The organism is Nonomuraea sp. NPDC048826, assembly GCF_043198225.1.
In the GTDB taxonomy this organism is placed as follows: domain Bacteria; phylum Actinomycetota; class Actinomycetes; order Streptosporangiales; family Streptosporangiaceae; genus Nonomuraea.
Window position 1 is genome coordinate 403,096 of record NZ_JBICUQ010000006.1, and the last position, 56,101, is coordinate 459,196.

General features: G+C 70.9%; 56 protein-coding genes (2 of these 56 running past the window's edge). 27 read left to right on the forward strand and 29 right to left on the reverse strand.

Annotated elements, in window-relative coordinates:
• Positions 1-549 carry the 5' portion of a polysaccharide lyase gene (locus tag ACGFI7_RS23650; protein ID WP_393408036.1) on the reverse strand. Its footprint begins 303 nt before the window's first position, so the window shows 549 of its 852 coding nt (coding positions 1-549); its start codon is at positions 547-549; its stop codon lies off the left edge, out of view.
• A 211-nt stretch (positions 550-760) separates the two neighbouring features.
• Between ACGFI7_RS23650 and ACGFI7_RS23655 the strand changes: the two genes are divergently transcribed.
• Complete coding sequence (locus tag ACGFI7_RS23655) at positions 761-1,894, forward strand: class I SAM-dependent methyltransferase (RefSeq protein WP_393408038.1); 1,134 nt, start codon at positions 761-763, stop codon at positions 1,892-1,894.
• A 36-nt stretch (positions 1,895-1,930) separates the two neighbouring features.
• The gene (locus ACGFI7_RS23660; protein WP_393408041.1) at positions 1,931-2,536 is read left to right on the forward strand and encodes a VOC family protein; all 606 of its coding nucleotides are present in this window, start codon (positions 1,931-1,933) and stop codon (positions 2,534-2,536) included.
• Positions 2,537-2,591: 55 nt separating this feature from the next.
• Here ACGFI7_RS23660 and ACGFI7_RS23665 read toward each other — a convergent pair whose 3' ends face one another.
• A complete protein-coding gene (locus ACGFI7_RS23665; protein WP_393408044.1) occupies positions 2,592-2,891 on the reverse strand; it encodes a hypothetical protein in 300 nt (99 codons plus the stop codon).
• Positions 2,892-3,282: 391 nt separating this feature from the next.
• Between ACGFI7_RS23665 and ACGFI7_RS23670 the strand changes: the two genes are divergently transcribed.
• Complete coding sequence (locus ACGFI7_RS23670; RefSeq protein WP_393408047.1) at positions 3,283-3,657, forward strand: hypothetical protein; 375 nt, start codon at positions 3,283-3,285, stop codon at positions 3,655-3,657.
• Positions 3,658-3,715: 58 nt separating this feature from the next.
• Here ACGFI7_RS23670 and ACGFI7_RS23675 read toward each other — a convergent pair whose 3' ends face one another.
• Entirely contained in the window at positions 3,716-3,976 is a 261-nt protein-coding gene (locus ACGFI7_RS23675) for a hypothetical protein (RefSeq protein WP_393408050.1), read from the reverse strand.
• Positions 3,977-4,397: 421 nt separating this feature from the next.
• Here ACGFI7_RS23675 and ACGFI7_RS23680 point away from each other — a divergent pair, with 421 nt between their 5' ends.
• Together ACGFI7_RS23680 and ACGFI7_RS23685 are read left to right on the forward strand one after the other, a co-directional pair.
• On the forward strand, positions 4,398-4,580 hold the full coding sequence (locus ACGFI7_RS23680; RefSeq protein ID WP_393408053.1) for a hypothetical protein: 183 nt from the start codon (positions 4,398-4,400) through the stop codon (positions 4,578-4,580).
• A gap of 221 nt (positions 4,581-4,801) precedes the next feature.
• Positions 4,802-7,063: a catalase gene (locus ACGFI7_RS23685; protein ID WP_393408055.1), complete on the forward strand. Its 2,262-nt coding sequence runs from the start codon at positions 4,802-4,804 to the stop codon at positions 7,061-7,063.
• 31 nt (positions 7,064-7,094) lie between these two features.
• Here the strand turns inward: ACGFI7_RS23685 and ACGFI7_RS23690 are convergent, their stop codons facing one another.
• The 5 genes from ACGFI7_RS23690 to ACGFI7_RS23710 all read right to left on the reverse strand — a co-directional run bounded on the left by ACGFI7_RS23690 (position 7,095) and on the right by ACGFI7_RS23710 (position 11,820).
• Positions 7,095-7,541 carry an ATP-binding protein gene (locus ACGFI7_RS23690; protein ID WP_393408057.1) on the reverse strand — a complete coding sequence of 149 codons (447 nt, stop codon included), beginning with the start codon at positions 7,539-7,541 and terminating at the stop codon, positions 7,095-7,097.
• Positions 7,542-7,646: 105 nt separating this feature from the next.
• Complete coding sequence (locus ACGFI7_RS23695; RefSeq protein WP_393408060.1) at positions 7,647-8,774, reverse strand: monooxygenase; 1,128 nt, start codon at positions 8,772-8,774, stop codon at positions 7,647-7,649.
• An 81-nt stretch (positions 8,775-8,855) separates the two neighbouring features.
• Positions 8,856-9,689 carry a carbohydrate ABC transporter permease gene (locus ACGFI7_RS23700; protein ID WP_393408062.1) on the reverse strand — a complete coding sequence of 278 codons (834 nt, stop codon included), beginning with the start codon at positions 9,687-9,689 and terminating at the stop codon, positions 8,856-8,858.
• Entirely contained in the window at positions 9,686-10,606 is a 921-nt protein-coding gene (locus tag ACGFI7_RS23705; RefSeq protein ID WP_393408607.1) for a carbohydrate ABC transporter permease, read from the reverse strand. The genes ACGFI7_RS23700 and ACGFI7_RS23705 overlap by 4 nt, the downstream gene beginning before the upstream one ends.
• A complete protein-coding gene (locus tag ACGFI7_RS23710) occupies positions 10,606-11,820 on the reverse strand; it encodes an extracellular solute-binding protein (protein ID WP_393408065.1) in 1,215 nt (404 codons plus the stop codon). Before ACGFI7_RS23710 ends, ACGFI7_RS23705 begins: the two co-directional genes overlap by 1 nt.
• Positions 11,821-12,245: 425 nt before the next feature.
• Here ACGFI7_RS23710 and ACGFI7_RS23715 point away from each other — a divergent pair, with 425 nt between their 5' ends.
• Positions 12,246-13,736, forward strand: a complete 1,491-nt coding sequence (locus ACGFI7_RS23715; RefSeq protein WP_393408067.1) for an alpha-N-arabinofuranosidase — start codon at positions 12,246-12,248, stop codon at positions 13,734-13,736.
• Between the two features lie 15 nt (positions 13,737-13,751).
• On the opposite strand, the gene ACGFI7_RS23720 is transcribed toward ACGFI7_RS23715, so the two are convergent.
• Positions 13,752-14,609, reverse strand: coding sequence for a hypothetical protein (locus ACGFI7_RS23720; protein WP_393408070.1), 858 nt, complete (start codon positions 14,607-14,609; stop codon positions 13,752-13,754).
• 349 nt (positions 14,610-14,958) lie between these two features.
• Here ACGFI7_RS23720 and ACGFI7_RS23725 point away from each other — a divergent pair, with 349 nt between their 5' ends.
• Positions 14,959-15,270 (forward strand): hypothetical protein, encoded by a 312-nt coding sequence (locus ACGFI7_RS23725; RefSeq protein ID WP_393408073.1) that lies wholly within the window; start codon positions 14,959-14,961, stop codon positions 15,268-15,270.
• Positions 15,271-15,325: 55 nt separating this feature from the next.
• Here ACGFI7_RS23725 and ACGFI7_RS23730 read toward each other — a convergent pair whose 3' ends face one another.
• A complete protein-coding gene (locus ACGFI7_RS23730) occupies positions 15,326-16,354 on the reverse strand; it encodes a LacI family DNA-binding transcriptional regulator (RefSeq protein ID WP_393408075.1) in 1,029 nt (342 codons plus the stop codon).
• A gap of 113 nt (positions 16,355-16,467) precedes the next feature.
• On the opposite strand from ACGFI7_RS23730, the gene ACGFI7_RS23735 reads away from it, so the two are divergent.
• The 6 genes from ACGFI7_RS23735 to ACGFI7_RS23760 are packed head-to-tail and all read left to right on the forward strand — an operon-like array spanning position 16,468 to position 22,186.
• The gene (locus ACGFI7_RS23735; protein ID WP_393408078.1) at positions 16,468-17,082 is read left to right on the forward strand and encodes a TetR/AcrR family transcriptional regulator; all 615 of its coding nucleotides are present in this window, start codon (positions 16,468-16,470) and stop codon (positions 17,080-17,082) included.
• Positions 17,079-18,410, forward strand: coding sequence for an MFS transporter (locus ACGFI7_RS23740; RefSeq protein ID WP_393408081.1), 1,332 nt, complete (start codon positions 17,079-17,081; stop codon positions 18,408-18,410). Before ACGFI7_RS23735 ends, ACGFI7_RS23740 begins: the two co-directional genes overlap by 4 nt.
• Positions 18,407-19,825, forward strand: coding sequence for a pyridoxal phosphate-dependent decarboxylase family protein (locus ACGFI7_RS23745; RefSeq protein ID WP_393408083.1), 1,419 nt, complete (start codon positions 18,407-18,409; stop codon positions 19,823-19,825). Before ACGFI7_RS23740 ends, ACGFI7_RS23745 begins: the two co-directional genes overlap by 4 nt.
• Before the next feature lie 14 nt (positions 19,826-19,839).
• Positions 19,840-20,745, forward strand: a complete 906-nt coding sequence (locus tag ACGFI7_RS23750; protein ID WP_393408086.1) for an RDD family protein — start codon at positions 19,840-19,842, stop codon at positions 20,743-20,745.
• Positions 20,746-20,772: 27 nt separating this feature from the next.
• Positions 20,773-21,678, forward strand: coding sequence for a DNA-processing protein DprA (locus ACGFI7_RS23755; RefSeq protein ID WP_393408088.1), 906 nt, complete (start codon positions 20,773-20,775; stop codon positions 21,676-21,678).
• Between the two features lie 34 nt (positions 21,679-21,712).
• Positions 21,713-22,186, forward strand: coding sequence for a hypothetical protein (locus ACGFI7_RS23760; protein ID WP_393408090.1), 474 nt, complete (start codon positions 21,713-21,715; stop codon positions 22,184-22,186).
• A 111-nt stretch (positions 22,187-22,297) separates the two neighbouring features.
• On the opposite strand, the gene ACGFI7_RS23765 is transcribed toward ACGFI7_RS23760, so the two are convergent.
• The 6 genes from ACGFI7_RS23765 to ACGFI7_RS23790 all read right to left on the reverse strand — a co-directional run bounded on the left by ACGFI7_RS23765 (position 22,298) and on the right by ACGFI7_RS23790 (position 30,212).
• A complete protein-coding gene (locus ACGFI7_RS23765) occupies positions 22,298-24,679 on the reverse strand; it encodes a glycoside hydrolase family 2 protein (RefSeq protein WP_393408092.1) in 2,382 nt (793 codons plus the stop codon).
• Positions 24,676-25,566 carry an ABC transporter ATP-binding protein gene (locus ACGFI7_RS23770; protein ID WP_393408094.1) on the reverse strand — a complete coding sequence of 297 codons (891 nt, stop codon included), beginning with the start codon at positions 25,564-25,566 and terminating at the stop codon, positions 24,676-24,678. The genes ACGFI7_RS23765 and ACGFI7_RS23770 overlap by 4 nt, the downstream gene beginning before the upstream one ends.
• Positions 25,566-26,507 (reverse strand): ABC transporter ATP-binding protein, encoded by a 942-nt coding sequence (locus ACGFI7_RS23775; protein ID WP_393408096.1) that lies wholly within the window; start codon positions 26,505-26,507, stop codon positions 25,566-25,568. The genes ACGFI7_RS23770 and ACGFI7_RS23775 overlap by 1 nt, the downstream gene beginning before the upstream one ends.
• Entirely contained in the window at positions 26,504-27,394 is an 891-nt protein-coding gene (locus tag ACGFI7_RS23780; RefSeq protein WP_393408098.1) for an ABC transporter permease, read from the reverse strand. The genes ACGFI7_RS23775 and ACGFI7_RS23780 overlap by 4 nt, the downstream gene beginning before the upstream one ends.
• Positions 27,391-28,386 (reverse strand): ABC transporter permease, encoded by a 996-nt coding sequence (locus tag ACGFI7_RS23785; RefSeq protein ID WP_393408100.1) that lies wholly within the window; start codon positions 28,384-28,386, stop codon positions 27,391-27,393. The genes ACGFI7_RS23780 and ACGFI7_RS23785 overlap by 4 nt, the downstream gene beginning before the upstream one ends.
• 65 nt (positions 28,387-28,451) lie before the next feature.
• Entirely contained in the window at positions 28,452-30,212 is a 1,761-nt protein-coding gene (locus tag ACGFI7_RS23790) for an ABC transporter substrate-binding protein (RefSeq protein ID WP_393408103.1), read from the reverse strand.
• 304 nt (positions 30,213-30,516) lie between these two features.
• Here ACGFI7_RS23790 and ACGFI7_RS23795 point away from each other — a divergent pair, with 304 nt between their 5' ends.
• Positions 30,517-31,530: a LacI family DNA-binding transcriptional regulator gene (locus tag ACGFI7_RS23795; RefSeq protein WP_393408105.1), complete on the forward strand. Its 1,014-nt coding sequence runs from the start codon at positions 30,517-30,519 to the stop codon at positions 31,528-31,530.
• A 252-nt stretch (positions 31,531-31,782) separates the two neighbouring features.
• On the opposite strand, the gene ACGFI7_RS23800 is transcribed toward ACGFI7_RS23795, so the two are convergent.
• From ACGFI7_RS23800 to ACGFI7_RS23815, 4 genes are read right to left on the reverse strand one after another with little or no spacing between them, the layout of a single operon-like run.
• On the reverse strand, positions 31,783-32,199 hold the full coding sequence (locus ACGFI7_RS23800) for an SgcJ/EcaC family oxidoreductase (protein WP_393408107.1): 417 nt from the start codon (positions 32,197-32,199) through the stop codon (positions 31,783-31,785).
• Between the two features lie 43 nt (positions 32,200-32,242).
• Positions 32,243-32,782, reverse strand: coding sequence for a DinB family protein (locus ACGFI7_RS23805; RefSeq protein WP_393408110.1), 540 nt, complete (start codon positions 32,780-32,782; stop codon positions 32,243-32,245).
• 30 nt (positions 32,783-32,812) lie between these two features.
• Positions 32,813-33,520 carry a phytanoyl-CoA dioxygenase family protein gene (locus tag ACGFI7_RS23810; protein WP_393408112.1) on the reverse strand — a complete coding sequence of 236 codons (708 nt, stop codon included), beginning with the start codon at positions 33,518-33,520 and terminating at the stop codon, positions 32,813-32,815.
• 5 nt (positions 33,521-33,525) lie between these two features.
• Complete coding sequence (locus ACGFI7_RS23815) at positions 33,526-34,125, reverse strand: TetR/AcrR family transcriptional regulator (protein WP_393408115.1); 600 nt, start codon at positions 34,123-34,125, stop codon at positions 33,526-33,528.
• Positions 34,126-34,311: 186 nt separating this feature from the next.
• Between ACGFI7_RS23815 and ACGFI7_RS23820 the strand changes: the two genes are divergently transcribed.
• The 6 genes from ACGFI7_RS23820 to ACGFI7_RS23845 are packed head-to-tail and all read left to right on the forward strand — an operon-like array spanning position 34,312 to position 40,297.
• Positions 34,312-35,313: a LacI family DNA-binding transcriptional regulator gene (locus tag ACGFI7_RS23820; protein ID WP_393408118.1), complete on the forward strand. Its 1,002-nt coding sequence runs from the start codon at positions 34,312-34,314 to the stop codon at positions 35,311-35,313.
• A 17-nt stretch (positions 35,314-35,330) separates the two neighbouring features.
• Positions 35,331-36,596 carry an ABC transporter substrate-binding protein gene (locus tag ACGFI7_RS23825; RefSeq protein ID WP_393408121.1) on the forward strand — a complete coding sequence of 422 codons (1,266 nt, stop codon included), beginning with the start codon at positions 35,331-35,333 and terminating at the stop codon, positions 36,594-36,596.
• Positions 36,593-37,474 (forward strand): carbohydrate ABC transporter permease, encoded by an 882-nt coding sequence (locus ACGFI7_RS23830; protein ID WP_393408123.1) that lies wholly within the window; start codon positions 36,593-36,595, stop codon positions 37,472-37,474. Before ACGFI7_RS23825 ends, ACGFI7_RS23830 begins: the two co-directional genes overlap by 4 nt.
• Positions 37,474-38,280, forward strand: a complete 807-nt coding sequence (locus tag ACGFI7_RS23835) for a carbohydrate ABC transporter permease (protein WP_393408125.1) — start codon at positions 37,474-37,476, stop codon at positions 38,278-38,280. The genes ACGFI7_RS23830 and ACGFI7_RS23835 overlap by 1 nt, the downstream gene beginning before the upstream one ends.
• Positions 38,281-38,290: 10 nt before the next feature.
• Complete coding sequence (locus tag ACGFI7_RS23840) at positions 38,291-39,661, forward strand: sulfatase-like hydrolase/transferase (protein WP_393408127.1); 1,371 nt, start codon at positions 38,291-38,293, stop codon at positions 39,659-39,661.
• 39 nt (positions 39,662-39,700) lie between these two features.
• Complete coding sequence (locus ACGFI7_RS23845) at positions 39,701-40,297, forward strand: AAA family ATPase (protein WP_393408131.1); 597 nt, start codon at positions 39,701-39,703, stop codon at positions 40,295-40,297.
• Here ACGFI7_RS23845 and ACGFI7_RS23850 read toward each other — a convergent pair.
• A complete protein-coding gene (locus ACGFI7_RS23850; RefSeq protein ID WP_393408134.1) occupies positions 40,284-42,278 on the reverse strand; it encodes a family 10 glycosylhydrolase in 1,995 nt (664 codons plus the stop codon). The two genes, ACGFI7_RS23845 and ACGFI7_RS23850, sit on opposite strands and share 14 nt — an antisense overlap.
• A 189-nt stretch (positions 42,279-42,467) precedes the next feature.
• Between ACGFI7_RS23850 and ACGFI7_RS23855 the strand changes: the two genes are divergently transcribed.
• Positions 42,468-43,982 carry an N-acetylmuramoyl-L-alanine amidase gene (locus ACGFI7_RS23855; protein WP_393408137.1) on the forward strand — a complete coding sequence of 505 codons (1,515 nt, stop codon included), beginning with the start codon at positions 42,468-42,470 and terminating at the stop codon, positions 43,980-43,982.
• A 48-nt stretch (positions 43,983-44,030) separates the two neighbouring features.
• Here ACGFI7_RS23855 and ACGFI7_RS23860 read toward each other — a convergent pair whose 3' ends face one another.
• The gene (locus tag ACGFI7_RS23860) at positions 44,031-45,011 is read right to left on the reverse strand and encodes a chemotaxis protein CheB (protein WP_393408139.1); all 981 of its coding nucleotides are present in this window, start codon (positions 45,009-45,011) and stop codon (positions 44,031-44,033) included.
• Positions 45,012-45,181: 170 nt separating this feature from the next.
• The gene (locus ACGFI7_RS23865) at positions 45,182-46,000 is read right to left on the reverse strand and encodes a DUF1206 domain-containing protein (protein ID WP_393408141.1); all 819 of its coding nucleotides are present in this window, start codon (positions 45,998-46,000) and stop codon (positions 45,182-45,184) included.
• 232 nt (positions 46,001-46,232) lie between these two features.
• Between ACGFI7_RS23865 and ctaD the strand changes: the two genes are divergently transcribed.
• Both ctaD and ACGFI7_RS23875 read left to right on the forward strand, forming a co-directional pair.
• Positions 46,233-47,858, forward strand: a complete 1,626-nt coding sequence (gene ctaD, locus ACGFI7_RS23870) for a cytochrome c oxidase subunit I (protein ID WP_393408609.1) — start codon at positions 46,233-46,235, stop codon at positions 47,856-47,858.
• A 73-nt stretch (positions 47,859-47,931) separates the two neighbouring features.
• Positions 47,932-48,159 (forward strand): hypothetical protein, encoded by a 228-nt coding sequence (locus ACGFI7_RS23875; protein ID WP_393408143.1) that lies wholly within the window; start codon positions 47,932-47,934, stop codon positions 48,157-48,159.
• A 3-nt stretch (positions 48,160-48,162) separates the two neighbouring features.
• Here the strand turns inward: ACGFI7_RS23875 and ACGFI7_RS23880 are convergent, their stop codons facing one another.
• From ACGFI7_RS23880 to ACGFI7_RS23895, 4 genes are all read right to left on the reverse strand, one after another.
• A complete protein-coding gene (locus ACGFI7_RS23880; protein ID WP_393408145.1) occupies positions 48,163-48,948 on the reverse strand; it encodes a hypothetical protein in 786 nt (261 codons plus the stop codon).
• Between the two features lie 69 nt (positions 48,949-49,017).
• Complete coding sequence (locus ACGFI7_RS23885) at positions 49,018-49,500, reverse strand: metallophosphoesterase family protein (protein ID WP_393408148.1); 483 nt, start codon at positions 49,498-49,500, stop codon at positions 49,018-49,020.
• Positions 49,497-50,024 carry a GNAT family N-acetyltransferase gene (locus tag ACGFI7_RS23890; RefSeq protein ID WP_393408151.1) on the reverse strand — a complete coding sequence of 176 codons (528 nt, stop codon included), beginning with the start codon at positions 50,022-50,024 and terminating at the stop codon, positions 49,497-49,499. The genes ACGFI7_RS23885 and ACGFI7_RS23890 overlap by 4 nt, the downstream gene beginning before the upstream one ends.
• A gap of 7 nt (positions 50,025-50,031) precedes the next feature.
• Entirely contained in the window at positions 50,032-50,376 is a 345-nt protein-coding gene (locus ACGFI7_RS23895; protein WP_393408154.1) for an ArsR/SmtB family transcription factor, read from the reverse strand.
• Positions 50,377-50,429: 53 nt separating this feature from the next.
• Between ACGFI7_RS23895 and ACGFI7_RS23900 the strand changes: the two genes are divergently transcribed.
• Entirely contained in the window at positions 50,430-51,176 is a 747-nt protein-coding gene (locus ACGFI7_RS23900) for an SDR family NAD(P)-dependent oxidoreductase (RefSeq protein ID WP_393408157.1), read from the forward strand.
• 24 nt (positions 51,177-51,200) lie between these two features.
• Here the strand turns inward: ACGFI7_RS23900 and ACGFI7_RS23905 are convergent, their stop codons facing one another.
• The gene (locus tag ACGFI7_RS23905; protein ID WP_393408159.1) at positions 51,201-52,055 is read right to left on the reverse strand and encodes a cytochrome c biogenesis CcdA family protein; all 855 of its coding nucleotides are present in this window, start codon (positions 52,053-52,055) and stop codon (positions 51,201-51,203) included.
• A gap of 3 nt (positions 52,056-52,058) precedes the next feature.
• A complete protein-coding gene (locus ACGFI7_RS23910) occupies positions 52,059-52,643 on the reverse strand; it encodes a redoxin domain-containing protein (RefSeq protein WP_393408161.1) in 585 nt (194 codons plus the stop codon).
• 121 nt (positions 52,644-52,764) lie between these two features.
• Between ACGFI7_RS23910 and ACGFI7_RS23915 the strand changes: the two genes are divergently transcribed.
• The 3 genes from ACGFI7_RS23915 to ACGFI7_RS23925 form a co-directional block, all read left to right on the forward strand.
• Positions 52,765-53,784: an endonuclease/exonuclease/phosphatase family protein gene (locus tag ACGFI7_RS23915; protein WP_393408163.1), complete on the forward strand. Its 1,020-nt coding sequence runs from the start codon at positions 52,765-52,767 to the stop codon at positions 53,782-53,784.
• A 114-nt stretch (positions 53,785-53,898) separates the two neighbouring features.
• Positions 53,899-55,122, forward strand: a complete 1,224-nt coding sequence (locus tag ACGFI7_RS23920; protein ID WP_393408166.1) for an MFS transporter — start codon at positions 53,899-53,901, stop codon at positions 55,120-55,122.
• Between the two features lie 3 nt (positions 55,123-55,125).
• A protein-coding gene (locus ACGFI7_RS23925) for a M28 family metallopeptidase (RefSeq protein WP_393408169.1) crosses the window boundary here: on the forward strand, positions 55,126-56,101 show its 5' portion. Its footprint extends 404 nt past the window's final position; the window shows 976 of its 1,380 coding nt (coding positions 1-976); it begins with the start codon at positions 55,126-55,128; the stop codon falls past the right edge of the window.

Sequence of the window (56,101 nt, forward strand, 5' to 3'; positions counted from 1 at the left end):
GAAGCTGGTCTTGCGGATGGAGTCGGGAGTGGAGCAGGCGTTGCCGTCGGAGTTGACCCGCAGCCGCCACTGGCCCGTGGGCTGCACGCTGAGGAACGCGCTGGGCGGCTTGTCGGCCTCGCACGCGTCGGGCCACGGCTTCCACTGGAACACGATGTCTTCCCGCGAGTCGCGCTGCCAGGAGCTCAGCAGGTAGACGCTGAACCCGTAGTAGACGGTGTCGCCTGACCGGTAGTGGCTGTCCTTGAGCTTGAGCGTGTGGCTCTCGGCGCGGGTGCCGCCGGCCACCTTCGCGTCGCCGTACCGCAAAATGCTGCGGATCGCGTACGAGCCGGTCCTCGGCAGGTCGTCGACTTTGATCGAGTACGCGGGGCAGCACTGGTTCACGCCCACGGACGGGTTGCCGGAGTTCACCGTCCCGTTCTCGTACCCGAGCCGGAGGCCCGCGGCGGAGCCGGTGATCGGGAGGGCGGCGGCGAGCGCGGCGGCCACGGGCACTCCTCGGGATCGGAGCAGCGCTCGTCTCATGCGGGCGGCAGTGGTCACCATGGTCGATTTCCTTCGTCGCGGGTCCGAATGCCGCGACACGCTGTCACACGGTGGTATGTCGACGGTATGTCGATCGTTTGCCCAGCTCACGACGTGTTTTGGGCTCTTCGGTGGCCTTGGCCGATGGGGGATGGTCTCCAGACCGTTTGGATGGAATAGTCAGCAACTGACACGGCAATACCCGCGCAATCAGCTGCGTTAGGGGTGTGCAATGGTCTCTGCTCGACGGCTCCTCGGGAAGCTCGTCTACGGCTCACGCTATGACAAGGTGCCCTGGGGGCAGCGGGTCTACGTCCGCCCCGGCGAACGGCTGGTCCGCGAGGCGCAGTGGCGCAGGCTGCTGCGACGGTCGCCGATCGTGGAGCCCGAGGACTACCGGGCCGATCTGCCGCTGGGCGAGATCGAGGAGTTCATCGACTGCACGCTCTGCGGCGAGGCGCGTTCGCAGCCGCTGTTCGAGCCGACGGGCGAGGGCGCCAAGTGGAGTTACCGCGTGGTGCGCTGCCCCTCCTGCGGCTTCCTCTACCGCAACCCGAACATCCGCCCCGAGCGGCTCGGCGACCTGTACGCCAAGGGCTACAGCAAGTTCCTGACCGGCAAGTACGCGGCCAACCGGCAGCGGCGGTACCGGCTGACGATGGACGCGTTCTCCCCCGTCTTCGACGACGGGACCGGGCGGCGGCTGCTCGACTTCGGCTGCGGCGCGGGGTTGTTCCTGGAGCTGGCCGAGCAGCGCGGCTTCGACGCGGTCGGCGTGGACCTGTCGCCCGACTCGGTCGCGCAGGCCAACGAGCGGCTGACCCGGGGACGGGCGTATCTGGGCGCGCCGGAGGACGTCCCGGAGATCGCCGCGGGCGGCTTCGACGTGATCACGCTCTGGTCGGTGCTGGCGCACCTGCCCAGGCCGCTGGACGACTTCCGCCGGTTCCGTCAGCTGCTCGCCCCGGGCGGGGTGCTGATGATCCTCACGGTCAACGCCAACTCGTTGCTGCTCAAGGCGTACGGGTCGGCGTGGAGCGGGTTCACCAAGAACCACCTGATGTTCTACTCGGCCGACACGATGCCGGTGCTGCTGCGCCGTACCGGGTTCGCCGGTGTCGGGTTCGCCCCCTTCTACGGCGACACGATCGAGGCCGGCACGACCAACCTGCCGCAGCCGCTGCGGGAGCGGCTGCGGCGCACGGTCGAGGCCACGGACGGCGGCAACATGCTGCGCGCGATGGCCTTCGCCGACGAGGAGGCCATCACCCGCTGGTCAGGCCCGCGCGAGGTCCGCCGCCTGCGCGCGGAACCCGCCGCCGAGCTCGCCGCGGACTCCAGCCCGCTGGACCTCACCGGGACGTGAGTACCTATGGGTAGTTGAAAGGCGTACGGTTGGCGCATGTCTGCAACCCCAGAAACGGTGCACTGGCGGGGCGTCCACCACCTCGCCCTCATCACCGCCGACATGGACGCCACCGTCAGGTTCTGGCACGGCGTCCTGGACGCCCGGCTGGTCGCCACCCTGGCCGTGCCCGCGTTCAGGCACTACTTCTTCGAGGTCGGCACCGGCAGCACCATCGCCTTCTTCGAGTACACCGACCAGGAGCTCGACAGCTTCGCCAAGCCGGCCGGAGTCCCGTACGCCAAGGCCGCCCAGTTCGACCACCTCTCGCTGCACCTGCCTGACGAGGACGCGCTGGTACGGATGCGCGACCGGCTCAAGGAGCACGGCTGCGAGGTCACCGACGTCATCGACCACGGCTTCCTGCGTTCCATCTACTTCAGCGACCCCAACGGCATCGCCCTGGAAGCGTCCTGGTGGACGCTGGACGCGACCGGCAGGCCGGTGGACCACGCCGACGAGCGGCTCTTCGCCGACCCCGACCCGGTCCCGGCCGTCCGCGAGCTCCGCGACACCGGCCGGCTGTCCCACACGGTCAGCACCCGGCTCGTCGACGGCGTCATCGAGGACCTCCGGCGCGAGGGCATCACCCTGGAGCGCTGACACGAACGCGCCGGCGTGGGAGCAGTAAGCCCACTGGTCCGACGCCGGCGGCGCGCTATCTCATATCGAGGGTCTGCATCGTTCCACCGGGGTTGATGAGGGCGATCCTGTCTCCCCGGGCGACCCGCTCGGTCAAGAATTCCCACAATGTCACAGCGCGACCGATTCCGTCGGTCAGGGACAGTCGGTTGGCTTCCGCGAGCCACTGCAGCGTGCGCATGGTTTCTGCCTCGACGTTCACCGTGAGGCGGACGAATGATGGAGGCGGGGGACAGGCGTTGCGGCCGGCGCCCTTGTCCCGGAGATCGGTGCCCAACGGATCAGACATACTGCCTTCCTCCTCGACGATGGGCACGCGAGGGTCGCTCCTGTACAGGTACGACGAAGGGGGTTGGAGTAACCGAACCCCTCTCGACTCTCGCGCCCAGCTAGAACGAATGTTCATGCCCTTTCTCTCCCCCTTCTCATGAGGTGGCTCAGCCTCGGAGGTGTAGTCCGACCGGACCGAGACCACCTCGGATCCCCTTTGGATCCCCATCCTCGCCCCATTATGAGCCCGTAGCCCGGGATTGCAAGGCCCTGGACCACAACTGGGCCTCCTTGCTTCACCATCTGGTGCGTATCCTATGTTGATTGGATACGTAAACAGCGGGTAGATTCGTCACAAGGCCGTGACAGAGGCCCAAGGTGGCGGCCGGGGGCAAGGCGGACAACGGGGTCCGCCGAGGGGACCAGCGGGAGGCGAAGTGTCCGAGACACTTGATGTAAAGGGCGAGAACGGAGGCGTCCTCCCTCGCGCTCACGGCAACGGGACGGCCGACCACTCAGGCCTGGCTTTCGAGCCGGCGGAGGTGATCGACGACCCGACCCTGCCGAGCGAGGAGGGCAAAGAAGCACTGCGCGTCGACATGCGCGAGAAGAGCGCGATCCGGAACCGGAGATGGATCATGAACATTCTCCTGGTTCTCTTCACGCTCTCCCTGATCGCGGGGCCCGTCGCGGCGGCGTTCCTGCCGACGCCGGCGAACACGATCGAGGAGATCAACAGAGCGAGAGACCTGATAGCACCCATCGTCTCGCTCATCGTGGGCTACTACTTCGGCACGCAGAGCCGGGAGTAGCCCGGGGCGAACCGCTCACTATCCTCCATGGCCGTGGAGGATAGTGACGCACCACGGGTCAGAGCACCAGCACCTTCCGCACGTCCCCGTTGGGCTCGATGACCGCCAGCTCGTTGCCCTTCTCGGTCTGCTCCTCGACGAACTGCCACACCTTGATCGCACGTCTGACGCCGTCGGTGATGGACAGGCCCTTGATCTCGATCAGCCTCCTGAGGATGTCCATCGTCTCCGTGCTCAGGTTGATGGACAGACGCACGAAACCCTTCTTCGCCTCTTTGGGTTTCGCCTCGGCGAGCCCCTGGTCGCGATCCTGCGCCACTCGCGGTACCTCCTAGCCGTCGAGAAAAGAATGCTGACTGCACACTGTCATGTACCCACTACACCACGATGCATGTTATCGATCCACACAGGATCCACACGTCAAACGTCTGAGCCACCTTCGCGATTCAGACAACATCAGTTCCATATTACCTACTTTTCGCAGCATATGTCGTGGTTTACGCTGCTGAAGCAGACAAGATCCGTAAGATCTGCCAGCGCGCATGTGATCCTTTCATTACCAAGTACGTCTTATTGCTGTAAGATTCACTCAACCGTTGACGGCTTCCAGCCAGCCTGAGCGGGGGCGAGAACGCACCACCGCAATGCACGACACATGCGTGCAGGGCCTGGGGAGGGCTCGCTTCGTAGGCGGGGGCCTACTGCCGGACATGTCAAAGATCCTGGCTGGAGGAGGTTGGATGACCGGAGCCCAGGGCTCTTCCGGGGGCGAGACGCAGGTCTGTCCCGCGTGCAACGGCACGGGGAGTGCCACCAACAAGCCGGCGGACCCGTCGCCTGTCCGTGTGATCGTGGACGACACCTTGCCGAGCGCGAAGGATGACGCGTTCAAGCTCGGCGACGTCCTCGACAGGCGCCTTTAGAACGCTCCAACCGCAGGGCTCCGCATCACCCCCGTACCTCCACACCCATGCGGGGACCCTGCGGTCCGCCGGACTCCACCTCACGCGCCGCTCCTGGAGCGATCGGATCAAACAGGTCACTCGCTTTCCCTGGCAGCGGCGTAAAGTCCGTGTGGCGGCTTTTGGTGTGGGTATTTGCGTCGCTCGTAGCCAGCGACGCAGTCTCACGCCAAGGAGAAAGCATGGAGCGGTCCCACCCCGTCAAGTCAACCGTGGACAAGATCATCGACGCGGTGGCCGGCGACGAGAAGCCGGGCGAGATCCCTGGCGTACCCAACAGCGAGCCCCCTTCCCTGGAGGAGCCGACCGAGCCGCGCGAGCCGCTCCCGCCCAAGCCCGACCAGGAAGGGCCCGACACCTTCTCCCCCACCGGGCAGCCCACCGGCGCCCCGCAGGCGCAGATGGCGCAGGGCGGCGCGCACCTGACGACCGCCCAGGGGCTGCGGCTGCGGGACACCGACCACTCGCTCAAGGCGGGCCCGCGCGGCCCCGTCCTGCTGCAGGACCACCACCTGCGCGAGAAGGTCATGCACTTCGACCACGAGCGCATCCCCGAGCGGGTCGTACACGCGCGCGGCGCCGGGGCCCACGGCATCTTCCGCGCCTACGGCACCGCCGCGAACGTCACCCGGGCCGCCTTCCTCGCCGAGGACGCCCAGACGCCGGTCTTCGTGCGCTTCTCCACCGTGATCGGCTCGCGCGGCTCGGCCGACACCGTGCGCGACACACGCGGTTTCGCGACCAAGTTCTACACCTCCGAGGGCGTGTTCGACCTGGTCGGCAACAACATGCCGGTGTTCTTCATCCAGGACGCGATCAAGTTCCCCGACGTCATCCACGCCGCCAAGTGGCACCCGGACCGGGAGATCCCCCAGGCGCAGACCGCGCACGACACGTTCTGGGACTTCGTCGGCCTGCACACCGAGGCGACCCACCACACGATCTGGAACATGTCCGGGCGCGGCATCCCGCGTTCCTACCGGATGATGGAGGGCTTCGGCGTCCACACCTTCCGCCTGGTGAACGCGCAGGGTGAGACCACGCTGGCCAAGTTCCACTGGAAGCCCAAGCTCGGCGTGCACTCCCTGGTCTGGGAGGAGGCCCAGCTGCTCAACGGCGTGGACCCGGACTTCCACCGGCGCGACCTCTTCGACGCCATCGAGGCGGGCGCCTTCCCCGAGTGGGAGCTGGGCATCCAGGTCTTCCCGGACACGCCGGACCAGATGTTCGAGGGCATCGACCTGCTGGACTCGACGAAGATCGTCCCCGAGGAGCTGGCCCCGGTCCAGGCGATCGGCCTGCTCACGCTCAACGCCAACACCTCCAACTTCTTCGCCGAGACCGAGCAGGTGGCCTTCCACGTCGGTCACCTGGTGCCCGGCATCGACGTCACCGACGACCCGCTGCTGGCCGGGCGGCTGTTCTCGTACCTCGACACCCAGATCACCCGGCTGGCCGGGCCGAACTTCGCGCAGATCCCGATCAACCGCACCCACGCGCCGGTCAACGACATGCAGCGGGACGGGTTCCACCAGACGGCCGTGCACCGGGGCGTCGCGCCGTACCGGCCGAACTCGCTCGACGGCGGCTGCCCCTTCACGGCCGGGGCGGGCGAGGGGGCGTTCGTCGAGGTGCCGGTGGAGGTGTCAGGCCGCAAGGTGCGTGAGGCGCCGGCCTCGTACGCCGACCACTTCAGCCAGCCGCGGCTGTTCTGGCTGAGCATGTCGCCGGTCGAGCGCGAGCACATCATCGCGGCCTACACCTTCGAGCTGGGCAAGTGCTACGAGCAGGCCATCAAGGAGCGCTACCTGAAGGTGCTGGCCAACATCGACCCCGTCCTGTGCGAGAAGGTCGCCGAGGGCCTGGGGCTGCCCGTGCCGGAGGCGCCCGAGCCGCTGGCCGAGCCCACGCCGAGCCCGGCGCTGTCCATGATCGGGAAGACCTGGCCGACGGACGGCCGGCTGGTCGGCATCATCGCCGCCGACGGCGACGTGGCGGAGGTCGAGGCCATCCGTCAGGCGGTGCTCGAAGGCGGCATGACGCCGCTGATCATCGCGCCGACCGGCGGCATGCTCGGCGGGACCCTGCCGGTGCAGCGCACGTTCGTCACCGCCCGGTCGGTCGAGTTCGACGCGCTGCTGGTGGCGAGCGCGCCGCCGCCCGGCAACGACGCGTACGGCGCCCGCGACGCGAAGGCGGGCGGCGGCACGGACGCCCCGGTCGACCCCCGCGTGCTGCTGCTGATCAACGAGACCTACCGCCACGCCAAGCCGATCGGCGGCTGGGGGACGGCCGCGCAGGCCATCTCCCAGGCGGGCGTCCCGCCGCAGGCCCCGGGCCTGGCCATCGCCGAGGACGGCATGACGGCCCTGGAGGAGACGCTCCGGCTCCTGGCGGCGCACCGCGTCTGGGACCGCTTCCCCGCCGCCGCGTCCCTGGCCTGACCCCCGTGGTCCGCCCCGGCCGGAGGAGCGGTCACGCCGCCTCCGGCCCCGGGGTGCGGGGCAGGGCGAACCAGGTGGCCTTGCCGAGGCGGTCGGGCCAGGTGAGATAGCGCTGCGGGTGGCAGCCGTAGAAGCCGTCCGACAGGATGGCGACGATGTGCAGGCCGCGCCCGCGCTCGTCGCCGCTGCCGGGCATCCGCGGCGCGGGCAGCGGGCGCCCGCTGTCGACCACCACGCACACGATCTCTCTCGGGTCGGCGCTCACCGACATCTCGTACGGCGGATCCCCGTACAGCAGCGCGTTGGTGACGATCTCGCTCATCATCAGCACGGCGTCGTCGACCAGCTCGGCGTCCACGCCCAGCTTCTCCAGCGCCTCCCGGGCGGCGGCGCGGGCCTGACCGACCGCCTGGGCGTCTCCGGGCAGCGGCCATGCGTACTGCGTGCGGCTGTGCGGGGCTGGTCGCAGCGTGCTCATGACGGGCCTTTCCCGAGGGCGCTTTTACAGGCTGTACGAAGACAGGAGCGCTCCAGGTTGAATCCCGGTATGTCCCCTGGGCGTGACACCTTCGTCACGCATGGGTCAGGTGGCCGAGGCGATCGCGATGCCGAGACACATCTCGTCGGCGGTGCCGTCGCCCCACACGACGTAGCGCGGGTCGAGTTTCTGAAGCTGCGGGACCTTGGCGCGCAGCCCGGCGTCGTGGGTGCAGGTGACCCGGACCACGTCGCCCCGCTCCACCGCGACGGGCTCGGGCAGCGGCTGCAACGCCTGGTCGTCGAAGTTGTAGGCGGGCACGTCGAGCAGGGTCCTGGCCTCGGGCGTGCCGGGGTTGAGCTCCACCTTGATGGCGCGGCCGAGAAGGTGCATGTGACCGGCCATGGCGTGGATCTCGGCGGGCCACTCGACCGGCAGGTCGCAGTGCTGGGTCGGGCCGGGCTTCGACGGGCCGCACTGCCGTGTCAGCGCCTCGACCTGGCCGAGTGAACTCTCCCCGAACCTGCGGCCGAGGTCCTTGACCGCGGCCGCGCGGTCGCAGAGCGGCCCGGACTCCTCAGGCGTGCAGGGCAGCTCGATCGGGGCGGCGAAGAGCACGGTGTCGAACGGCTGGAGCTCCCGGTCGGTCACCCGCAGCCGGATGCCGGACCGGTCGGTGCCGGGCTTCCCCTCCACGTCGAGCGTGTTGTAGTGCACCTGCATGACGAGCCGGCTGCCCGGCGGCATCGCGTAGCCGTGCGACGGGTCGAGCAGCACCTCTTCGGTGCCGGGCGCCCAGTGCGCCACCCACGAGGCCTCGTCGACCCCGCCGTCGCCGAAGCAGGTGTATCCCTCGCCTGGCGCGCTCTCGTCGAGCCGCTCGGCCTCGGCCACCTGCTCGGGGCCGACCCGGTAGAAGATCGCGTGGTGCACCAGGTCGGTGTTCTGCGGCTGGAACTGGGCGCCGGTGAGGAACACCTGCTTCTCCAGCCCCGGGTCGATGAGGAAGCACCGGTAGTCGTCGGTGCCGCCGTTCGGCGGCGCGGGGCTGTACGCCTCGGGCATGGTGAGGGTCACGAACCGCTCGCCGTCACGCAGCGGCGACGCCTCGGGGGTGTGCGCGCCGTGCCCGGAGTGGCCCACGCCCGGCGGCGGGCCGGTGGCCGTGGCACCGCACGCGGCCAGTAATACCGTCGCGGCCAGAGCGGATGCCGTACGGATCAGTCGTTTCATGCGTGCCACCCTGGCCGGGCGCGCGGCGCGGGTCATCCCTCTGCGGTGCCATCCCGCTCCGCCTGAGGGATGACCCGGCGATCATTGGCCGGCCAGTCCGGTGTGCGCGACGCCGCGCACGATCTGCCGCTGGAACAGCACGAACACCACCATCAGCGGCAGCCCGGCGAGCACCACCGAGGCCATGATCTGCGCGTACCGCAGGCCGAACGTGCCCTGCACCACGTTGGCCAGGCCGACGGGCAGCGTCATGGTGTTCGGGTCGGTGGACACCAGGAACGGCCAGAGGAAGTTGTTCCACGTGGTGATGAACGTGAAGATCGCCACCGCGGCCAGCACCGGCCGTGAGAGCGGCAGCACGATCGTGAAGAACACCCGCCAGCGCCCGGCCCCGTCCACGAACGCGGCCTGCTCCAGCTCCGGCGGCACGTCCTGGAAGAACTTGTACAGGATGTAGACGATCAGCGGCGCCGCGACCTGCGGCAGGATGATCGCCCACCAGGTGTCGACCAGCCCGAGCGCCACCATCTCGGCAAACAGCGGCGCGATGAGCACCTGCGGCGGCACCATGATCCCGGCCAGGATCAGCGCCAGCAGCGCCCGCTGCCCCTTGAACTGGGTGCGCGCGAACCCGTACGCCGCCATCGCCGAGAACAGGACGGTCAGGAAGGTGACGATCACCGCGGTCACGGTGGAGTTGACGGCCCACTTGATGATGCCGCCGGTGCCCAGCACCAGCTCGTAGGCGTCGAGGGTGACGCGGCTGCCCACCCATTCCAGCGGCAGCTTGGTGGTCTCGTCCTCGGGCTTGAGCGAGGTGGCGACCGCCCAGGCGATGGGCGCGATCCAGATGACGGCCAGCACCAGGGCCGCCACCAGAAGGATGAGCTGGCTCACGCTGAACCGCTTGGTCATGACGAGACCTCCGCGCGCTTGCGGAACAGCCGGAGCTGCGCCAGGGAGACGATGACGATCAGGACGAACAGGATGTAGGAGACGGCAGACGCGTAGCCGATGCGGTAGCCGGTGAAGCCGACGTCGTAGGCGTACTCGATGATCGGCCGGGTGGCGTCCTCGGGCCCGCCGCCGGTCATCAGGTAGATCTGGTCGAACACCTTGAGCGAGGCGAGCAGCTGCAGCACGATGATCAACACCGTAGTACGGCTGAGCATGGGCAGCGTGATCGACCGGAGCTTGTCCCAGGCGGACGCCCCGTCGATGGCGGCTGCCTCGTACAGGTGCTGCGGGATCGACTGGAGCGCGGCCAGATAGAGCAGGAAGTTGAAGCCGACCGTCCACCAGACGGTGGTGAGCACCACCGACCACATGGCCGTGCCGGGGTCGCCGAGCCACAGGACGTCGGTGCCGAGCGTGCCGTTGAGCAGACCGTACTCGGGCGGGTAGATCATCTGCAGCCACAGGATCGACACCACGGCCGAGGGCAGCAGGAACGGCCCGAAGAACGACAGCCGCCACAGCCACTGCACGAACCGCAGGTGGTGCACCAGCAGCGCCAGGCCCAGGCCGAGGAGCACCAGCGGGATCGTGCTCAGCACGGTGAAGACGAGCGTGTTCCACAGCGAGCGCCACATGCGCGGGTCGCCGAACGCCTCGGCGTAGTTCGAGAAGCCGACGAAGCGGTCGTTGCTGCCGGCGATGTTGACGTCGGTGAAGCTCATCCGCAGGCCGAGCAGCGTCGGCCAGACGAGGAAGGCGACGTAGACCAGCAGGAAGGGCACCACGAACAACAGCCCGTGCTGCGTCCAGCCCCGCTTGACCTGGGCCTTGGCCGCGGGGGCGGTGGCGGCGGGGGCGGCGACGGTGGTCGTCATCATCGCTCCTCGGCGGGGAAGGGGTTCGGGGCGGACATCAGCCGGTTCAACGCCGCCTTGGCGTTGGCCAGCCCCTCTTCGGGTGTGCGTTCACCGCTGATGACCGGGGAGAACGCGCCGCCGAAGTCGATCCACAGCCGGGAGGCCGATCCGGTGTACCAGACCTGGGGGTCGAGGGCGACGTCGGTGATGACGGAGCGGTACTCCGACTGCGGCTGCAGCGCCAGGTAGTCGGGCTCCTGGAGCGCGGGCAGGTAGGAGGGCACGTGCCCGGCGACGGCCCAGTCGGCGCTGTTCTTCACCAGGTAGGCGATGAACTGGTAGGTGGCCCGTTCCACCTCGGGGTCCCGGTCGCGCTGGTGCGGCAGCACGAACACGTGGCAGTCGGCCTGGGCCGCGCCGTTGCCGAAGACGCTGGGGAAGCGCGTCATGCTGAACGGCGTCTTGCGCTCCTTCAGTCCGGTGACCTCCCAGTCGCCGTTCCACAGGAACGCGGCCTCACTGTTGGTGAACTTGGCCACCGACGCGCCGTAGTCGGTGGTCGGGTCGCACAGCTCTTCCTCGCCGAGCCGGCGCATGAACCGCAGCGCCTCCAGCGCCTTCTGGTCGTCGATGGTGACCTGGCTGCCGTCCTCCGACAGGAGGGTGCCGCCGCTCTGGGGGTAGAGCGAGTACCACACGCGCCAGGGGCCGACGGTGCCGAGGCCGAGCGCGTCGAAGACCAGCGGCGGCTTGCCGCCGAGCGCCTGCTTGGCCTTGCGGAGCTGCTCCAGGAGCTGGTCGGGGCCGGTGGTGGGCTGCAGTTTGCCGTCGGCGCCGAGCAGGCCGGCCTGCTTGCAGACGTCGGTGTTGTAGTACTGCACCATCGGGTGCGCGTCGAACGGCACCGCGTAGAGCGTGCCCTGGTAGTGGGCGCGCTGCCAGATGGGCGGGCTGAAGTCGGCGGGCTTGAGCCCGTGCTCCGCGAGCAGGTCCATGTTGATCGGGTCGAGGATCTCGCCCGCGCCGATGCCGGCGAGCCTGGCCAGGTGGAAGGTGGCGACGTCGGGCGACCGGCCGCCGGCGCCCGCCATGGCGATCTTCGTGTAGTACGGCTCGCCCCAGGCGAGCACGTTCTCCTCGATGAAGACGCCGGGGTTGTCCTTGGCGAACGCGCCGACCATCTGGTTCATGATGATGCCGTCGCTGGCGCCGAGGAAGTGCCAGTACTTCACGCGGGTCTGGGACGATCCGAGCCCCACGGGGAGGGCGCAGCCCGAAGCGGCGGCGCCGAGGAGAGCAAGGCTTCCGCCGAGCAGGTGCCGACGGGTGATCGCTGGGGGGTCTTGCACGGTGGCCTCTTCCTTCACCGAGCTATCGCTTGGCCATGTTCTCGCTGACATCGACGGTTTCAGGGGCAGGGAGACAGGCTGGGATATCCGTCCGGCAGAGCTGCCGGACGGGCTACGCCGCAGGCCGTTCGGGTCGCGAGGCCCCATGTTTCGGCGGGGTTACCCGAGTGTTAGCGGTAACAAGCACTCTGTCAAGAGTCCCCCTGCAACCGCTTGCTTTCCGTGATCCGAAGCGCCCCGCACCCTTGACCCTCGCGCTTGATAACGCTAACAATCTCAAGAGCGCCGACAACCGCAAGGAGCCCCCCGTGCACGACGCCCGCCTCACGATCGATCCCGCGTTCCGGGTGGCGCCGGTGCGGCGCCGCACCTTCGGCACCTTCGTCGAGCACCTGGGCCGGTGCGTCTACACCGGCATCTACGAGCCCGACCACCCGGGCGCCGACGACGACGGCTTCCGCAGCGACGTCCTCGACCTCACCCGCGAGCTGGGCGTCAGCACCGTCCGCTACCCCGGCGGCAACTTCGTCTCCGGCTACCGCTGGGAAGACGGCATCGGCCCGAAGGAGAACCGCCCGCGCCGGCTCGACCTCGCCTGGCACAGCACCGAGACGAACGAGGTCGGCGTCGACGAGTTCGTGCGCTGGTGCCGCAAGGCCGGGGTGGAGCCGATGATGGCGATCAACCTCGGCACCCGCGGCATCGCCGAGGCGGTCGACCTGCTGGAGTACTGCAACCACCCGTCCGGCACCGCGCTGTCCGACCTGCGCGCCGCCTACGGGGCCAAGGAGCCGCACGACATCCGCATGTGGTGCCTCGGCAACGAGATGGACGGCCCCTGGCAGACCGGGCACAAGACCGCCCGCGAGTACGGCCGGCTCGCCGCCGAGACCGCCAGGGCCATGCGCATGGTCGACCCCGCCCTGGAGCTGGTCGCGTGCGGCAGCTCCGGCTCGTCCATGCCCACGTTCGGCGCGTGGGAGGCGACCGTCCTGGAGGAGACGTACGACGTCGTGGACTTCGTCTCCTGCCACGCCTACTACGAGGAGAAGGACGGCGACCTCGGCAGCTTCCTGGCGTGCTCGACCGACATGGAGTACTTCATCCGCTCGGTCGTCGCCACCGCCGACCACGTCGGGGCCAGGCTCAAGTCGCGCAAGCGGATCGACATCTCCTTCGACGAGTGGAACGTCTGGTATCTGTCGCGCTTCCAGGCGGCCGAGCCGCCGCGCGACTGGCCGGTCGCGCCGCCGCTGCTGGAGGACCACTACCACCTGGCGGACGCGGTGGCCTTCGGCGGGCTGCTCATCACCCTGCTGCGCAACAGCGACCGGGTGACGGCCGCCTCCCTGGCCCAGCTCGTCAACGTGATCGCGCCGATCATGACCGAGCCGGGCGGGCGGGCCTGGCGGCAGACCACCTTCCACCCGTTCGCCCAGGCCAGCCGGTACGCCGCCGGCGACGTGCTGCGGGTCGAGCCGGTCTCACCCTCGTACGAGACCGCCGAGTACGGGGAGCAGCCGCTGCTGCACGCGGTCGCCACCCACTCCGACCAGGGCGTCACGATCTTCGCCGTCAACCGGTCCGTGGACGGGCCGCTCTCCCTGGAGCTCGACGCCCGCGCGCTCGGCGGCGCGCGCATCACCTCGGCCACCACCCTCACCGACCCGGACGTCTACGCCCGCAACAGCGCCGACGACCCGGACCGGGTGGCTCCCCGCGCCAACGAGAACGTGGAACAGGACCCGATGCGCGTCCTCCTCCCCCCGGTGAGCTGGAACGTCATCCACCTCTCCTGACATCGGCGGCCGGATTCACGGCCGAAGATGAGCCGACGGCGGGTAGGCGGACGTGCGGTGGCCGTCGAAGGTCTCCAGGCCGGTGAGGCGGTAGCCGTGCTCCGCCTCACTGGCGGCGTTGCCGACGTCGACGACGGCGGCGACGTCCCAGGCGCCCCTGACCTTGTGCTCGACGGTGTAGCGGAACTCGTTGAAGTCGATGGTGGAGTCCTTGAAGGTGTTGACGACGGTGAGCGAACTCCGGCCGGCGGTCAGCTGTGGCGGAATGTGGAAGAGCTGGTCCCTCCATCTGTAGCGAAGCCCGGTGGCGGGCAGCGGGTTCCATTGTCCGGCCGGCGTCCCGTTCACCTGGATGGTGGCACACTGCCGGCCGACGGAGGCATCCAGGCGACGGGTCAGCCGCACTCCGGTGTTGGCCGGGTCGACGGTCACGGTGAACCGGCTCGACCCGCCACGGCCGAACGCACGACCGTCGTCGGTGATGATGGGATTGGGGGCACAGCTGATGAACATCCCCAGGGCACCGGCCACCGCCACGGCTGTCAGGATGACCGGCACCACGACGCGGCGCTGTTTCCAGCGGACGGCCCGAGCCGGAGCCGCCCGCGTTTCGTCGCCCGGCCTTGACGCGGCAGGCATTCGGGCGAGGCAGGCCCGTTCCCAAGCCCGTTCCCACGCCGGAAGGTGTGACTCGGGAACCTGGCAGGCCCGCAGGAACGCCATCATCAGCCCCTTCTTGGGGAAACGCCGGCCGGCCAGCATGTCCGCACAGGTGGCGCGCGGCAGCCGCTCCCCGCCGGCCCGATCGGCCCGTGCCTGCAACTGCCGGAGGGACGCGTCGGACCGCGCGAACTGCTCGGCCAGCAGCGTCACCAGATCCTCATGGCAAGCCACCGACTCCAGGACCGGCCCTGGATCGTCGCCGCCGTCAGGACTCTTGCTCACCTCAGCCCCTGCCCTGATGCCCACTCGCCTCCCACATCCGCCTGAAAAGTGTACGGACGATGACCCTCCGTGTCCGGCGGATGACCTGCCACCGCGGCGGGGTCGCGCGGTGTCCGGGACTGGCCACCTCGCGGACCAGCTCGGACGGGTGTGTCCGAGCCCCTGTTGGACACCCGGCCGCGGCGGCTTCGCTGAGCCGTGAGCCCACCCGGGCAGCGCATCAGCCGCAGGCCGTCACAGGGCGGCGCGGCCGAGCACAGAGAACAGGAGTTCACCCATGTCAGGCATCACCAAGAAGCTGTCCCCCCTCACCCTGCTGACCACCGTCGCGGCCATCAGCGCCGCGCTGCTCACCGCGAGCCCGGCCCCGGCGAGCGCCGCCCAGGAGCGCACCCACATGGCCTCTTCCTGCGGCCTCTACCGGGACGGCGACGCGGCCATGTACAAGAACTGCGCCGGCGCCAACCAGAACATCTTCGTCACCTACTGGGTGGGCGGGAACACCTACTTCTGCGTGCCGGCGGGCGCGGCGAGGTACGTCGGCCAGTGGCGCTTCGTGTTCAGGGCGTACGAACGAGGCGGCTGCTGACCCGCGCACGACTCCGGGCCGTACGGGCGCCACCCGTACGGCCCGGCCCGTCGCGCTACGGGGCGGGGGCGGTGCTCTCGCGGACGACGAGCTGGGGTTCGACCAGGCGGCGGGCCGGCTCGGTGTGCCCCGCCATGCGGTCGAGCAGCAGGTGGAAGGCGTGCCTGCCGACCTCGCCGAACTCCTGGCGTACCGTCGTCAGCGGCGGCCAGAAGTAGGCCGCCTCGGGGATGTCGTCGAAGCCCACCACGCTCACGTCGTCGGGCACCCGGCGGCCGGCCTCGCGCAGGGCCCGCATGAGGCCGAGCGCCATCTGGTCGTTGCCCACGAAGATCGCCGTCACCGAGGGGTCGTCGGCCAGCATCCGGCCGAGCTCGTGGCCGGAGCGCGGGCTCCAGTCGCCGCGCAGCGGCTCGGGGACCGGGCGGCCCGAGGACTCCAGCACCTGCCGCCAGCCGTCGATCCGGTAGTTGGCGTCGAGCCAGTCGACGGGCCCGCCCAGGTGGTGGACGGTGCGGTGGCCCAGGTCGAGCAGGTGGCGGGTGGCCCGGGCCGCCCCGGCGCGCTGGTCGACGGTGACGACGGGGACGGGGATGTCCTCCCCTGCGTCGACCGCCACCACGGGCAGGTCGCGCGGCAGGTGGCGCAGGCCGTCGGCGGCGGATTCGTGCGGGGCGAGGATGACGACGCCGTCGACCGCCTGGGCGCGCAGCCGCCGCACCGCCTCCTCGATGGACCGCCTGCTGAGCAGGCTCAGGCTGGCGATGCTGACGCTGTAGCCGCTGAGCCTGGCCGTCTGCTCGATGCAGTAGAGAGTGGACGCGGGACCGTACAGGGTGGTGTCGATGCTGACCACGCCGAGCACGCCCGAGCGGCCGGTGACGAGCTGGCGCGCGGCCAGGTTGGGCCAGTAGTCGAGCTCGCGCACGGCGGCGAGCACCCGCTCACGGGTCTCCGCGCGCACCCGGTGCGGCGCGTTGAGCACCCGTGAGACCGTCATCGCCGAGACACCCGCCAGTGCTGCCACGTCACCCAGCACCGCGGGCCTGCGCGGAGCCGCGGGTTCGTCTCCTTTGCCGGCCATGCGCTCACCCCCCACTTCTTTTGCAATAACGCTAACAGGGGGATAACCGATTTCGCGGCCAGGCTCTCCATCAAACGATTGACGGAGTCTGCCGGCAGAACTAGGTTCGGTCCATGAGCCCTCCGGAGAACCCGCAGGCCGCCGTGATCCTCAAGGCGGCCACGGAGCTGTTCGCGGCCCACGGCTACGACGGCGCCTCCACCAGGAAGATCGCCGACGCGGCCGGGCTGAACATCGCCACCGTCAACTACCACGTGGGCGGCAAGCGCGAGCTCTACCTGGCGGTGATGGAGCGCGCCCACCGCGCCGAACGCGCGGCGCTGGAGTCGGCGCTGGCCGCGATGCCCGGCGGCGACCCGGTGACCGCGATCCACCACCTGATCGACGCCTACCTCGACTTCTGCGTGGCCCACCCGGAGGTGCCCGCGCTGTGGATGCACCGCTGGCTCTCCGACGCCGGCGACGTGAACGAGCTGGAGCGCCGGTACGTGACCCCGCTCGTCACGACGGTGACCACCACCCTGCGCCCGCTGATCGACAGCCGGGTGGACGTGGAGTACGCGCTCTGGTCGGTGATCTGGTGCGTGCACGGCTTCGCCAAGGGCGGCGTGCTCGACGCCGACGGCCGGCGGCGCGGCGTGGGCGACCCGGCGGCGCTGCGCCGCTTCCGCGGCTACCTGCACCTGTCCGTGCACCGCGCGCTGGGCCTGCCGGGTGAGGCGCCATGACGGCGCTGGCGGGCGAGCGGCTCGGCCGGGGGCGGCTGCTCGGCTACGGCGTGGGCTCCGTCGGCACCGGCGTGTTCTCCACCGTGCCCGGCCTGCTGCTCCTGTACTACCTGACCGACATGCTCGGCGTGCCCGCCGCGCTCGCGGGCGCGGTGCTGGTCGCGCCGAAGATCTGGGACGTGCTGCTCAACCCGCTGGTGGGCGCCGTCAGCGACCGCGAGGCGGTGCGCACCGCCCGCCGCACCCGCCTGCTGCTGACCGGGGCTGGGCTGCTGCCGGTGGCGTTCGCGCTGATGTTCGCGGTGCCGGAAGGCGTGCCCGGCGCGCTCTGGACCGGGGTCGCGTTCCTGCTGGCGGCGACCGCGTTCGCCTTCTTCCAGGTCCCGTACGTGGCGCTGCCCACGGAGATGTCGCCGTCGCCGTCGGAGCGCACCCGGATCATGTCGTGGCGGGTGGTCTGCCTGACCGTCGGCATCCTGGTCGCGGGCGGGCTCGCCCCGGCCGTGGTGGACCTGGCGGGCGGCGGCAGGCCCGGCTACGTCGTCATGGGCGTGGTGATCGGCGCGGTGATGGCCGCCGCGCTGTTCACCGCCACGCTCTCGACCCGCTGGGTGGCCTCCGCGCCGGGGCCCAAGCCGCTCGGGGCGGTGGCGGCGTTCCGGCTCGCCCGCGGCAACGCGCCGTTCTTCGCGCTGCTGGCGGCGTTCGTCGTGCAGGCGCTGGCGGTGGCGGTGATGCTGGCGGGCGCCCCGTACGTGGCCGCGTACCGGTTCGGCGACTACACGCTGACGACGGTGATGTTCGTCTGCCTGGTGGCGCCCAGCATGCCGGCCGTCCCGGTGTGGGCGCGGCTGGCCGGCCGGTACGGCCCGGTCCGCTGCTACCTGGCCGCCTCGATCGGGTTCGGCGTGGTGGCGGTGGCGCTGGTCCCGGCGATCTCCCTGCGGGCGACGGCCGTCACGCTGGCGCTGATCGCGGTCGCCGGGATCTGCTACGCGGCGCTGCAACTGCTCCCGCTGGCCATGCTGCCCGACACCGTGCACGCCGACGCCGTCCGCACCGGGCACGCGCAGGCGGGCGCGTTCACCGGGCTGTGGACCGCGGGCGAGACGGCCGGGCTGGCGCTCGGCCCCGGCCTGTACGCGCTGGTGCTGTCGGTCGCGGGGTTCGTCTCCGCGTCCGCCGAGACGCCGGTCGCTCAGGAGCCCGCCGCGCTGACCGGGCTGCTGCTCGGGTTCACCGCGCTGCCCGCCCTGCTCATCCTGCTCAGCCTGCCGTTCATCGTCCGCTACGGCCGGCTCGCCACCTCACCGAAGGAGAACCGTTGAACCTGCCCGAGACCGGGAGGACGGCCGAGGACCTGCTCGCGGAGCTGGCCCGGCTCACCGAGCACGACCTGCCCGTGCGGGGCGGTCAGGTGACCTCCTACGTGTACGACACCGGACGGCCCGAGGTGCACGAGGCGGCGGCCCGCGGCTACGCCGCGATGCTGGAGGTCAACTGCCTCGACCCGACGGCGTTCCCGAGCATCGTCGAGATGGAGAAGCAGGTCGTCGGCGCGGTCGCCGACCTGCTCGGCGGCGGTCACGGCATCTTCACCAGCGGCGGCACCGAGTCGATCATGCTGGCGGTGAAGGCCGCCCGCGACGCGGCCGCCAGGCCCCGGCCCAACCTGGTGCTGCCGGTCACCGCCCACCCGGCCTTCCACAAGGCCGCCCACTACCTGGGCGTCGAGGTCAGGGCGGTGCCGGTGGACCTGGAGACGTTCCAGGCCGACGTGCGGGCGATCTCCTCGTCCATCGACGAGAACACGGTGCTGGTCGTCGCGTCCGCTCCCTCGTACCCGCAAGGGGTGGTCGACCCGGTCGGCGAGATCGCCGGGATCGCGGCGCGGGCCGGGGTGTCCTGTCACGTGGACGCGTGCGTGGGCGGCTGGCTGCTGCCGTGGCTGCGCGAGGCGGGGGCGGACGTGCCGCCGTTCGACCTGTCGGTGCCGGGGGTGACGTCGATCTCCTGCGACCTGCACAAGTTCGGGTACGCGCCCAAGGGGGCGTCGGTGGTGCTGTTCGCCGACCCGGCGATGCGGCGGCGGGCCTACTTCGCGTCGGCGGCCTGGCCCGGCTACACGATCATCAACGCGACCGTGCAGAGCTCCCGTTCCGCCGGGCCGCTCGGCGGCGCCTGGGCCACCCTCCAGGCCCTCGGCCGGGAAGGATACGTCGAGCTGGGGCGGGCCACGCTGGAGGCGGCGAACCGGCTGCGCGCGGGCCTGGCCGGGATCGGCGGGCTGCGCGTGCTCGGCTCGCCCGGGTCGACGCTGGTCGCGTTCACCGGCGAGGACGTGGACGTGTTCACGCTCGCCGACGAGGCGCGGGCCCGCGGCTGGTTCCTGCAGCCGCAGCTCTCGTACGCCGGGATCCCGGCGAACCTGCACGTCACCGTCACGGGCGTGACGCTGGCCGGGGTCGACGCGATGCTGAAGGTGATCGCCGAGTCGGCGGAGTCGGCCCGCAATCTCGGCCCGCCCGCCGTCCCCGACGGGCTGGTCGAGCTGATCACCGGGCTGGACCTGGACGCGCTGGACGACGCCACCTTCGCGGAACTGGCCGCCTCCGTGGGCGTCGACCTGCGTCCGGGCGCGGGTCAGCCCCGGATGGCCGTGGTCAACGCCGTGCTGGACGCGCTCCCGGCCGAGCTGCGGGAGGCGATCCTGATCCGATTCCTGTCGGTGATCTACAGCTAGTACGGTCTGCGTTCGTGCCCCCGTTACCGCGCCTCTCCCTCGCCGCCTGGTCGGCCGCCGCCCTGGTCGCCCTGGTGCCCACCTGGTGGGCGTGGGAGGAGCGGCTGGCGCCGGAGGGCCTCCCCTACATCGTCGGCCTGGTGCGCCCGTACCCGCGCTTCTCCGGGACGCCGGTGCTGACGCCGCTGCTCACCCACCTCGGCGCGGTCGCGACGGCCGCCGTGACCTGGGCGCTCCCGGCCGTCCTGGTGCTGGCCGGGTTCGTCGGCCGCCTGCGCCAGGCGAACCCGGAGGCGGCGGCGCGGCGGGTCGCCTGGGGGCTGGTGACTTTGGCGGCCGTCAGGTCGGTCTCCGCGGACTTCACCATCCTGGTGCTCAGCCCCGAATGGTTCGCCGACGTCGCCGGTCAATGGGGGCCCGACCAGCTCTGCTATCTGCTCGCGGCCACCCTGGTCCTGCTCGCCCCACCGGGCCGGCCGTCCCACCCGGCCCCCGCCCTCCAGCCCCTCGGCCTGCGGGCGGCGGCCCTGGCAGCCGACTACGCGATCTTCCTCGTGGCCTGGGGCCTGGTGGACCTCCTCCTCGACGGCCGCTACCGGCCCAGGTCCGGCCTGCTCTTCTCCTGGCCTGGCCTTCGCCTGGAGGACCTGGCCCTGGTGGCGCTGCTCTTCCTGTACGTCTGGATTCCCCGCGGCACCACACCTGGCAAACGCCTGCTCGGACTCCGGGTGGAGGGCGCCGGGCCGGGGAAGGCGGCGCTGCGGGCGCTGCTCTTCCCCGTCGCCGTGCTGTGGCCAACTTACGGGCTGCTGTGGCTGGCCCTTGACGTCCTGTGGTCGTTCGTCGACAAGGAAGGGCACCTGCTCCACGACCGCCTCCTGGACACCTCGGTCAGGTGTTCGACGTCGAGGATGACGTGAGGCTGATCGCCACACTACGCTGTGGACATGGGGCGACAGGCTGACAGGGCGCGCGCGGCGTTGGTCGCGCTGCTTCGCCGGACGCCCACGGAGAAGAGCGAGCGCGACGTCGTCCAGAAGCTCACCGAAGGCGCATCGGCCGAGACGCTGCTGCGTGCCTGCCTCGCCCCCGTGGACCTGTTCTCCGACCCCCTGGACGAAGCGATCGATCAGGCCGAGGAAGAGATCGCCGGCTGGAACCGGGAGGGCATCCAGGTCATCACCCTGGGCGATGACGCATACCCCTGCCCGCTGAGGGATGTGTTCGATCGGCCTCCGCTGCTGTTCGCACGGGGACAGGTCCTCAACGACGACAACGGGGTCGCCGTCGTCGGTTCCCGGACGGTCTCGCCGGAAGGCCGATCATTGGCGACCACCCTGGCCACACGGCTGGTGGAGCGCGGGCTCACCGTGGTCTCGGGCCTGGCGGCCGGGGTCGACACCGCCGCGCACCAGGCCGCGCTCAGGGCCGGCGGGCGGACGGTGGCGGTCATCGGCACCGGCATCCGGCGCCACTTCCCCCCGGAGAATCTCGAGCTTCACCGAGAGGTCGCCGAGCAAGGGGCCGTGCTCTCCCAGTTCTGGCCGGACAGAGGGCCGGACAAGACGACGTTCCCCATACGCAACGGCACGATGTCGGGCTACAGCCTGGCCACGATCATCGTCGAGGCGAGCGAACGCAGCGGCACGCGCATCCAGGCGCGCAAGGCGGTGGAGCACGGTCGTCCGGTGATCCTGATGCGATCGGTGCTCGACCGCACGGAGTGGGGACGAGCTACGGCGCGCAAGCCCGACGTCCACGTGGCTCAGGACGCCCGCGAGGCGATGGCCATCGTCGACGATCTGCTCGACCGTCCCCAGCAACTCGAGGACCTGCTCTCGAGGATCGGCTGACTCATTGGCGGAGACATCCTCCCGGCTCCGGGACATGATCCGCGACCGCCTCGGCGCCATCATGACGAACCCCCTCTGGATCCCGAATGTCACCTGCGACGTCTGCACAGGACCCGTATCCGAGGACTACCGAAGGTGCTACCGCTGCAGCATGGATGCCCGTCAGGGCGTGCTGCCGGTCGCGCGTCGAGTCGTTCCTCTGACCTATGCCGTCGCGGGCACCCAGGCCGACCGGGACATGTACCGCTACAAAGAACCCATTCCCGAGGCATATCGGCTCCGCAATCCCTCCTACCAACGGCTCCTCCTTCTCCTCATGGGATTCGCCGATGTCCATGCTCGGTGTCTCGACACGTTCGCGTCCGAGCCTGTCACCGGGATGGCGGTGGTGCCCCACCAGCGGCTGTGGCCAACCGGCACCTCGTTCTCCTGGAGGACACATGGGTCCAGGGCGGTCACGCACAGTCAGCGGCGGCGACGCTCCTTCTCGCGGGCGCGGCTGAAGTGACCATCGTGGTCATCGCACGCCGCATTCGGACCGACTACAAGCCCGCCAACACTGAAGCTGCCTTTCAACGGATTCTCGCCGAGCGTGAGTACTCCTTGGACATCTGTCCCATCACAGGAGCGGGCTGCGGTCGCGGGCCTCGTTGACGCAGCGGAGGACCGGGGGTGCGGTGAGGGCCGAGGGGGGCAGGGTCGCGTCGGTGGTGATGTGGAAGGTGGTGGTCTCGCCCGGGAGGAGGGTGATCAGCATGGTGTCCACCGTGGCGGCGGGGTCCAGGCGGTCGGGGAAGAGGGACAGGTCGCGCAGGAGGGTGTGGGCGGTGACCGTGACGCGGTAGCCGCCGGGCGCCTGGTCGACGGATGCGTCGTAGGACGCCGGGGGGAAGGCGACGGCGGGGTCCTCGGTGAAGAAGGACAGGGTGCGCGTGTCGCCGAGGCGGACCGAGAGGAGTTCGCGGGCCGGGTCGTCGGGGGTGGCGACCGTGGGCGGGAGCGGGATGCGGGCCACCGACCGGGGTGCGGCCGAGACGTCCAGGACGTCCTTGGCCAGGGGTTCGCCGTCCAGCCCGAGGCGCATCACGAGCAGCGAGCCCCGCCACGCCGCCGGGGAGTCGTTGACCACGGCCACCGCGGAATCCTGCACCGTGAGCAGCCGGTCGGCGTAGAGGCGGCGGAGCGCGTACCAGAGGGGTTTGCGCCTGCCGTCGCCGTCGACCGCCGCCCAGGAGGTGACCGGCCAGCAGTCGTTGAGCTGCCAGACGATCGTGCCCATGCAGTACGGGGCCAGCGACCGGAACCGTTCGACGCCGAAGGCGATGGCGCGGGCCTGGTTGAGCTGGGTGAGGTAGTGCCAGTCGTCGAACGTCGAGGGCGCGGGCAGGTGGTCGCCGAGGCCGCGCAGCAGTTTGCCGTTGCCGTCGATCGCCTTCTGGTGGTGCAGCACCAGCGGCGCGTCGGCGGCCAGGTCGCCGGAGACGGCGCGGCGGAGCGTGGCGTAGGCGGGCGGCCCCTGGAAGCCGAACTCGGCGACGAACCTGGGCGTGTAGGTGGCGTAGTGGCGGTAGTCCTCGCGGTTCCACACGTCCCAGATGTGGACGGTGCCGCTGGACGGGTCGAGCGGCGGGGCGGCGGGGTCGGCGGAGAACGGGCTGCCCGGGATGTACGGCCTGGTCGGGTCCAGCTCGGCGACGATCGACGGCAGCAGTTCGTGGTAGAAGCCGCCGCCCCAGCTCCGGTGCTCCAGCTTGTCCTGCCAGCCCCAGTCGGCGTACCCCTCCAGGTTCTCGTTGTTGCCGCACCACAGCACCAGGCTCGGGTGCGGGGCGAGCCGGGTCACCTGCTCGCGCGCCTCGGCGGCCACCTCCGACCGGAACGGCTCCTCCTCCGGGTAGGCGGCGCAGGCGAACGGGAAGTCCTGCCACACCAGCAGCCCGAGCTCGTCGGCCAGGTCGTAGAAGTCGTCGCTCTCGTACAGGCCGCCGCCCCAGACGCGCAGCAGGTTGACGCCCGCGCCGGCCGCCTGGCCGAACCGCTCGGCGAGCCGGTCGCGGGTGACCCGGGTGGGGAAGCAGTCGTCGGGGATCCAGTTGACGCCGCGGACGAACACCGGCGTGCCGTTGACGGACAGCCGGAACGCCTCCCGCTCCAGCGAGACCGTGCGGAACCCGATCTTCCCGGTCCACGACGAGTCCCCGAGCCGCACGGTCAGCTCGTAGCGGTGCTGCTCCCCGTACCCGCGAGGCCACCACAGCCGCGGTCCGGGAACCGCCAGCGGCACCACGGCGTCCCGTTGACCGGCGGCGAGCCGTACCTCGGCGGCGACCCCGGCCACCTCGGCGGCCAGCGTGAGCGGCTCCTCGGTGGCGCGCTCGACCCTGACGTGCACGTCCACCCTGCCGGAGCCGTCGCCGGCGACGGTGGCGAGCGGGCGGACCTCTGCCAGGCGGGCGCCGCTCCAGCTCTCCAGCCCGATCGGCCGCCAGATCCCGGCGGTGACCAGGGCGGGCCCCCAGTCCCAGCCGAAGTTGCAGGCCATCTTGCGGACGAACGCGTACGGCGCCTCGTACGCGCCCGGGCGGAACCCGAGCACGGCCCGCCGCTCCTCCGCGTACTCCAGCGCCGAGGCGAAGGTGACGGTGAGCGTGTTCCCGCCCTCGCGCAGCAGGTGCCGCACCGGGAACCGGTAGGAGCGGTGCTGGTTGGCGGTGGCGGCGACGCGCACCCCGTTCAGGGTGATCTCGGCGACCGTGTCCAGCCCCGCGCACACGAGGTCGGTGCGCTCGTGCTCGTCGCCCGTCCAGGAGAACGCGGTCGTGTACGTCCACGCGGTGCGGCCGATCCAGCCGAGCCGGTTCTCGTTGTCGTCCAGGTACGGATCGTCGATGAGACCGGCGGCCAGCAGGTCGGTGTGCACGCACCCCGGCACCGTGGCCGCCACGTCCCCCGATTCCGCCGACAGGACCCAGCCGTCGTGCAACGGTCGGTACGAGCTCAAGAAGGTTCTCCTCGGCAGTCGTCGAGCTTGGCGCAGGCCACGAAATGGCCGGGCGCGGCCTCGTACAGGCCGCCCGTCGCGCCGTGCTCGTGGTACAGGCAGGTCTCCACCGGCGCGGCGTCCTCCCACGGGACGTGCAGCCGGGGCACGGACGACAGGAGCTGCCTGGTGTAGGGGTGCAGGGGGCCGTCGAACACCGTGGGCGTCGGCCCCATCTCGACCACGGCGCCGCTGCGCAGCACGACCGTCCGCTCGGCCAGGTAGTGGCCGAGCGACAGGTCGTGCGTCACGTACAGCACGCTCAGCCCGCGGCCCTTCAGCTCGGCGAGCAGGTTGAGCACGTCGATGCGGGTGGAGGCGTCCAGCATGCTGGTGATCTCGTCGGCGATCAGCAGCTTCAGGTCGAGCAGCAGCGCCCTGGCGATCAGCAGGCGTTGCAGCTGACCGCCGCTGAGCTGGTGCGGGAACTTGCCGAGCACCTCGCGCGGGTTGAGCCGCACGTCCTCGACGGCGGTGTCGACCCGCTCGGCCCACTCCCGCTCGGGCACCGCCGGGTAGTAGCTGTCCTTGATCATCCGGAACACCCGGTCGGCCTTGAAGATCGGGTTGTAGCAGCTGAACGGGTCCTGGAAGACGCCCTGGACGGTCCGGTAGTACTCCTTGCCCGGCTTGACCGGCACGCCGTCCACGGTGATGGACCCGCCGGTCATCGGGATCAGGCCGAGGATCATCTTGCCGATCGTGCTCTTCCCGCTGCCGCTCTCCCCGATGAGGGAGACGACCTCGCCGGGCCGCACCTCGAAGCTCACCGCGTCCACGGCTGTCAGCGTCCGCCCGCCGAAGGTCCCGACCTTGTAGACCTTGGTGACGTTCTCGACTTTCAGCATCAGGCCTTCCAGCACGCGACGAAGTGGTTGGGCTCGATCTCGGTCACCGGCGGCTCCTCGGCGCACACCTCGCCCGCCAGCGGGCAGCGGTCGCGGAAGCGGCAGCCCTGAGGCGGGTTCAACAGCGACGGCGGGCTGCCGGGGATGCCGGCCAGCTTGCGTTCGGCGTGGCGGACGCCGATCTCCGGCAGCGAGTTGATCAGCAGTTTCGTGTACGGGTGCTTCGGCGCCTTGATCAGCTTGCCCGACGGCGCCTTCTCCGCCAGCTTGCCCGCGTACATGACCATGACCGTGTCGGCGATGTGCGAGGTCAGCGCCAGGTCGTGGGTGATGAAGATCATGCTCTTGACGTAGCCGCCGTCGCGGAACCCGAGCAGCGCCTTGGCCACCGCCTTCTGGGTGGACACGTCCAGCGCGGAGGTGACCTCGTCGGCGATCAGCAGCGCCGGGTCGAGCAGCGTGGAGATGACCATCACCATGCGCTGCTTCTGGCCGCCGGACAGCTCGATCGGGTAGCGGTCGAGCACCTCGCGCGGCAGCCCCACCAGGCCGATCCGGCTCTCCAGCTCCTTCCTGTCGAGCGTCACGCCGCGCGAGCGCAGCAGCTCGCCCACCATCTTGCCGATCCGGCGGGTGGGGTTCATCGCGCTCATCGAGTACTGCGGGATGAGCGAGATCTCGTGGAAGCGGAAGGGGTTCATCGCCCGGTCGTCGCCGATCGGCAGCTCCCGGCCGTCGAGCTCGACGGTGCCGCCGACGTGGCGCATCCGGCCGTCCATCCGGATGAGGCTCTTGCCCAGCGTGGTCTTGCCGCAGCCGGACTCGCCCGCGAGACCGAGGATCTCGCCGTCGTCCATGGTGAAGGAGACCCCGTCGAGCGCCTTCACATCACCTCGGAGTGTCCTGTAGTGCACCCTCAGGTCGCTGACCCGCAGACTCATGTCTCCCTCAACTTCGGGTTGAAGACCTCGTCGAGGCCGACGTTCGCCACGTACAGGGCGCCCACCACGGCGGTGATGGCCGCGCCCGGCGGCACGAACCACCACCACAGGCCGAGCTGGAGCGCGCTCCACTGGGTCGCGTTCTGCAGCATCAGCCCGAGCGAGACGCCCTCGGTGGGTCCGAGCCCGATGAAGTCCAGCGAGGCGGCGATCAGCACCGAGCTGCCGAACAGCAGGATGAAGGTCATGAACAGGTAGCTGCTCATGTTCGGCGCGATCTCCCGCGCGATGATCCTGGGCGTGCCGACCCCGCTCAGCCTGGCCAGGTCGACGAAGTCCCTGGACCGCAGGGAGAACGTCTGCGCCCGGATCGCCCGCGCCGCCCACGGCCACGAGGTGAGGCCGATCAGCAGCGCCTGCATGCCGACGCTGCGGATGCCGAGGTAGGCGTTGATGATCATCAGGACGGCCAGCGTCGGGATGACCAGCACGATGTTGGTGAGCATGTTGAGCACCTCGTCCACCAGCCCGCCCCGGTAGCCGGCGGTGAAGCCGATCACCATGGCGATCACGGCCGCGATGCCGCCGCCGATCGCCCCGGCCAGGAAGGTGGTCCGCAGGCCGTACACGAACTGGGTGAAGACGTCCTGGCCCTGGGTGGTGGTGCCGAACCAGTGCTCCGACGAGGGCGGCAGCATCGGCATGGCGACGTACTCGTTGGGCGCGTCCACGTGCCAGACGACCGGCCCGAGCAGGCCGACCAGGGCGAGCGTGAGCACGATGGCGAAGCCGATGAGCAGCTTCGGGTTCCGTACGGCGAAGTAGAGCGCCTCGCGGCGCACCACGCGCTCCTCGGTGGGCAGCGCGGTCGTGGGGGCCGTGGTCATGCCTGCGCTCCCGCCATCCCGGTGCGCGTGCGCGGGTCGATCAGCACGTACACGATGTCGATGATGAAGTTGGCCACCAGCACCCCGATGACGATGAACATGAACGAGCCCTGCAGCAGGAAGTAGTCCTGGTTCTGGATGGCCTTGAGGATCAGGCTGCCGAGGCCCGGGTAGGAGAAGACGATCTCGGTGACCAGCGCGCCCGCCACCAGCACGCCGAGCTGCAGCGCCAGGCCGGTGATCTGGGGCAGGATCGCGTTGCGGTAGGCGTAGCGGCGGATCAGCCTGGCCGGCGCGCCGAGCGCCGCCAGGTAGGTGGAGTAGTCCGACTCCAGCTCATAGATGATCATGTTGCGCATGCCGATCGCCCACCCGCCGAGCGCCACGAGGAACAGCGACAGGAACGGCAGCGTCCAGTGGTGCAGCAGGTCGGACAGGAACGTCCAGGACCAGCTCGGCTGGAGCGAGAAGCTGTAGCCGCCGGCCACCGGGAACCACCCGGCCACCACGCCGAACCCCCAGGCCAGCAGCACGGCCAGCCACATGTACGGGGTCGCGGTGAGGACGTAGCCGACCGGCAGGGCGGTGTTGTCCAGCAGCTTCCTGCGCGCGGCGAACGCCCCGAACCGGTTGCCCGCCCAGTAGCTGAGCAGCACCGCCGGGATCATCAGCCCCAGCGTGTACGGGACCGCGCGCAGGATGACGTCGGCCACCGGCGTCGGGAACACGTAGATGCTGAGCCCGAAGTCGCCCCGGAACAGCGCCCCCCAGAAGTTCAGGTACTGCTGCCAGACCGGCTGGTCGAGGCCGAAGAGGTTGGTGTAGTAGACCCGCATCGCCTCCACGGCCGCGGGCTGCGAGACCCGGGCCCTGGCCAGCATGCTCGCCACCGGGTCGCCCGGCATGAAGCGCGGGATCACCCAGTTGACCGTGACGGCGGCCACGAAGGTCAGGCCGTAGATGAACAGTTTCCTGCCGAAGTATTGGCGCACGAGGATCTCCCCAAGGACCCCCTCCGCCAGGAGGACGGACGGAGGGGGTGGCCGATGTGGTCAGGTCATCCGGCTGCCGGCTGGAGCTGGGTCAGCGTCTCGAAGCCGCCGAGCTCCATCCAGTTGCGCCACATCGCGGGCGCGTGCTTGGGGGCGCCTTCCGCGGCGGAGGGCCAGTTCTTCCAGGTGGAGGTGCTGGACTGGGCCCACAGGCCGTTGTACCAGAGGGGGATGATCGGCATGTCGTCCATGTGGATCTTCTGGAGCTTGGAGATGACCGCCTTCATGCCCTCGATGTCGTCGGTCTTGACCTTGTCGAGCTGCTGGACCAGCTCCCAGGCCTCCTTGTTCTCGTAGCGCCCGAAGTTGACGGTGTTCTGCGTCTTACGGATCGGGAGCTGGAACATGTAGTCGTAGTAGGTCCAGGGGCTGCTGGACAGCTGACGCTCGTTGTTGATGATCAGGTCGAAGTCGCCCTTGCTGCGCTTCTCCACCAGCGCGTTGAAGTCGGGGAACTCGGGCGTGACCTCGATGCCGGCGGCCTTGGCGCTGGTGCCGATGACGCGGGCGGCCTCCATCCAGTCGGTCCAGCCGGTGGGCACCTCGATGGTCAGGCTGATCTTCGAGCCGTCCTTGTTCTCCACCAGGCCGTCGCCGTCGCGGTCGCGGTAGCCGGCGTCGGCCAGCATCTTCTTGGCCTCGTCGGTGCTGAAGGTGAAGCCGTCGGAGCTCACCACGCTCTGGTCGACGAACTGCTCCCACTGCGGCAGCAGGCCGGTCGGGCTGGACTCCTTGACCAGGTTGCCGTAGACGCCCTCGACGATCTTCTTGACGTCCACGGAGGTGGCCAGCGCCTTGCGGAAGGCCGGGTCGTCCATCGGCTTCTGCTTGGTGTTGGGCACCAGCCAGGCGGTGTTGGCCGACAGCATGTACGGCGGCTCGTTGTAGTACGAGGTGAGGCCGAAGTTGCCCTTGATCAGGTTGGCCACGCCGGGCAGGAAGTTGTTGCTCATGTCGAGCTGCTTCTGCAGCAGCATGCCCATGGCGACCTCGTTGCTCGGGGTGGCCACGTCCACGATGTAGCGCGGTTTGGGCTCCATGCCGAGCGCGGTCTTGCCCCACCAGTCGTCACGCTTGACCCAGACCACGCGGTCCTGGTCGTGGCTCTGGTACTTGTAGGCGCCGCTGCCGACCGGGTTCTCGTTGACCCCGTTGAGCACGTCCTCCTCGGAGCGCGAGCTCCACACGTGCTCGGGGACGATGACGCGGCTGTAGAGGTTGAAGTCCCACTCCTGGTAGCGGGCCTCGGAGAAGGTGAAGCGGACCGTCTGGTCGTCGACCGCCTCGACGTTCGCCAGCCAGTCCCACATGTTGTGGAACGGGCTCGTCTCCATCTTGCCGAGGCCGTAGGAGAACGCGACGTCCTTGGCCGTCAGCGGCTTGCCGTCGGACCAGGTGACGCCCTGGCGGATCTTGGCCTCGTACGTCTTGTCGTCGGCCCAGGCGCCGCTCTCGGCGATCCAGGGGACGAGTTTGGCCTGGTTGGGGTCGTAGTGGAAGAGCGTCTCGTACACCAGGCCCTTGGTGCCGGTGGCGGAGTCCCACTCGCGGATGGGGTTGAAGTTGGCCGGCGGGCCCCACTGGGTGCCGGTGGTGTACAGCGTCTCGTTGCGCGGCAGTTCGCCGCCGGCGTTGCCCTGGGCGGGCGCGCTGCCCGCCTGGGAGGTCTGGGCTGTCGGTGCGGCGGTGCCGCCGCCACCGGTACAGGCGGCTGCGGCCAGGCCAGCCGCGAGGAGCGGTATCAGAATCCGCGCCCGGGTCTGCATCTGAGCTCTCCTTCCCCCGCCGAGGCGGAGGGTCGACCATCTGTCCAACCCCGATGTCGGCGGTCCGGGACATACGCCGCCGCCCCGGCTCCGGGCGCCTATGGGAGCGCTCCCGCGACGCCCCGGAGAGGCGCCCTGCTGAACCGGGTAAGTACCGCGAAGGTAAATTCGCCGTGACAACCCCGTCAAGGGTCGTGATGCGTTTGAGATGCGATCCCGGGCATAACCCGACGAGGTGGAGCGCTCTCAGCGGTAGTAAGGTGCGACTGCACGGGTGACTAACCGGTTCACAACAGGGGGCTCGGTGAAGCGACCAACGATCGCCGACATCGCACGCAGGGCAGGCGTCTCCAAGGTGGCCGTCTCCTACGCGCTCAACGACCGCCCCGGCGTGTCACCGGCGAAACGGGCGGCGATCAAGGCCATCGCCGAGGAGATCGGCTGGCAGCCCAACAGCGCCGCCCGCGCGCTCAATGGCGCCCGCGCCAGCTCCGTCGGCCTCACCCTGTGCCGGCCCGCCCGCATCCTCGGCGTCGAACCGTTCTTCATGGAGCTGATCAGCGGCATCGAGACCGAGCTGTCCGCCCGCTCCTACGCGCTCATGCTCCAGGTCGTCACCAGCCCCGAGCAGGAGACCGAGGTCTACCGCCGGTGGTGGGGCGAGGGCCGCGTCGACGGTGCCATCCTCGTCGACCTGCGCTTCTCCGACCCCCGCGTCACCGCGCTGGACGAGCTCGGCATGCCCGCCGTCGTCGTCGGCCACCCGTCGGCGGCCGGCCCGCTCACCCCCGTCTGGTCCGACGACGCCGCCGCCGTCCGCGAGACCGTCCAGTACCTCCACGCACTCGGCCACCGGCGCGTCGCCCGCGTGGCCGGCCTGCCCGACCTGGTCCACACCGTCCTCCGCGACCAGGCCTTCACCGCCGCCTGCCAGGAGCTCGGGCTCGACCGGCACACGATCATGCACACCGACTACACCGGCGAGGAGGGCGCGCACGCCACCCGGCGGCTGGTGAGCGCCCCCGACCGGCCGACGGCCATCGTCTACGACAACGACATCATGGCCGTCGCGGGCATGTCCGCGGCCGACGAGCTGCGGCTCCGGGTGCCCGCTGATCTGTCCATCGTGGCCTGGGACGACTCGCCGCTCTCCCGGATCGTCCGCCCCGCGCTCAGCGCGCTCACCCGCGACATCCCCGCGTACGGGGCGCACGCGGCGCGGGCCCTGCTGGGACTGATCGCGGGCGAGGACGTGGCCCCGATCGAGGACGAGGCGGCCCGCCTGACCCCCCGCGGCAGCACCGCCCCACCCCCATGACCACTCGAGGCAGCACCGCCTCACCCCTGCCCCCTGCGCGGCACCACTCCACCCTCCTGACCCCGTCCGGCACCGCATCACCCACACCCTCCTGATCCCGCGCGGCACCGCATCACCCAACTTTTGACCGCCGCCGCGCAGTCGGGGAGAGGGGTGTCAGAGGGTGGGGTGAAGGTGAGCGGGTGAAGGTGAGCGGGTCAGGAGCCCGGGGTCCGAGAGCGCGGAGGCCAGCGGGTCGGGGGGTCAGGGGTGTCAGTCGTCGTCGACCACGGTGGTGTTCTGGCAGGCGGTCAGGCGCCACCGCCCGTCCTCCTTCGCCATGACGAACATGGGCGTGCCCACCGTCTCCGTCCCATCGGGGTTCCGATAGACCTGCCGCACCTTCACGGCAGCCACGTCGGGACGGATGTACAGCACGTGCTCGATCTCGAACGTGACCGTGGTGTCGCGCATCCCTCCGGGAAGCACCTGGTGGGTGAACGCGGAGATCGCGTCGCGGCCGAAGAGCCGCCTGCCTCCGCCCGTCGTCCAGATCGCGTCCTCCCGGAACAGGGCCACGAACTCCTCGGGGAGCTCGTTGTTCTGGGAGTGCTCGACCGCGGCCACCACCTGCTTGATCGCTTCGAGGTCCGTCTCGTTCGCCTGACCGGCGAGGTTCATGGTGCTCATGCCATGGACGGTAGGACCTCGAGTTCGCTTGAGGTCAAGCGTGCTACTCGCCCGTGAGACCGTCGACCGACTCGCGGATGAGGTCGGCGTGGCCGTTGTGCCGGGCGTACTCCTCGATCATGTGGCACAGGATCCAGCGCAGGCTGGGCGACTCGCCGGTGGGCCAGGAGCGGCGGGCGAGCTGTCCCAGGCCGCCGTCGGCCAGGGCCTCCTTGACGGAGGCGCGGGAGCGGGTCACCGTGTCGTGCCACAGCCCCAGGAGCTGCTCGGGGGTGTCGTCGACCGCCGAGTGCCAGTCCCAGTCGCGGTCGGCCTTCCAGTCGACCGCGTTCCACGGGGGCTGCGCTTCACGGTCGTGCAGGAACGCGGAGAACCAGTGGTCCTCGACGTAGGAGAGGTGTTTGATCATGCCGCCGAGGGTCATCGACGAGGCGGCGACGGTCGTGTTGAGACCGGTCGCGTCCAGCCCTGAGCACTTCCACGCGAACGTGGCCCGTTGGTAGTCGAGGAATCCCAGGAGCGTGCCGGTCTCATCTGCGTCGAGGGGAGGTTCGAGCCGGCCCTGCTCGTCAATGTGCGCCATGGACGGCAAGTCTAGGGTCGAACGGGCCCGTCAGGAGAAGAGGCGGTACGGATGGATGCCGTCGACCAGGCCCGTGTCCGGCGGGTGGACGCTGTAGCCCAGCATGCGGCGGGTGCGGCCGCTGAGCTGTCTGGCGACGTCGCGGCCCGGCGAGAGGGCGAACGCCTCGCGGGTGCGGAGCCAGGGCTCGCAGTAGTGGGCGGTGATCGTCAGGCACGGGACCGGCGGATGCGCGGGCCGGGCGTGCCAGAGGGTGCCGAGCAGGAGGGTGCAGGACCCGGGCGGCGGGGTGAGGGGCACGCCGGGGGTGGCGGGGCGGCGGGCGCCCCAGCGATGGCTGCCCGGCCAGACAGTGCGGGCGGTGCCGGGGGCGAGGGTCCACAGGGCGGCGACGGAGAGGGCGGGGCGGGGGCGCGGCAGCGGGTAGTGCTGGTCGTCGTGGGCCGGCGGACGGGCGGGCGCGCCGGCGCCCACTTCGACGACCTCCAGCTGGGAGAGCAGGAAGTTGGGCAGCAGGAGGCGGTCGAGGAGGCCGAGCACGCGGGGGTGGTCGACGAGGGGGTCGGCGGCGCGGGTGTTGTGCAGCACGCCGTAGACGCGGCGGGTGTGGCGGGACCGGAAGGGGTCGCGGCCGGCGGGGGCGAGGAGCGGGGTGAGGTCGTCGCGGATGGCGCGGCAGGCGTCCGGGGTGAGCAGGTCGGGCAGGACGAGGTAGCCGTCGCGGTGGAGCGCCGACATGGCGGTCATGGCAGGCCGCCGGCGGACGCGCCGAGCGCGGCGGTGGAGAAGAGCCGGATCTCCTGCTGGACGGCCGCCCGGTCGGGGCGGGGGTCCTGGTCGAGGACGACGGCGAGGATGGAGCGCATGCCGCCGACGACGGCGGCCGACAGCAGCTCGGGGTCGCGGCCGGGGGTGACGGCGCCCTCGTCCTGCCCGGCGGTGACGTGCTTGGCGCCGAGCGCGATCACCTGACGGGCGCAGCGCGCCTCCATGGCGGCCACCTGCGCGTCGCCGACCATGCGGCCGAGGACGACGGGGGCGAGCGGCTCGTCGTAGACCCAGTCGACCCACTGGGTGACCTGGGCATGCCAGCGTTCGAGCCAGGTGTCGCCGTCGAAGCGGCGGAGCACGGTGCCGGCGACGAGCCGCTCGTAGAAGTCCTCGATCAGGGCGCTCATCAGGCCGCTGCGGGTGCCGAAGTAGCGGTAGGGCAGGCCGACGCTGAGCCCGGCGCGGCGGGCGACGGCGGCGACCTCCACGTCGCCGGTCTCGACGAGCTCGGCGGCGGCGGCCTCGAGGATGCGCCGGCGGGTGGCGGCGGCGCGTTCGGACAGGACCTGCACACCCGAAAGGTTAGTTGAGTTCAACTCAACGATCCAGCTCTTCCCAGGCGAGCCGACACGTGTTAAACGATTAACTATGGAGCGAAGAGCGGGAGACGGCCGTCCTCCCGGGAGTGTGCTGGTCGAGACAGCGGGCGGACATAAAACCCTCTTTACAGACAGGGAATACTACGTTATACGTATAACATGCGTCCCACCGCCAAACAGGTAGCCGAGCTGGCCGGGGTGTCGACCGCGACCGTCTCGTACGTCCTGAGTGGACGCGACCGGCGGGTCGGCGCCGAGACCAGGAAGCGCGTCCTCGACGCCGCCGCCCGGCTCGGCTACACCCCCGACCAGGCCGCCAGGAGCCTGCGCAGGCGCAGGACGCAGCGGGTGTGCCTGGTCCAGGGGTCGTTCGGCGGGGTGCCGACGGACGAGCGGCTGGCCAGGGACCTGCACGAGATGGCCGACGGGCACGGTTACGCCGTCGTCACGCTGGCGGTCTACTCCGAGGCCCGCGCCGTGGCCGCCGTCGGCGTGCTGCGCGGCGGCATCGCGGACGCGGTGCTCGTCAACAACGTCGGCGACCACCTCACCGAGGAGCTGCTCGACCAGATCGTGTCCACCGGGATGCCGACCGTCGTGATCGGCAACGGCCCGGCGCCGGACGCCTGCGACGTCGTACGGGCGCCGGAGACCGAGGTGTCGGCCGAGGCGGTGGAGCACCTGATCGCGCGAGGGCGGCGGCGCGTCGCGTTCCTCGCCCTGCGCTACGAGCTCTACCGCGACCGGCCGATCGGCCGGCTCCTCGGCTACCACACGGCGCTCGACCGCCACGGGATCGCACAACGGACCGTGGTGTCGGGCGCCGACGACCGGGTGAGCGCCTACCAGGCGGTGACCGGTCTCCTGCGCTCCCCCGAGCCACCCGACGCCGTCTTCGCCGCCAGCGACCGGGCCGCGATCAGCACGATCTGGGCCGTCAGGGACGCCGGGCTGCGCGTCCCCGAGGACGTCGCGGTCGTCGGCGTCGGCAACATCGACGAAGGCCTCATCACCAACCCCCAGCTCAGCACCGTGGGCCCCATCCGGCACGACTACACCGACGTCGTCCGCCTGCTCTTCGACCGCCTCCAGGCAGAGGAGCCGCCGCCCGGCCGCGAGATCGTCCGTCCGTGGGCGTTCGTGCGGAGGGGCTCATCCTAGAAGGGAAACCGACGCAGATGTCTCCCCAGCTTTCCCGCCGGGACCTGCTCCGCCTCGCGTCCGCCGCCGCGACCGTCCCCATCCTGTCCGCCTGTGCGGGCGCCCCGCCCGCGCAGACCGCCGAACCCGGCGTCTTCACCGTCTACTGGAACGCCGGCCACGACTACCAGGCCTACCGCAAGGTGATCTCCGAGTTCGAGCAGGCCAACAAGGTCAAGGTCAACTTCCAGAAGTACCAGTGGCCCGACCTGCGCACCCGCCTGCTGGCCGACTTCGCCTCCGGCACGGTGCCGGACCTGGTCGAGGAGCCCGGCGGGTGGGTGCAGGAGTTCGCCCTGTCCGGCAACGCCCGCTCGCTGCAGGAGTACATCGACCGCGACGGCGCCGCCATGGGCTTCCCGGCCGACTGGCAGCCGGTCACGGTCGAGCGCAACTCCTACCAGAACCAGGTGTACGGGGTGCAGCTCCACCTGACGTGCACCGTGCTCTTCTACAACAAGGGCATGCTGGAGGCGGCCGGCGTGCAGCCGCCGACCACCTGGGAGGAGCTGCTGGAGGCGGCCAAGAAGCTCACCAAGGGCGACGTGTACGGCATCGCGCTCAACCAGGATCACACCTACGCCAACCCGTGGCTGCTGCAGAACGGCGTCCGGATCTACGATCCCGCCACCAAGGAGGTGCTGACGCCCCGCGACAAGGCGGTCGAGGCCATGCAGTTCCAGGCGGACCTCGTCCACAAGCACAAGGTGGCGCCGGTGCCGGTGTCGGGCACCGACTACTCGGGGCCGCAGAAGCTGTTCTCCGCCAAGCGGGCCGCGATGATCATCACGGGTCCGTGGGACATCGGCCCGATCAGGGAGACCAGCCCCGACATCGACCTCGGCCTGGCCGCCCCGCTCAAGAAGGAGGGGCAGGCCACCAACGCGGCCGGCACCAGCCTGCTCGTGCCGTCCAAGGCGGCCAGGCCCGACCTGTCGTGGGACTTCATCAAGCGCATCACCGCGCTGGAGGTCGAGCAGGCCGCCACCAAGGAGGTCGGCATGCTCATGCCGCGCGTCGCCTGGGCCGAGCTGCCCGAGGTGCGGGACGACCCGGCGATCAAGCCGTTCGCCGAGGCGCTCGGCTACGCCCAGGACGCCAGCCAGGAGATCAGGCTGACCGGCCAGTCCGGCAAGTTCGACGAGGAGATGAAGAAGATGTACCAGTCGGTGGTGATCCAGAACCGGCCGGCCGAGGAGGCGGTCGCGGCCCTCGCCGAGACCGCCAAGGGCTTCCTGGCGTGAGCGTGTTCCGCCCGCGGACCCTGTCGGGCAGGTACGCCCGCACCGCCTACCTGTTCCTGCTCCCGGCGATCCTGTTCTTCGCCGCGTTCTTCTACCTGCCGATCGGCAACGTGGTCGCCACGAGCGTGATGACAGGGCCGCAGGCGGACCGGTTCACCGGCCTGGGCAACTACGCCCAGGCCCTGGCCGACCCGGCGGTGCGCCACTCGTTCCTGGTGACAGTGGCGTTCGCGGCGGCGGTGGTGGCCGGGTCGATCGTGCTCGGGCTCGGCCTGGCGCTGGCCCTGGACCAGCCGCTCAGGGGCCGGGTGGCGTTCCGGGTGATGCTGCTCGTGCCGTACCTGACGTCGGTGGCGATCGTCGGCCTGCTCTGGCGCAACATCCTCGACCCCGAGCTGGGCGTGCTCAACCGGAGCCTCTCCGCACTCGGGCTGCCCGGGCAGCAGTGGCTCAACACCCACCCGCTGCTCACCATCGCCGCGATCACGCTCTGGCAGAGCGCGGGCTACACGATGGTGCTGTTCCTGGCGGGGCTGCAGGGCATCCCGGAGACGTACCACGAGGCCGCGAAGATCGACGGCGCGGACGCCTGGCAGCGGTTCTGGCGGATCACGCTGCCGCTGCTGGCGCCGACCACGCTGTTCGTGTCGGTGATGGCGGTGATCTCGGGGCTGCAGGCGTTCGGGCAGGCGTACATCATCACCAACGGCGGGCCGGGCGACGCCACCGACCTGTCGGTGTTCCACATCTTCAACGTGGCCTTCCGCACCCGCGACTTCGGCTACGCCTCGGCGCAGTCGGTGCTGCTGCTGGTGGTCATCGTCGCTTTCACGCTGATCCAGCTCCGGGCCGGACGGCGCGGGGAGGTGCGTTACTGATGCGGCGCGCGCTGATCTACCTGATGCTCACCCTCGCCTCGCTGGTGATGGTGCTGCCGCTGCTCTACATGCTCTCGCTGTCGCTGCAGACGGAGGCGGAGACGCTCGCCGCCGAAGCGGTGATCGTGCCGGAGAGCCCGCAGTGGGGCAACTACGCCGAGCTGTTCGCGCGGGCGCCGTTCGGCGACTTCATCGTCAACAGCTTCGTCGTGGCGGGCGCGATCACGCTGGCCCACCTGCTGTTCGACCCGCTGGTCGGGTACGTGTTCGCCAAGTTCAGCTTCCCGCTGCGCAACACGCTGTTCGTGGCGTTGCTGGCCACGCTCATGGTGCCGTTCTTCGTACGGATGATCCCCCTGTACGTGCTCATGGCGCACCTGGGGTGGATCAACACGTACCAGGGGCTGATCACCCCGTTCCTCATGGACGCGTTCGGCATCTTCCTGATGCGGCAGTTCATCCAGCCGATCCCGGACGACCTGATCAGCGCGGCCCGGATCGACGGCGCGTCGGAGTTCGCCATCTACCGGCGGATCATCCTGCCGCAGACCCGGCCGGCGCTGGCCGTGCTGGGGCTGTTCACGTTCGTCTTCCAGTGGAACGAGTTCCTGTGGCCGCTGGTGGCGACCACGACGCCGGAGATGCGGACGATCCCGGTCGGGCTCACGCTGTTCAACCAGGAGTACTTCACCCTCTGGCATCTCACGGCGGCGGGCTCGGTGATCCTGTTCGTCCCCACCGCCGTGCTGTTCATCGTCAGCCAGCGATACTTCGTGCGCGGTATCGCGCTGACCGGCCTTCGTTAGGAGTCATCGAGTGCGCCCGAACGTGATCGTCGTCCTCACCGACCAGCAGCGGTGGGACACCGTCGGCCCGGCCTTCACGCCGAACCTCGACCGCATGGCCAGGCACGGCGCCCAGGCGGCGGTGGCGCTGACCCCGCAGCCGGTGTGCGCGCCGGCCCGGTCGGCGCTGCAGACCGGGCGCTACCCGACCACGACGGGCGTCTACCGCAACGGCATCGTGCTGCCGCCGGAGGAGCGGACGCTGGCCCACCACTTCGGCGCGGCCGGCTACGCCACCGGCTACATCGGCAAGTGGCACCTGGGCAGCGCCGACCCGGTGCCGGCGGGCGAGCGCGGCGGCTATCAGAGCTGGCTGGCGTCCAACATCCTGGAGTTCACCTCGGACGCCTACCGGACGATCACCTACGACGACGCGGGCGACCCGGTGTTCCTGCCCGGCTACCGCTCCGACGCGCTGGTCGACGCGGCCGTCCGCTTCGTCGCCGACCACCATCGCGAGCCGTTCTACCTGTTCCTGTCGTTCATCGAGCCGCACCACCAGAACGAGGTGGACAACTACCCGGCGCCCGACGGCTACGAGGAGCGTTACCAGGGCAGCTGGCTGCCGCCGGACCTGGCCGCGCTCGGCGGCACCGCGCACCGCCACCTGGGCGGCTACCTCGGCCAGATCAAGCGGCTGGACGAGGGGCTGGGCCGGCTGCTCGACGCGCTGCGCAGCATGGACCTGCTGGACGACACGATCGTGGCCTACACCTCCGACCACGGCAGCCACTTCAAGACCCGCAACGACGAGTACAAGCGGTCCTGCCACGACGCCTCGCTGCGGGTGCCGCTGGCGCTGCGCGGGCCCGGCTTCGACGGCGGCGGCGTGATCGCCCGGCCGGTGTCGACCATCGACCTGCCGCCGACGCTGCTGGAGGCGGCGGGGCTGGCGGTGCCGGAGGAGATGCAGGGCCGCTCGTTCCTGCCGTTGCTGCGCGACGCCCGCACCGACTGGCCGGAGGAGGTGTTCTTCCAGGTGAGCGAGTCGGAGGTGGGCCGGGGCATCCGCACCGCGCGGTGGAAGTACTACGCGGTGGCCGAGGACGCCGACGGCTGGCATGACCCGGCCGCCCCCCGCTACCGCGAGCAGGCACTCTACGACCTGGCCAGCGACCCGCACGAGCTGGTGAACCTGGCCGGGCTGCCCTCGCATCAGAAGGAGGCGGCCGAGCTGCGGGAGCGGCTGGCACGCAGGATGACGGCGGCGGGCGAGGCCGAGCCGGTGATCGAGCCGGCGGCGGCGAACGACTCGGAGGAGCGGGTGCTGACCGACCCGATCGTCCGGCTGGGCGGTCCGGAACCGGTCAGGTTCGGTCACCAGCGCCCCGGCGGGTCGTAGTTCTATACTCCTCCCGTTCCTTCGGGGAGGATGTGAGCTTTGACCGTCCCGGTGCCCGCCTCCAGGAAGGCGGCCGAGCCGCTGAGCTACCCGGCGAGATCCTTGGTGATCATCACCGGGCTGCCGGGGGCGGGCAAGTCGACGCTGCTGGGCCGCCTCTATCCGCTCACCGGGGCCGAGACGGCCCCCGTCCGGGCGGGCGGGGTGACCGTCGTCGACTCTATGCAGTCCCGGCTGCGCTGGGCGGGCCCGCTGGCCTGGGTGCCCAAGCCGGTGCGCACGGCGGTGGTGTTCGCCACGCACGTGCTGCGCGTCCGGGCCGCGTTACGCCGGGGCGAGTCGGTGGTGGCGCACAACCGGGGCTGCGGCCCGCTGGTGCTGCGCGGTTTCGCCCTGCTGGCGCGGCGCGCCGGCGCGGGTTTCCATCTGGTGATCCTGGACGTGCCCGCGGGAACCGCGCTGGCGGGACAGCGCGCCCGGGGCCGGGTCGTGCCCCCGCGCACCTTCGCCCGTCACCGCCGCCACTGCGCGGCGCTGCTGGCCCGCGCCCTGTCCGGCGACCCCGCCCCGGCGGCCACGGCCCGGGTGCTGGACCGGGAGGCCGCCGGGCGGCTGGCGGGCATCAGATTCGAGTGATGCGCACCGCGTCGGCGATCACGTAGCCGGTCGCCGAGGTCCAGCGGCTGACCCCGACCACGTTGTACGTCCCCGCGTTGAGCGAGAAGGCGCCCAGCTCACGCCAGGCCCCGCCGCCGGTCCGCTGGTCGACGGTGACGGTCTGGTTGCCGCCCGCGGCGGCCACGATGTGCGGGGTGGCGCTGTTGTAGCCGGCGTTGCCGGGATACCAGACCTCGATCCGGTACGTGCCCGCGCTCGGGATGCTCGCCCGGAACCACGCGGGGTCGCTGGCGGCCACCGGGTCGGCGAACCGGTAGTCGGCGCCGTGGCGTTCGGCCGAGAACGCCGACGTGCCCCAGGCCGTCCCGGCGGTGAACCCGGCGCCGGCGTTGTCCACGGTCACGGTGAACCCGCCGCCGCCCGAGGCGGACACGGCCCGGCCGGCGCTGGCCGCGCTCTCCTGGTGGGTGCGGGCCAGCGCGGTCACGTAGTAGGTGTAGGCGGTGCCGGAGGCGGCCGTGGTGTCGGTGAACGTCTTCTGCCGGGTGGTGCCGAGCAGGTTGCGGGCGTCGGCGAACGCGCACGGGTCGGCGGCCGAGGGCGTGCCGTTCACCCGGTGGACGGCGTAGGCGGTGCCGTTGCCCGTCCATGAGAGAGCCACGCCGGAGGAGCCCCTGGTGGCGGAGGTGATGGACGGCGCGGCGGGGGCGGCGGCCGAGCCGCGGGGGTGCGGCAGCGACGGCTTGGTGTAGTGCGCGCCGGCCAGAACGGAGAAGGAGTTGATCCGGTTGGCCCGGACGTCCTTGGCGCTGAAGAAGATGTCGCCGGCCACCTCGGGGTGCTGCCGGTTGAGGTGCAGGTGGTCGCTGAGCTCGTTCGGGTCCTGCCAGTCGGCGCCGTGGCTGCTCACCCCGGCTCGGTAGGCGGCCTGACCGGCCAGCAGCTGCACCCCGGTGTTCCTGACGACCTCCGCCCACCAGGCGATGAGCACCTGGTAGTCGGCGACCGAGTAGCCGATGTGCCAGTAGAGCTGCGGCGCGATGTAGTCGACCCAGCCCTCCTTGACCCACTTGCGGGTGTCGGCGTAGATGGCGTCGTACGACTGCAGGCCCGAGGTCCGCGAGCCGAGCGGGTCGGTGCCGGAGTTGCGCCAGATGCCGAACGGGCTGATGCCGAACGCCACGTGCGGCTTGGCCGCGTGGATGCGCTGGTCGAGCTCGCGTACCAGCAGGTTGACGTTCTCCCTGCGCCAGTCGTGCACGTTGGCGAACCCGCCGCCGTACTGGGCGTAGGCGGCCGAGTCGGGGATGGTCTGGCCGCTGGCCGGATACGGGTAGAAGTAGTCGTCGAGGTGGACGCCGTCGATGTCGTACTTGGTGACCGCGTCCATGATCACGTCTTCGATGAAGTCGCGCACCTGCGGCAGGCCCGGGTTGTAGTAGAGCTTGCCGTCGTAGGCGAAGCGCCAGGAGGGGTTGCGGCGGGCGGGGTGCGAGGAGATCAGGCGGTTCGGGTCGGCGTGGTTGGCGACGCGGTACGGGTTGAACCACGCGTGCAGTTCCAGGTTGCGCTGGTGCGCCTCGGTGACCATGAACGCCAGCGGGTCGTAGCCCGGGTTGCCGCCCTGGCTGCCGGTCAGCCACTGCGACCAGGGTTCGAGCGAGGACGGCCAGAAGGTGTCGGCGGTGGGCCTGACCTGCACGACCACGGCGTTCATGCGCCGCTGGACGGCCAGGTCCAGCCAGGCGCGGAACTCGGCCTGCTGGGCGGAGACGCTCAGGCCGGTCCGGCTGGGCCAGTCGATGTTGGCCACGCTGGAGATCCACATGGCCCGGAGCTGGCGCTTGGGGGTGGCGGGGTCGGTCGTGCAGGCGGCGGCGGTCGCGGTGGCGGCGACGGGGGTCGCGGCGGCCACGGTGGCGGTCACGGTGGCGGGCGCGACGACGGTGCCGAACGCGGCGGTGAGTGCTACCAGGACGAGGCGCAGGAGCGTGGTCACGAAGAGAAGTTTCAGTGCATCGTCATCAGATCGCAATAGTTTTCAGATCTTTGACGGGGGCCCAACTTCTCCTGACAGCTCCAACGCGCGGGCGGAAAGTTTCCTTGAATGCCAAAGTAATGTCAATTATCGACATCTGTCATGAAACTCCCTTACTGTGCGTGCGGTACCCCCCGAAGTGGAGCTCTCATGACACTGGCACGAACCCGATTAGCAGCCCTCGTCGCCGCCGCCCTCGGCTCCCTCCTGGTCTTCGCAGGCCAGCCCGCACTCGCCGAGCGCGGCAACCCACTGTCGGACGCCTTCGACAAGGCCGCCGCCGAGCACGAGGTCCCCCGTGACCTGCTCGTCGCCCTCGGCTACGCCGAGACCCACCTCGACGGCCACGGGGGTGAGCCCAGCGCCAGCCGCGGCTACGGGCTCATGCACCTGGTCGACAACCCCACCAACCAGACGCTCCAGGAAGCCGCCAAGCTCACCGGCCAGTCCGTCGCCACGCTGAAGAAGGACGACGCGGCCAACATCCTCGGCGCCGCCGCCGTGCTGCGCTCGTACGCCGACAAGCTCGGCCTCGACGAGACCGCCAGGAAGGACCCCGGCGGCTGGTACAAGGCGATCGCCGAGTACGGCCACGCCTCCTCCCCCGAGACGGCCCGCCTGTACGCCGACGCCGTCTACGAACTGCTCGGCCTCGGCCTGGAGGCCCGCGGCGTGACGGTCCAGGCGCAGGAGGTCACCGCCCAGCGCGGCGAGCTCGCCAAGGCCCGCGACCTCAACGCGCAGGCCGCCGTCGCCAGCCCCGACTACCCGCCGGCCGCCTGGGTCGCCGCCAGCTCCAGCAACTACCGGGTGTCGAGCCGCGAGACCAGCTACAACATCGACCGCATCGTCATCCACGTCACCCAGGGCTCCTACGCGGGCACGATCTCCTGGTTCCAGAACCCGAGCGCGCAGGTCTCGGCGCACTACGTCGTCAAGTCGTCCAACGGCGCGATCACCCAGATGGTGCGGGACAAGGACGTGGCCTGGCACGCCGGGAACTCCTCCTACAACAACCGCTCGATCGGCATCGAGCACGAGGGCTGGGTCAGCGACGCGTCCTGGTTCACCGACGCGATGTACCGCTCCTCCGCCGCGCTGACCCGCCACCTGGCCGACAAGTACGGCGTGCCGAAGAACCGCACCGGCATCATCGGCCACAACGAGGTGCCGGGCGCGACCCACACCGACCCGGGACCGCACTGGAACTGGACCACGTACCTGAACTACGTGAACGGCGGCACCACCGACCCGCCGAGCTGGACGACCACGATCGACAACGCCAGCGCCCAGTTCACCGCCAGCACCAACTGGGGCACCTCGACGTACTCCAGCCAGCGCCACGGCACCGACTACCGGTTCGCCAACCCGGTGTCGGCCAGTGACGCAGCATGGTACTCGGCGACCATCCCGAGCGCCGGCGCGTACAAGATTGAGGTCTGGTATCCCAGCGATCCCGGATACAACAGTTCGGCCCCGTACATCGTGGCCACGTCCGGCGGGAACCAGACGGTCTACGTCGACCAGCGGTCAGGCGGCGGCGCCTGGCGGAGCATCGGCACCTTCCAGCTGAACGCGGGCACGCAGAACGTCGTCGCCGTCAGCCGGTGGACCGCCGGCACCGGCTACGTGATCGCGGACGCGATCCGCATCTCCCGCCCGTAGGTCATCCCGTCCGGCGGGGGACGCCGCTGCCACGGTGTCCCCCGTCGCTCATGACAGGAGCAGGCCGTCGTCGCCTTGGCCGATGCCGGCCTGCACCCTGCGGATGGTCTCCAGCGCCTCGCGCGTGCGCTCCGCCTCCTCCCGGAGGTAGGCGCGCGAGTAGTGGATCCCGCCGTGCGGCCGATCCATCCGGGAGAGGATCCGCACGCGCTCCTCCAGCCGCTGGACGGCGATCCACAGCGCCCTCTCCACCGCGTCCGTCTGGGCCCCGACCAGCCCCTCGGCGGACCAGGCGTGGCCCACCCGGCAGACGAACCGGGACAGCCGGCTCTCGTGCCGCTGCTCGTACATCGGGCCGCCGCATTCGGGGCAGCTGAGCTCGACGAGGCGGCCGACCGGCTCCTCCACCCCCGCCTTCTCCCCCAGGAACCGCTCGACGTCCAGGGCCGTCTCCGGGTCGTCCACCTTGCCCTCCGTGATGACGGGCGTGCGGCTCTGCCGCGCCAGCCAGTCGGCGAGCTCGGGCACGCGCAGGGCCGGCGCGTTCGGCACCGCGGCCGCGGCCGCCTCCGGCATGCCGGGGAAGGCCGCCTCTTCCGGATCCTGCACCGCCACCGCCCCTCCTCTCCGATCCACCGCCACGCAACCCCGTGCGCCGTCGTCGAGCGTGCCGCTCAGGACGACGGCGGCCACCCGTTCCGCGGCGTCCAGCGCCGCGCTCTCGAAGAGCAGATCGGCCGCGGGGCGGTGACCGTTGTGCCGGGGCCCGCGTGACAGCCGGGCTCTGCCGTCGTGGGCGAGCAGGTGATGGCCGGGCCTGGCCACGTAGACGTGTCCGTGTCGCAGGGGCTGCATGTCCTCGGCGGTGGCGGCCTTGAGCGGGCCCGCCCTGTCGAGGATCTCGGCGAGCACGCCGCCGCCCTGCGGCGGCAGGTGGGGGGCCACCAGCACCGCCGCGGGCAGATCAGCGGGCAGTGCGCCGAGCAGGACGCGCAGGGCCTCCACCCCTCCGGCGGAAGCGGCGATCACGATCGTGTCCCGTCCTACTGTCCACACCTCATCCCTCTGTCCCGCAGACGCGGGACTATGCGCGCGATCCGGCGGTGTCCGGCCGCCCGGCTCCGGACAGCGGAAAGGGCCGGTGGCCCGGCGTCCGCCGGTTCACCGACCCTGGTCTCCGCTTCGCGGCGGCGCCTGCCTCAGGTGCGGCGCCAGCGGGACTCGCCGAAGCAGTAGCCCGCGAACAGCACCAGCCCGAGCGCGACCGCGATCAGCAGCCACGGGCCGACGGGGGTGTCGGCGAAGGAGCGCAGCGCCTGGTCGATGCCGCCGGCCTTGTCCGGGTCGTGGGTGATCGCCGCCTGGATGACGAGGATGCCGGCGAGCCCGGCGATGACGCCGCGGGCCACGTAGCCGGCCATGCCCAGCCGGTCCATCATCGAGCGGGCCTTGGGCGACATGCGCCCGGTGTCGAGCTCCTCGCGGAACTTCTTGGTGACGCCCTGCCGCACCCAGTAGACGCCGAGCGCGATGATGCCGAGGCCGATGAGGCCGACGATCCACTCCCCTGCGGGGAGGTCGAGCAGCTTGGCGGTCACGTCCTGCGACTTCTGGTCCTCCGACGCGGCCCCGCCGCCCAGCAGCACGCTGAGCAGCGTGAACACGATGAACCCGTACACCACCGTCCTCGCGGCCGCCTCCACGCGGTCAAGGGTCTTGCCGTGGCTGAACAGCGCCTCGGACGCCTGCCACACCGCCAGCGCGACGAAGCCGACGACCATCACCCAGAGGATCACCGAACCGAACGGCAGCTCCGCGACGGTCGAGATGGCGCCGCCCTTGTCGGCCTCCTCGCCACCGCTGCCCATCGCGATCTGGATGGCCAGCACGCCGATCAATCCGTACAGAACGCCTCGGCAGGCGAGCCCTATCCGGGCCAGCCGGTCCAGTGCGGGACTGTCTGCTGCTCGCCGGGCCGCGGCCTCCGCCGACCGGCCGGCACTCTGTGCTGTGCTCACAAGGTCCTCCCAGGGGGTCGAAGGCCCGTCAAGTGCCCAGAATCCGCGCCGACAGTCACCGTGTTGCAAAGGCGCACTTCAGGCCCGCTATGGCGCAAGCCACCCCTTTCTTGGGCCTATCGTGGTGTCACCGAGGGTAGTGGATCTCTCACGGAACGCCTGCCGAGGGAGAACCAGGGTGACGATCCAGAAGCCGAGAGGCGGCGAACCGACGGAATCGCCGCTCGCCCCGGTGCGCAGCGGGGGCGCGGGCGCCGCCATCGTCCGCTGGCTGACGTCCACCGACCACAAGGTGATCGGCTACCTCTACCTGATCACCTCGTTCACGTTCTTCGCGATCGCGGGCGTGATGGCCCTGATCATCAGGGCCGAGCTGGCGGCTCCCGGCCTGCAACTGGTGGACGCGCAGACGTACAACGCGATGTTCACCATGCACGGGGCGGCGATGCTGCTGCTGTTCGCCACCCCGCTGTTCGCCGGGTTCGCCAACGTCATCATGCCGCTGCAGATCGGCTCGCCCGACGTCGCCTTCCCCCGGCTCAACATGGCCAGCTACTGGCTGTTCCTGTTCGGCGGGCTGATCGCGTTCGCCGGGCTCTTCACCACCGGCGGCGCCGCGGACTTCGGCTGGTTCGCCTACACCCCGCTGTCGAACCGGACGTACAGCCCCAACGTGGGCGGCGACCTGTGGATACTCGGGCTGGTGCTCGGCGGCGTGGGCACGATCCTCGGCTCGGTCAACTTCTTCACCACGATCGTGTGCATGCGCGCTCCCGGCATGACCATGTTCCGGATGCCGATCTTCACCTGGAACGTGCTGCTGACCAGCATGCTCGTGCTGATGGTGTTCCCCGTGCTGGCCGCCGCCCTGCTGGCGCTGGAGGCCGACCGCAAGTTCGGCACGCACCTCTACGACCCGGCCGTGGGCGGGCCGATCCTCTACCAGCACCTGTTCTGGTTCTTCGGCCATCCGGAGGTGTACATCATCGCGCTGCCGTTCTTCGGGATCATCACCGAGGTCATCCCGGTGTTCAGCCGCAAGCCGATCTTCGGCTACATCGGGCTGGTGGGCGCGACCATCGCCATCGCGGGGCTGTCGATGGTGGTGTGGGCGCACCACATGTTCCCGACCGGGCAGGTGCTGCTGCCGTTCTTCTCGTTCACCACGTTCCTGATCGCGGTGCCGACCGGGGTGAAGTTCTTCAACTGGATCGGCACCATGTGGCGCGGCCATCTGACGTTCCAGGCGCCCATGATGTTCGCGGTCGGGTTCCTCATCACCTTCCTGCTGGGCGGGCTGACGGGGGTGATCCTGGCGTCGCCGCCGCTCGACTTCCACGTCACCGACACGTACTTCGTGGTCGCGCACTTCCACTACGTGGTGTTCGGGACCGTGGTCTTCGCCATGTTCGCCGGGTTCTACTTCTGGTGGCCGAAGATGACCGGGCGGATGCTCGACGACCGGCTCGGGCAGATCCACTTCTGGTCGTTGTTCATCGGCTTCCACACCACGTTCCTGGTGCAGCACATGCTCGGCTGGATCGGGTTCCCGCGGCGGTACGCCGACTACAGCGCCGCCGACGGCTTCACCACGCTGAACCAGATCTCGTCCGTCGGCGCGCTCATCCTCGGGCTGTCCACGCTGCCGTTCCTCTACAACGTGTGGAAGACCTCGCGCAAGCCGCGCTGGGTGATGATGGACGACCCGTGGGGGTTCGGCAACTCGCTGGAATGGGCCACGAGTTGCCCGCCGCCCCGGCACAACTTCTCCTTCATGCCGCCGATCCGCTCCGAGCGGCCGGCGTTCGACCTCCACTACCCGCACAGCCATCCCCAGCGCGACGAGGTCGAGGCGTGAGACCTACTTTGGTCGGTACGGCGCATTCCTAAGGCCGACTCGCCGGGCGGCGTCCGCTCGCTAGCGTCGTGGCATGCGCAAAGCCATCCAGATCGTGGGCCTCGTCCTGGCGCTCCAGGGCGTCAGCGGGGCCATCGACCACGTGGCCGTCCAGCCGTTCTTCGGCATCTTCCTCAATTTCTTCAACCGGGTGATCATCCCTCGGATCGACGCGCTCACCGGCTACGAGCTGTTCGCCAACCTCACGCTGGCCGTCCTGGGCGTCGTCCTGATCGTCGCCGCCGGGCGGACGCCGGCGTGAGCGCTATCTCGTGTGGCTGAGCCGGGGGTGGTCGCGCAGGATGATCGGGGCCGACAGCATCGTGTGCCGCTCGCCGACCTCGCCCACCAGCACCGGCCAGGTGCCGATGTTGCGGCAGCCCTCGGCGAGCGGGCGCAGCTCGGCCGGCGGGTTCAGCAGCGAGACGAAGCGCCCGCCGCGGGTGCGCACCACGCTCTGCGCCGACACGAACGCCCGCTTGACCGCCTCCGACCGCTCCTCGCCCTGCCAGCTGGTCGTGTTGGCCACCGTCACCGTGAGCCTGAACAACCGGTCGCGCAACGGCTCCGCGCGCACCTCCGCCTGCCCGTGCAGCGTCTCCCAGCAGCGCAGCACCGCCCCGGCCCGGCCGCGGGCGTCGATCAGCCAGACCGCCTCCTGGTCGCCGGGCACGTCGACGCGCATCGTGTACGCGTCGCCGGCCAGGTCGGCGAGCGCCAGGCCCGACACGGCCGCCTCCCGCTCGCGCGCCTCCAGCCCGGCGACGTGGCGGGTGCCGTCGACGGTCAGCTCCGCCACCGGCTCCAGCTCGCTGCCGCGCGCCCGCGCCACCTCGCGCGAGACCAGGTGCAGGAACCGTACGTGCACGTCCACGGTGTCCGACGGGGCCGCCTCGACCAGGCACTGCGTCTGCATCAGCCAAGGGAGACCGGCCTGCCCGCGGGCGTACGGCTCGGGGTGGAGCCCGCGCAGGTGCTGGTCGTCCAGCAGCCGGGGATAAGGACGGCACTCGTACAGCACGGCCTGCGCGATCTGTCTGACTGTGTCCATTTCGAGCCGCCTTGCAACCGATCTGTCACTCTTAGTAATCGACATACCGTCCAGGCAGGGCAGGCAAACTCAGGTGACCGGGACGATCTGGGCCTCGACGAGGGCGCCGTCCTCGACGCGGAGCACCCCCACGGTGCCGTGCGGCTGGCGGCGCCGGTCGGTCGGCGACCCCGGGTTGAAGATCCGGAACCCCGGCTCCGACTCGTCGAGCGGGATGTGCGAGTGCCCGAACACCACCAGACCGGCCGCCGGGAACCGCCGTCGCATCCGGGCCAGCCGCCCCTTCGCCGGCCCGCTGTCGTGGATCATGCCGACCCGCAGCCCGTCAAGGTCCAGCTCCAGCGTCTCGGGCGCGTCCACGTCCGGCCCGTCGTTGTTGCCCTTCACCGCGTGGACGGGCGCGTACGCGGACAGCTCGGCGAGCACCGACGGCACGCACACGTCACCGGCGTGCAGGATCACGTCGGCGCCGTCGAGCAGCTCGGCCACCCGGGGCGGGCACGCCTTCCAGCGGCGCGGCGCGTGCGTGTCGGACAACGCGACCACTCTCATGCCCGCCCCCTGCCCTCAGGCAGCACGAGCATCTCCAGGGCACGCTCCGGCAGCGCGCCGGCCCGCACCCAGCCGAGCGCCCGGTAGAAACGGGCCGCGGGGGCCCGCGGCGAGGTGAGCAGCCAGGCCCGCGGCCACCCGGCCACCGCCGCCTCCAGCAGCCGCCGCCCGATCCCCCGGCGCTGGGCGGCGGGCGCCACGAACAGCTCCACCACCTCGAACGCGTCCCGCGTCATCAGCGCCACGGCGTCCGGCCCGAACCAGCGCTGGAGCTCCTCGTAGATCGCGTGGCCCGACAGGTCGGCGGGCGTCGGCCAGCCGAAGCACACCCCCACCAGCTCGCCGCCGGCACGCTCGATCCACGCCGCGAACCCGGGCCGCTCGACGTCGCGCGCCAGCTTGCCGGGGAAGGCCGCGAAGTCGGCCTCGGTCTCGTACCACGGCGGCTCGGCGAAGCACTGCCGGTAGAGGCCGGAGATCTCACCGGAGATCGCGAGGCACCCGGGCCCGTCGAGTCGCTCCACCGCCCCATTATCGGGCGTCGACGAGCCCCACCCGGTCGCCCACGCCCTCGTCGTCGGCCGCCGCCAGCACCGCGTCGAGCAGCCCGGGGAAGCGCAGCTCCAGGTCGTCGCGGCGGAGCACGACGTAGCAGCGGGTGCCTTCCTGGCGGGTGCGGGTGACGCCGGCGTCGCGGAGCACCTTGAGATGGTGGCTCAGCGTGGACTTGGCCACCGGTGCGCGCAGCTCGCCCCAGCCGCGCTCGCGCCCGTCGGACAGGACCCGCACCAGGCCGATGCGGATGGGGTCGCTGAGCGCCGTCATCGTGGCGACGAGCGTCATCTCGTCAGCGGAGGGATGGCGGGCCTGCTTCACACGTCCCATGGTAGCTTGTTCGACGTTCTACGAACATCGAACGATGGGATGCCATGGACCTGGACAGCAAGGTCGTGATCGTGACAGGGGCCAGTTCGGGCATCGGACGCGCGACGGCCGTGGCGTTCGCCCGGGCCGGCGCGCACGTGCTCGGCGTCGGCCGCGACCGGGACGAGCTCGACCGCACCGCCGGGCTGCACGCGGGCATCGTCCCGTTCGCCGCCGACCTCGCCGCGCAGGGCACACCGGACGCGATCGTCCGGGCGGCCGCCGGCCGGTGGGAAAGGGTGGACGTGCTCGTCAACAACGCCGGAGCCACCGCCGTCATGCCGCTGGGACGGCTCGACGCGGACCGGGTGCGTGCCCTGTTCGAGCTGAACGCGACCGCGCCCAGCCTGCTGGCCGAGGCCGCGCTGCCCCACCTGCGGCGGACCCGGGGCTCCATCGTCAACGTCTCCAGCACCTACGGCCACCGGCCGCTGCCGGGAGGCTCCCACTACGCCGCCTCCAAAGCCGCGCTGGAGCAGCTCACCAGGAGCTGGGCCCTGGAGCTGGCCGAGTCCGGGGTGCGGGTCAACGCCCTGGCGCCCGGCCCCACGGAGAGCCGGGCGCTGGCCAGAGCGGGGCTTTCCGAGGCCGAGGTCGAGCAGGTCAAGCGGGACGAGGCCGGCCGCGTCCCGCTCGGCCGGCGCGGCACCCCCGAGGAGGTCGCCACCTGGATCGTCCGGCTCGCCGATCCCGCCTCGACCTGGCTCACCGGCCAGGTGCTCACGGTGGACGGCGGCCTCGGCCTGACCTGACCGCGCGCTTCCGGCCGGGCGGCCTCAGTCCGGGTCGCGGGTGCGTCTCGTCCTGATCAGGAGTACCGCGGCCAGCGCCGCGACGGCCGCGGCGAGGGTGACCGGGCCGAGGGCTTCGAACCCGCCCGCGACCGCTCCCTGGACCGCCGTCACCGCGCCCACCACCGGGTCGTCCGGGTCGCCGCCGCGCAGGACCCGCAGCTCGTACCAGCCGTAGTACGCCACGTACAGGCCGGCCAGGACGAGCAGCGCCCCGCTCAGCCGGGAGACGTACGGCAGCGCCCGCCGCACCCGGAATAGCATGGCCTCCCTGGTCAGCGCCACGGCCAGGGAGAGCAGGGTGACCACCAGGCCCATGCCGAGCGCGTACGCGGCGAAGACCGCCAGGCCGCCGGCCGTCCCGCCGCTCGCCAGCGAGGCCGACGTGACCGCCAGGAACGGCCCCACCGTGCACGACAGCGAGGCCACCGCGTACGCGAGCCCGTACCCGTAGAGCGAACGCGCCGAGGCGCCGGGCCTGGCGGTCACCGCGGGCACCCGGAGCAGCAGCGACCGGCCGGCCAGCAGCCCGCAGCCCAGAGCCGTCAGGACGAGCCCGATCACGACCGTCACCCACGGCAGGACCGCCCCGGCCACGGCCGCCAGCGGCGTCACCACCAGCCCGAACAGCCCGAACACGGTCACGAACCCGGCGGTCATCGCCGCCGACAGCAGCGCCGCGCGCACCACCGGGCCGCGCCGCCACGCGCCGCCCGCGCCGCGCGGCGGCTCGCCCGCGACCAGCATCGTCAGGTACGCGGGCAGCATCGCGAACCCGCACGGGTTGAACGCGGCCACCACCCCGGCCGTGACCGCGAGGGCGACAGGCAGGTCGGCCACGGCTCACCCGGTCCTGATCTTGGCGATCTCGGCCTCGAGCCCGTCGCGGCCGAGCGGGCCGGTGACCTTCGTGGTGCCGCCGCCGGGCTTCACGAAGACGAACACGGACTGCTGCGAGACGCCGAGCCTGGTCCACACCGCGCCCTGCTGGTCCGACAGGTGGACCAGGTCGCCGGTGCCCGTGCTGCGGACGAACTCCCGCATCGCGGGCTGCGCGTCGAGCCCCGCCACGCCGACGAACGCCACGTCCCGGTGCGCCGAGGCGGCGGCCTTGACGGCCGGGGCGTCGGACCGGCACTTCGGGCACCACGGCGCCCAGAACCAGAACACCACCGGCTTGCCCGCCAGGGTGGCGCCCTCGAACGCCTGCCCGTCGAGCGTCCGCGCGCTGAACCGCAACGCCTCCGGCACGGCCGCGCCTCCCTCGGGAGACGCGCTCTCCACCGGGTCGGCGCTCTTCATGGTCTGCACGGGGCTCTCCGTGGTGGCCACCGGGTCGGGCGGCGCGCCGGCGGGGGCGGCCGCGCCGCAGGCGGCCAGGGTCAGCGTCGCGGCGGCGAGGAGCGCCGCCATGCCGGTTCTGTTCACGTCCACCACGCTAGGCAGCCGGGAGGGCCGAGAACCTTACGAGCCGATGACGCCACCGCCTCCGCGGGCCGTCTAGGCTCACCCCCGGAAGGTTGATCTCGCACGAATCGGGCGGCATGGGTTGAGCATCACCGTCGAGGCGAAGCAGGCGCCCGGCCCGTCGCCGGTGCGGCGCCGGCTGTCCAGGTTGCGCAGGCGCTGGTTCTCCTGGCTGACCGTCACGTTCCTGGCCGGCTGGGCGGTGGTCCGGGCCGGCGGCCTGGAGTCTGGATCGTTCCTCACCCAGCTCATGACCGTCACCCCGTACGGCGCGGTGCTGGCGCTGCTCCTGGCCGTGGCGCTGATCAGGCGCAACCGCCCGGCGGCGGCGGTGGCGCTGGCCGCGAGCCTGGTGATGGCCGTCGCGGTGGCGCCCAGAGCGTTCCCGGCGAGCGGGCCGGGCGGGCCGGGCGGGCCGGCCGGGAGCGAGCCGCTCAGGGTCCTCGCGCTCAACCTGTTCGGCCGCGCCGACCCCCAGGCGGTGGTGGACCTCGTACGGGAGCTGCGCCCGGACGTGTTCGCCGCGACCGAGCTGACCACCCGCCAGGTGGCGGAGCTGGACGCGGCCGGGCTGGCCGAGCTGCTGCCGCACCGGGTCCTGCAGGACGAGCACGACGCGGCGGGCAGCGGCCTGTACGGCAGGCACCCGCTGACCGCGCTGCCGGACCTGTTCACGCCCATCGGGCACAACATGCCCGCGGCGGCCATGACCCTGCCCTCAGGCCACCGGGTCGAGGTGGTGGCCGTGCACCCGAACCCGCCGCTGGGCCGGATGGTCGACGGCTGGAACCGGGCGTTCTCCTCCTTCCCCGCCCCCACCGGCGAGGCGGTCCGCGTCCTGGCCGGGGACTTCAACGCCAGCCTGGACCACCGGGCCATGCGTGACCTGCTCGGCCGCGGCTACGCCGACGCCGCGCACCGGGCGGGCGCGGCGCTGACGCCGACCTGGCCGAGCGGGCGCGGCCTGCCGCCGTTCATCACCATCGACCACGTGCTGGCCGACGAGCGCGCCGGGGTGAGCGCCTTCGCGGTGCGGGACGTGCCGCGCACCGATCACCGGGCGGTCTTCGCGGAGCTGCTGCTGCCGCCGTCCACGGGTTAGACTCGATCTCATGACATGGCGACATTGATGCTTCACCCGAGGCCGTAGGGCCCGGGGGCCACCGAGCCAGGCAGGCGCTCGCTCCCCCGTCCGTCCTTCCGAAAGGCCTCATGCATGTCACCGCCTGCCAAGCGGCTCGTTCGCACGCTCTACGTCTACACGTTCCTGGACGAGTTCGTCCTGCTCTACCCGGTCTACGCGCTGCTGTTCACCGACACCGGGCTGTCCGTGGCCGAGACGTCCTCGCTGTTCGTCATCTGGTCGCTCACGGGTCTGGTGCTGGAGGTGCCGTCCGGCGCGTGGGCGGACGCCGTGTCCCGTCGCCTGCTCCTGCTCGTCGGGCCGGTGCTCGCCGCCACCGGGTTCGCGCTGTGGGTGATCTTCCCGTCCTACTGGGTCTTCGCGCTCGGCTTCGTGCTGTGGGGCACGCGTGACGCGCTCACCTCGGGCGCGATGGAGGCCCTGGTGTACGAGGAGCTCGACCGCACCGGCGAGACCTCGCGCTACGCGCACGTCATGGGCCGGGCCACCTCGGTCGGCGTCGCGGCGGACGCGGCGGCCATCGCCGTGGCCATCCCGGTCTTCGCGGTGGGCGGCTACCCGGCCGTCGGCGCGGCCAGCGTGCTGGCCTGCCTCCTCACCGCCGCCACCGCCCTGGCCTTCCGCGAGCACCGCTCCCCGTCACCCGCGGCCGAGGCCGGCGACGAGGCGGACGAGCGCTCGTACGGGCAGGTCCTGAAGGCCGGGCTCGCGGAGGCGCGCGGGAACCCCCAGGTGCTGCGCGGGCTGGTGCTCGTCGCCGTGCTGACCGCCGTCTGGGGGGCCCTGGAGGAGTACGTGCCGTTCCTGGGCACCGAGACCGGGGTGGCCGAGAAGGCGATCCCCCTGGTGGTCCTGCTCGTGTGGGTGGGCGCCACGGCCGGGGGCCTGCTGGCGGGCCGGGCGCGGCGGCTGCGGGCGCGCGGGTTCGGCGCGGTGCTGGCGGTCGCGGCGGCGGCGCTGGCCGGCGGCGCGCTGAGCGGGCACCCGGCCGGGTTCGTGCTGATCGCGGCGGCGTTCGGCATGTTCCAGATGGCGGACGTGGTGGCCGACGCCCGGCTGCAGGACAGCATCACCGGGCCGAGCCGCGCCACCGTCACGTCGGTGGCCGGACTGGGCACGAGCCTGATCACGCTGGCGGTCTACGTGTTCTACGGGGCCGCGGCCGGGCACCTGTCGCACGGGGTCGTCTTCGCCCTGCTGAGCGTCCCGTACCTGCTCGTCGCCGTCTGGGTGGCGACCGGCCGGCGGACGGACGGGACGCGGTCTTCTCAACTTGACAACCGGGCCGTACGGTGAGTCATGGCAAGCCGATTACTCAACCCACGCGCCACCCTCCCGCTGGCCGCGGCCGTCCTGGTCACCGGCTTCATCACCCCCTCGGCGGCGACGGACACCGCTCCGCGCGACGCCGAGATCGCCCGCATGGTGCGCGACGTGAGCGCCCGCAACATCGAGCGCGGCATCCGCACCCTCGCCTCCTTCGGCACCCGGCACACGCTGTCCGCCCAGGACGACCCCCGGCGCGGCATCGGCGCCGCCAGGGACTGGCTGTTCGACGAGTACAGCAAGATCGCGGCCCGCTCGGGCGGCCGGATGACGGTGGAGAAGCAGTCCTTCGTCCAGCCGGTCTCGCCGCGCGTCCCCGAGCCGACCGTGATCACCAACGTGGTGGCCACGCTGCGCGGCACCCAGCCCGCGTCGGCGGGGCGGACCTACGTGGTCAGCGGCCACTACGACTCGCGCTGCAGCGACGTCATGAACGTCACCTGCGACGCCCCGGGCGCCGACGACGACGCCTCGGGGGTCATGGTCGCGCTGGAGGCGGCCCGCGTCATGGCCACCCGCACCTTCGACGCCACGATCGTGTTCATGGCCGTGGCCGGCGAGGAGCAGGGCCTGTACGGGTCGCAGCACTTCGCCGAACAGGCCGAGCAGGACGGGGTGGACATCCGGGGCATGTTCACCAACGACATCGTGGGCAGCGCGGACGGCGAGAACGGCCGGGCGCCGAACCAGGTGCGCGTCTTCTCCGAGGGCGTCCCGACGTCGGAGACCCCGCAGCAGGCGGCCGTGCGCCAGTCCACCGGCGGCGAGAACGACGGCGTGTCCCGCCAGCTCGCCCGGTTCGTCAGGGACGCCGCCGAGTCCTACACCCACCCGATGGACGCCATGCTGATCTACCGCCGCGACCGCTACCTGCGCGGCGGCGACCACATCCCGTTCCTGCAGCGGGGCTGGCCGGCGATCAGGTTCACCGAGGTGCACGAGGACTACC

Excerpts from the sequence above, each read along its gene's own strand:
- ACGFI7_RS23655 (WP_393408038.1), top strand. The coding sequence starts at position 761 with ATGGTCTCTGCTCGACGGCTCCTCGGGAAGCTCGTCTACGGCTCACGC.
- ACGFI7_RS23660 (WP_393408041.1), top strand. The coding sequence starts at position 1,931 with ATGTCTGCAACCCCAGAAACGGTGCACTGGCGGGGCGTCCACCACCTC.
- ACGFI7_RS23680 (WP_393408053.1), top strand. The coding sequence starts at position 4,398 with ATGACCGGAGCCCAGGGCTCTTCCGGGGGCGAGACGCAGGTCTGTCCC.
- ACGFI7_RS23685 (WP_393408055.1), top strand. The coding sequence starts at position 4,802 with ATGGAGCGGTCCCACCCCGTCAAGTCAACCGTGGACAAGATCATCGAC.
- ACGFI7_RS23690 (WP_393408057.1), bottom strand. The coding sequence starts at position 7,541 with ATGAGCACGCTGCGACCAGCCCCGCACAGCCGCACGCAGTACGCATGG.
- ACGFI7_RS23695 (WP_393408060.1), bottom strand. The coding sequence starts at position 8,774 with ATGAAACGACTGATCCGTACGGCATCCGCTCTGGCCGCGACGGTATTA.
- ACGFI7_RS23700 (WP_393408062.1), bottom strand. The coding sequence starts at position 9,689 with ATGACCAAGCGGTTCAGCGTGAGCCAGCTCATCCTTCTGGTGGCGGCC.
- ACGFI7_RS23705 (WP_393408607.1), bottom strand. The coding sequence starts at position 10,606 with ATGACGACCACCGTCGCCGCCCCCGCCGCCACCGCCCCCGCGGCCAAG.
- ACGFI7_RS23725 (WP_393408073.1), top strand. The coding sequence starts at position 14,959 with ATGTCAGGCATCACCAAGAAGCTGTCCCCCCTCACCCTGCTGACCACC.
- ACGFI7_RS23730 (WP_393408075.1), bottom strand. The coding sequence starts at position 16,354 with ATGGCCGGCAAAGGAGACGAACCCGCGGCTCCGCGCAGGCCCGCGGTG.
- ACGFI7_RS23735 (WP_393408078.1), top strand. The coding sequence starts at position 16,468 with ATGAGCCCTCCGGAGAACCCGCAGGCCGCCGTGATCCTCAAGGCGGCC.
- ACGFI7_RS23740 (WP_393408081.1), top strand. The coding sequence starts at position 17,079 with ATGACGGCGCTGGCGGGCGAGCGGCTCGGCCGGGGGCGGCTGCTCGGC.
- ACGFI7_RS23755 (WP_393408088.1), top strand. The coding sequence starts at position 20,773 with ATGGGGCGACAGGCTGACAGGGCGCGCGCGGCGTTGGTCGCGCTGCTT.
- ACGFI7_RS23760 (WP_393408090.1), top strand. The coding sequence starts at position 21,713 with ATGATCCGCGACCGCCTCGGCGCCATCATGACGAACCCCCTCTGGATC.
- ACGFI7_RS23770 (WP_393408094.1), bottom strand. The coding sequence starts at position 25,566 with ATGCTGAAAGTCGAGAACGTCACCAAGGTCTACAAGGTCGGGACCTTC.
- ACGFI7_RS23775 (WP_393408096.1), bottom strand. The coding sequence starts at position 26,507 with ATGAGTCTGCGGGTCAGCGACCTGAGGGTGCACTACAGGACACTCCGA.
- ACGFI7_RS23780 (WP_393408098.1), bottom strand. The coding sequence starts at position 27,394 with ATGACCACGGCCCCCACGACCGCGCTGCCCACCGAGGAGCGCGTGGTG.
- ACGFI7_RS23790 (WP_393408103.1), bottom strand. The coding sequence starts at position 30,212 with ATGCAGACCCGGGCGCGGATTCTGATACCGCTCCTCGCGGCTGGCCTG.
- ACGFI7_RS23800 (WP_393408107.1), bottom strand. The coding sequence starts at position 32,199 with ATGAGCACCATGAACCTCGCCGGTCAGGCGAACGAGACGGACCTCGAA.
- ACGFI7_RS23805 (WP_393408110.1), bottom strand. The coding sequence starts at position 32,782 with ATGGCGCACATTGACGAGCAGGGCCGGCTCGAACCTCCCCTCGACGCA.
- ACGFI7_RS23810 (WP_393408112.1), bottom strand. The coding sequence starts at position 33,520 with ATGTCGGCGCTCCACCGCGACGGCTACCTCGTCCTGCCCGACCTGCTC.
- ACGFI7_RS23820 (WP_393408118.1), top strand. The coding sequence starts at position 34,312 with ATGCGTCCCACCGCCAAACAGGTAGCCGAGCTGGCCGGGGTGTCGACC.
- ACGFI7_RS23825 (WP_393408121.1), top strand. The coding sequence starts at position 35,331 with ATGTCTCCCCAGCTTTCCCGCCGGGACCTGCTCCGCCTCGCGTCCGCC.
- ACGFI7_RS23835 (WP_393408125.1), top strand. The coding sequence starts at position 37,474 with ATGCGGCGCGCGCTGATCTACCTGATGCTCACCCTCGCCTCGCTGGTG.
- ACGFI7_RS23855 (WP_393408137.1), top strand. The coding sequence starts at position 42,468 with ATGACACTGGCACGAACCCGATTAGCAGCCCTCGTCGCCGCCGCCCTC.
- ACGFI7_RS23875 (WP_393408143.1), top strand. The coding sequence starts at position 47,932 with ATGCGCAAAGCCATCCAGATCGTGGGCCTCGTCCTGGCGCTCCAGGGC.
- ACGFI7_RS23880 (WP_393408145.1), bottom strand. The coding sequence starts at position 48,948 with ATGGACACAGTCAGACAGATCGCGCAGGCCGTGCTGTACGAGTGCCGT.
- ACGFI7_RS23885 (WP_393408148.1), bottom strand. The coding sequence starts at position 49,500 with ATGAGAGTGGTCGCGTTGTCCGACACGCACGCGCCGCGCCGCTGGAAG.
- ACGFI7_RS23900 (WP_393408157.1), top strand. The coding sequence starts at position 50,430 with ATGGACCTGGACAGCAAGGTCGTGATCGTGACAGGGGCCAGTTCGGGC.
- ACGFI7_RS23920 (WP_393408166.1), top strand. The coding sequence starts at position 53,899 with ATGTCACCGCCTGCCAAGCGGCTCGTTCGCACGCTCTACGTCTACACG.